Origin of the sequence: Streptomyces sp. NPDC097107, from assembly GCF_044762405.1 — a bacterium.
In the GTDB taxonomy this organism is placed as follows: domain Bacteria; phylum Actinomycetota; class Actinomycetes; order Streptomycetales; family Streptomycetaceae; genus Streptomyces; species Streptomyces thinghirensis.
The window spans coordinates 170,798-226,887 of the sequence record NZ_JBIWEF010000012.1; the positions used below are offsets into that span (position 1 = coordinate 170,798).

Below are 56,090 nucleotides of genomic sequence, written 5' to 3' on the forward strand. Positions count from 1 at the left end.
GCTGCCAGACCTCCTCGCGGAACGGCGTGCGCGCGTGCTCCTTGACGGCGTCGTGCACGACCTGGGCGAAGTCCTGGTTCTCCCAGTCCCGGCGGGCGAAGCCGACCAGGGAGAAACCCGGCGGCAGCAGGCCGCGGTTGGCCAGGTCGTAGACGGCCGGCATCAGCTTCCGGCGGGACAGGTCGCCGGTGACACCGAAGATGACCAGTCCCGACGGGCCCGCGATGCGGGGGAGGCGCCGGTCCTGGGGATCGCGCAGGGGGTTGCTCCAGTCGAGCGGCGCGACGGGTGTCACGGCCTTCGCGTCCATCGCGGCCGGCTTCGCGCCCTTGGCGGCGCCGGCCGCCCCGGACTTCTTCGCGGTCCGGGCGGACCTGGCCGTCCTGGCCGGTTCCGAAGCCGCTGCGGCCCCGGACTCATCGGCCTCCTGGGCGTGCGACGGCCCTGCGGCCTCCTGCGCCGTCCTCGCCTCCTTGGCCTCCTTCGTCGCCTTGGTCTCGTGGACCGTCGTAGCGGGAAGGTCCTCGCTCATTCCCCGTCAACTCCCTTGCTGTCGAGGGACTTCGTCACGGCGTCCAGCAGTTCCTGCCAGGCCGCCTCGAACTTGGCCACGCCCTCCTGCTCCAGCTGCTGCACCACCTCGTCGTACGCGATGCCGAGCCGCTCCACGGCTCCGAGGTCGGCCCGGGCCTGGGCGTAACCACCGGTGACCGTGTCGCCCTGTACGTCACCGTGATCGGCGGCGGCGTCCAGGGTGGCCTCCGGCATCGTGTTCACGGTGCCGGGAGCGACCAGCTCCTCCACGTACAGGGTGTCCCGGAATGCCGGGTCCTTCACCCCGGTCGACGCCCACAGGGGGCGCTGGGGGTTGGCGCGGGCCCCGGCGAGGGCGGTGAAGCGGTCACCGGCGAAGACGTTCTCGTACGCCTCGTAGGCCAGTCGCGCGTTGGCCAGCGCCGCCTTCCCCTTCAGGGCGAGGGCGTCGTCCGTGCCCAGCAGTGTCAGGCGCTTGTCGATCTCGCTGTCGACGCGGGAGACGAAGAAGGAGGCGACGGAGTGGATGCCCGCCAGGTCGAGCCCGGCCGCCTGCGCCTTCTCCAGGCCGGCGAGGTAGGCGTCCATGACCTCGCGGTAGCGCTCCAGGGAGAAGATCAGCGTGACGTTGACGCTGATGCCGGCGCCGATGACCTCGGTGATCGCCGGGAGACCGGCCTTCGTCGCCGGAATCTTGATCATCACGTTGGGGCGGTCGACGAGCCAGGCCAGCTGGCGGGCCTCGGCGATCGTGGCCCGGGTGTCGTGGGCGAGACGCGGGTCGACCTCGATGGAGACCCGGCCGTCCCGGCCGCCGGTGGCGTCGTACACGCCACGCAGCACGTCGGCGGCGGCGCGGACGTCGGCGGTGGTCATCATGCGGACCGCCTCGTCGACGGTGACGCCCCGGGTCGCCAGGTCCGCGAGCTGCTCCTGGTACCCCTCACCGGAGCCGATGGCGGCCTGGAAGATCGACGGGTTGGTGGTGACGCCGACGACGTTCCTCGACTCGACCAGTTCGGCGAGGTTGCCGGACTCGATCCGCCGCCGCGACAGGTCGTCCAGCCAGATGGAGACGCCCGCCTCGGACAGGCGTCGCAGTGCTCCCGCGGTCGCGGTTGCTTCGGTCACAGTGATCATCTTCTCTTTCTGCGGTGTTTTCCGTGGTCGGGTCCGGTCGGCTCAGTCGCGGGCGGCGGCCAGCGACTCCCTGGCGGCGGCGGCCACGTGCTCCGCGGTGAAGCCGAACTCGGTGAACAGGGTCTTGGCGTCGGCGGAGGCGCCGAAGTGCTCCAGGGAGACGATGCGGCCCGCGTCCCCGGTGAACCGGTGCCAGGTGAGCCCGATACCGGCCTCCACGGCCACCCGGGCCTTCACGGACGGCGGCAGCACGCTCTCGCGGTACTCGCGCGGCTGCTCCTCGAACCACTCCACGGACGGCATCGACACCACCCGCGTGGGCGTCCCCTGCGCCTCCAGCGCCTCCCGTGCGGCCACGGCGAGCTGCACCTCGGAGCCGGTGGCGATCAGGAGGACCTCCGGGATGCCGGTGGAGGCCTCGGCGAGGACGTAGCCGCCGCGCGCCGCGTCCGGGTCGGGCTCGTACGTCGGTACGCCCTGGCGGGTGAGGGCGAGGCCGTGCGGGGCGGGGTTGGTGGAGTGCCGCCTGAGGATCTCGGCCCAGGCGGTCGCGGTCTCGTTGGCGTCGGCCGGGCGGACGACGTTCAGACCGGGGATGGCGCGCAGCGCGGCGAGGTGCTCGACCGGCTGGTGGGTCGGGCCGTCCTCACCGAGGCCCACGGAGTCGTGCGTCCACACGTACGTCACCGGCAGCTGCATCAGGGCGGACATGCGCACCGCGTTGCGCATGTAGTCGGAGAAGACCAGGAAGGTGCCGCCGTAGATCCGGGTGTTGCCGTGCAGGGCGACGCCGTTCATCTCCGCGGCCATCGAGAACTCGCGGATGCCGAAGTGGACGGTGCGGCCGTACGGGTCGGCCTCCGGCAGCGGGTTGCCCTCGGGGAGGAAGGAGGACGTCTTGTCGATCGTGGTGTTGTTCGAGCCGGCCAGGTCGGCGGAGCCGCCCCACAGCTCGGGCAGGACCGGTCCGAGGGCCTTGAGGACCTTGCCGGAGGCGGCGCGGGTGGCGACGGACTTGCCGGTCTCGAACACCGGCAGGGCGTCCTCCCAGCCCTCGGGCAGCCGGCCGGCGACCACGCGGTCGAACAGTCCGGCGCGCTCCGGCTGGTCGCCGCGCCACTCGGCGAGCCGCTTGTCCCAGGCGGCGTGCGCCTCGGCGCCCCGGTCCAGGGCCCGGCGGGTGTGGGCGAGGACCTCGTCGGCGACCTCGAAGGACCGCTCCGGGTCGAAGCCGAGGACGCGCTTGGTGGCGGCGACCTCGTCCGCGCCGAGGGCGGAGCCGTGGGAGGCCTCGGTGTTCCGCGCGTTGGGGGCGGGCCAGGCGATGATCGTGCGCATGGCGATGATGGAGGGGCGCCCGGTCTCGGCCTGCGCCGCCGTCAGCGCCGCGTACAGGGCGTGCACGTCGACGTCGCCGCTCTCGGCGGGCTCGACGCGCTGCACGTGCCAGCCGTAGGCCTCGTAGCGCTTGAGCACGTCCTCGGAGAACGCGGTCGCGGTGTCGCCCTCGATGGAGATGTGGTTGTCGTCGTAGAGGAGGACCAGGTTGCCGAGCCTCTGGTGACCGGCCATCGACGACGCCTCGGCGGAGACGCCCTCCTGGAGGTCGCCGTCGGAGACGATCGCCCAGACGGTGTGGTCGAAGGGGGACTCGCCGGCCGGTGCCCCGGGGTCGAAGAGTCCGCGCTCGTAGCGGGCGGCCATGGCCATGCCGACCGCGTTGGCGACGCCCTGGCCGAGCGGCCCGGTCGTCGTCTCCACGCCCGCCGTGTGCCCGTACTCGGGATGGCCGGGCGTCTTCGAGCCGTGCGTGCGGAACGTCTTCAGGTCGGCCAGCTCCACCTCGTACCCGGCGAGGTAGAGCTGCGTGTAGAGGGTCAGCGAGGTGTGGCCGGGGGACAGGACGAAGCGGTCACGGCCGGTCCACTCGGGATCGGCGGGGTCGTGCCGCATCACCTTCTGAAAGATCGTGTACGCCGCCGGGGCCAGGGCCATCGCCGTGCCGGGATGGCCGTTCCCGACCTTCTGCACGGCATCGGCCGCGAGAACTCGGGCGGTGTCGACGGCACGCCGGTCGAGTTCGGTCCATTCGAAGTGGTCCGCGCCGTCCACTGTGTGCGTGCTCATCTTCAAGAGATCCTCGATCGGAGCGAAAAACTGGTCTGACGTGTTCAAACTTAAAAGTCTGACTTTTGAGAGTGAAGGTCGAGGTGTGCCAGCCTGTGGTGAAACTGGGACACGCCCCGGCATCCGGGCGCACGGGTGGGACGGCACGAGAACGACATGGCGGACGAAAACATCCAAGACGGCGGTGGCGGTGGCGGCAGGGGCGGCGACGGAATCAGAACGTTCCCCTTCCCGGTCGATCTCAGCCTCCTCGGCGTCGGCATGCAGGTCGGTCCCATGGGGGCCGGCCGCACCTGGCACGCGCAGGCCCCGCTGCACCGCGTGCACCGCATCGACTTCCACGTCGTCATGCTCTTCACCGGCGGCCCGGTCCGCCACATGATCGACTTCGCCGAGTACGAGGCGACGGCCGGCGATCTGCTGTGGATCCGGCCCGGACAGGTCCACCGCTTCTCGCAGACGAGCGAGTACCGCGGAACGGTGCTCACCATGCAGCCCGGCTTCCTGCCCCGCGCCACCGTGGAGGCCACCGGCCTCTACCGCTACGACCTGCCGCCCCTGCTCCACCCCGACGGGGCGCGGCTCGCCGGGCTCACGGCCGCACTCGACCAGCTGCGGCGCGAGTACGAGGACGCCACCACCCTGCCCCTCAGCCTCCACACCGCCGTACTGCGCCACACGCTGTCCGCGTTCCTGCTGCGCCTCGCGCATCTCGCGGTCAGCTCCGCCGAGGCGGCGCGCCAGGGGCGGGCGGACACGCCGGGCGACACCACCTTCACGCTCTTCCGGGACGCGGTCGAGCGGGGCTTCGCCACCAACCACAGCGTCAGCGCCTACGCCGACGCGCTCGGCTACTCCCGCCGCACCCTCGTCCGCGCGGTGCGCGCCGCCACCGGCGAGACGCCCAAGGGGTTCATCGACAAACGCGTCGTCCTGGAGGCCAAGCGTCTGCTCGCCCACACCGACATGCCGATCGGCCGGGTCGGCGCGGCGGTCGGCTTCCCGGACGCGGCGAACTTCTCCAAGTTCTTCCAGCAGCACACGGACCGGGCACCGGCCGCCTTCCGGGCGGAGCTGCGCTGAGCGCCGCGCCGAGGGGGCCGACGGAGCAAGATAGTTCTCCCGTGGACGTGGCGCATGCGCCGAAGGTGGACGTGGCGCATGCGCCGAAGCGCGCACCGCGACCGCGGTCCCCCCACCCCCGTCGGAGGGACCGCGGCCGGCCGGACCGAGATGGCCGGTGCCTCAGCGGTGCGCCGGTTGCGGTGCGGCCGGGGCGGCGGCCGCCTCCTCGCGCACACCGAACCGCTCGTGCGCCCGGCGCAGCGGCTTCGGAGCCCACCAGGCGTGTCGGCCCAGCAGCGCCATGGTCGCCGGCACCAGCAGCATCCGTACGACCGTGGCGTCGATCAGCACCGCCAGCGTGAGGCCCAGCCCGATCTGCAGGATCGGGGCGAAGCCGCCCGTCATGAAGGCGCCGAAGACCACCGCGAGGAGCAGCGCGGCACAGGTCACCACCCGGCCCGAGCGGCGCAGCCCGGTCACCACGGCCTCCCGGTCGTCAGCGGTCCGCTCCCGGGCCTCGCGCATCCGCGCCAGGATGAACAGCTCGTAGTCCATGGCGAGTCCGAAGGCGATCGCGATGATCAGCGGCGGGGCGGTCAGACTCAGCGCGCCCAGCCCCTCGGCCCCGATCAGCCCGGCGAGATGACCGTCCTGGAACACCCACACGACGGCGCCGAGCGTGGCGGCGAGGCTGAGCAGCGTGGTCGCGATGGTGCGCAGCGGCAGCAGCACCGACCCGGTGAAGGCGAACAGCAGCACGAAGATCCCGGCCAGCACGGTCAGCGCCGCCCAGGGCGCCCGGTCGGCGAGCATCTGCCGGAAGTCGACCAGCTGAGCCGCGGTGCCGGTGACCTGGACAGGGGCGTCGCCGCGTATGTCCCGTACCCGTTCGACCAGTTCGGTGGCGGCCCTGCCGTCGACGGTGCCGGCCGGGGGCAGTTCGAGCACGGTCGTCCCGCCGGGCAGGTCACGGCTCCCGGTGCCCGGCGTGAGCGCGCGGATCCGGTCGGCCGTCGCCGTGTCGGTGCCGGGCCGCAGGGCCACGGTGACCGGCGAGACTCCGGTGCCCGGCGGGAAGTGCGCCTCGACGGCGTCGTACAGCTGCCGGGCCTCGGTGCTCTTCGGGAGCTGCTGCGCGTCGCCGATGTTGATGCGCATGCCGGTGACGGGCAGCGCCAGCACCAGCAGGGCCGGGACGGAGACCGCCAGGACGGCCACGCGCCGACGGGCCGCGAAGCGGGCCAGGCGGGCGAAGAGGCGGCCCTCCTCGCCCTTCGCCGGCACCTTCGCCGGGGCGATCTTCCCGCCGAACCGTGCCAGCAGCGCGGGCAGCAGCGTCAGCGCGGCGAGCATGTCGACGACGACCACCGCGGCCACCGCCAGACCCATGCTGCGCAGGAAGGTACTCGGGAAGACCAGCAGCCCGGCCAGGCTCACCGCCACCGTCAGCCCGGAGAAGAGCACGGTCCGCCCGGCCGCGGCCACCGTGCGGTGCACGGCCTCCACCACGTCGGCGGTGTCCCGACGTTCCTCCCGGAAGCGGACCAGCATCAGCAGGGCGTAGTCCACGGCGAGGCCGAGCCCCAGCATCGTCGTGACCTGGATCGCGTACACGGAGATGTCCGTGAACTGGCTGAAGGCGAACAGGCCCAGGAACGCGCCCGCGATGCCGGCCACCGCGACCAGCAGTGGCAGCCCCGCGGCGCGCAGCCCGCCGAAGATGACCAGCAGCAGCACCAGCACGACCGGCAGCGAGATCAACTCCGCGTTCTTCACGTCCTCCTGGGCCCGCTCGCCGAGCTGTTCGCCCAGCAGCGGCCCGCCGCTGACATGGACCCCGGAGGCGTCGATCCCGTGCAGCCGGTCGGCCGCCGCGTCCACCGCGGCCTCCTCGGCGTCGTCGTCCAGGCCGCCCTGGAAGGTGACGGGCACGATCAGCGCCCGCCCGTCCTCGGCGACCAGGCCGCGGGTGGCGTACGGGTCGGGCACCGCGGCGACGCCCGCGATCTCCCGCAGGTCGGCGACGGCCCTCCGCACCTGGGCACGCACCTCGGGGGCGGAGACGGCGGCGGCCTCGACGACGGCGGTGATCGACTCGCCCGACGGGTCGAGGCCGTCCAGGTACTCGGCGGCGGCCGCCGACTCGGTGCCGGGGACTTCGGGCACGTCGTCGGAGAGCTTTCCGAAGACACCCGTTCCGAGGCCGAACCCGAGCAGCAGGAACACGCCCCACAGGAGCATCACGGTCAGTGGGCGGCGGGTCGCCGCCCGGGCGAGTGTGGACAGCACGGTGCCTCCAGGCAATCGTCAGCCGACTTGGGATGCGTCATTCGGCATCGCCAACAGACTCGTGCCGAGGGCACGGTGCCGGATCGCCGGAGGGAGTGGTTTACGGGACTCGCCCCGACGGGGGAGTCCGCCGCCCGCCTCACCCGTCAGGGGGAGCCCGGAGTCACCAGGCCGGTCTCGTACGCGCAGATCACCGCCTGCACCCGGTCCCTGAGACCGAGCTTGCCCAGCACGTTGCTGACATGGGTCTTGACGGTGTGCTCGCTCACGAACAGGGTCGTGGCGATCTCGGAGTTGGACAGCCCGCGCGCCAGCAGGCGCAGCGTCTCCACCTCGCGGGCGGTCAGCACGTCGAGGCGCTGCGGGGTGACCTCGGCGGTGGCGTCCTCCCGCCGGCGCCGCACGATGTCCGCGACCAGCCGGCGGGTCACCGCCGGTGCCAGCAGCGAGTCGCCGGCCGCGACCACCCGCACCGCGTGCACCAGGTCGTCCCGGCGCACGTCCTTGAGCAGGAAGCCGCTGGCGCCCGCGTACAACGCCTCGTACACGTACTCGTCCAGGTCGAAGGTGGTCAGCATGACGACCTTGCAGGCGGACCGCGCGCACACCCGCCGGGCCGCGTCGAGGCCGTCCATGACCGGCATCCGGATGTCCAGGAGCAGCACGTCGGGCGCGTGCCGCTCGACCGCGGCCACCGCCTCGGCACCGTCACCCGCCTCCGCGACGACCTCGATGTCGGCCTGTGCCTCCAGAATCATGCTGAAGCCGCTGCGGACCAGCTCCTGGTCGTCCGCGACGACCACCCGGATGCTCACCCGAGCGCCGCCCGCCGTCCGGTGGCGACGGGCAGGCGTACGACGACGCGGAAGCCACCGTCCGGGCCGCGGCCCGCGGTGGCCCCGCCCCCGCAGGCGGCGGCCCGCTCCCGGATGCCTATCAGCCCGTGTCCGCCCTCGCCCGGGGCCGACGCGCCCCGTCCGTCGTCCGTCACCGTCAAGGTCACTTCGTCCTCCGCCCAGTCGAGCCCGACCGTCGCGGAGGAAGCGTACGCGTGCTTGACCGTGTTGGTGAGTGCCTCCTGCGCGATGCGGTAGGCGGCGACCTCGGTGTCCGGCGGCAGCGGGCGCGGCTCCCCGGTCACCCGCAACTCCACACGCAGACCGGTCGATTCTCCCACCTGCCGGACCAGGCCGGACAGCGCGGCCACACCCGGCTGCGGCAGGCGTTGCGGTACGGCTGCCGGCTGCTCCTGCTTGAGTACGCCGAGAATACGCCGCAGTTGGGTCATCGCGTCCCGGCCGGCGGTCGCGATAGCTTCGAACGCCGCCTCCGCGCGCGCCGGATCACTGCGTACGACGACCGGTCCCGCCTCGGCCTGCACCACCATCAGGCTGACCGCGTGCGCCAGGATGTCGTGCATGTCGCGGGCGATGCGGGAGCGTTCCTGCGCCATGGCCCGTGCGGTGTCGGCGGCCCGCTCGCGCTCCAACCGCCGGGACCGGTCCTCCAGTTCGGCGGTGTAGGCCCGCTGGGTGCGGGCGAGCGTGCCGAGCGCGTACGCGCACACGATGCTCAGCAGCTGGAAGGCGTACTCGAAGGGCTCGGCGTTTTCCTTGTGGCTGATGGTGACGGCGATCCCGATCAGCCAGCCCGCCAGCATCAGGCGCCGCTGCCAGGGCCGGGCGAGGGCGGCCAGTGTGTAGAGGACGACGAACCCGCCGTACATCAGGTCGGGCGGGGGCGCGTGGTGCAACGCCTGCGTGGGGGTGGCCACGGACACGGCACAGGCGGTGGCGAAGGGCGCCGCGCGCCGCCACACCAGCGGCAGCGCCGTGGCGGCCCCGAGCAGCCAGCCCCGCCAGGTCAGCGGATCGTCGCCCTCGTCGGGGAACAGCCACTGCAGGGAGACGGCGAACAGCACCAGCGCGGCGACGGCCGCGTCGACGGCGTACGGATTCGTCGTACGCAGGCGTGCGGCGACGGAGGCGAGCGGGGACCGGACGGACATGGGCGGCTCCTCGGGGCAAAGGCCGTCCCAGTATCGCGAGGGCTCCGGGGCCGCGTCCTCACCGGTGAGAGGGATTTCCGGTGCCCGGCGGGAGGGCTTGGCCCGCACCGGCCGGTCGGACGCCCCGCGCCGTCCCGCCCCGGTTCCTCCGGCCGCCGCCCCAGCGCCCGGGATATCCCGCGCGCCGCCGGCCGCACCGCGGGGACCAGCGTCGGCACCTGTGCGCCGGCGTGCGGTACGACGACCGAGACGGCCGCGGTCACCGTGCCGTCCGGACCGTGCACCGGAGCCGCCACCGGCCGGGCGCCGTCGGTAACCTGACGGTCACTCACCGCCGCGCCGGTGCGCCGCACCTCGGCCAGCACCCGGCGCAGCCGCACCGGATCGGTGATCGTACAAGGGGTGAAGGAGGCGAGCGGACCCACGCGGTGGGCCTCCTGGAACTCCGGTTCGCCATGGACGAGCAGGGCGAGACCGACGCCGGTGGCGTGCAGCGGCCAGCGGGCGCCGACGCGGATGTGCACGCCGACCGAGGAACGCCCCGCCAGCCACTCGATGGAGACGACCTCGCTGTCGTCCCGCACCGCCAACCGCACGTTCCTATGGGTCGCCTCGTACAGGTCCTCCAGATACGGCAGCGCGACCTGCCGCAGCGGCAGACCGCGCGGGGCGAGTGCGGCGACCTCCCACAGCCGCAGTCCCGCGTGGTAGGCACCCGACTCGTCCCGCTCCAACGCGCCCCATTCGGTCAGCGCCCGCACCAGCCGGTGCGCGGTGGTCAGGCTCAGCCCGGCCCGGCGGCCGATGTCCGTCAGGCACGGCGCCGGGTGTTCGTGGTCGAACGCGGCGAGCACCGACAGCAGCCGTTCGGGCGCGGTGGTGGCGCCCCCGCGCACGGGAGTCCCGCCGCTCGACGAGCGAAGCCGGCAGTGGGGGAGGGCGGTCATGGCCGGGCAACCCCGGATGGGCGATGGCGGAAAGGGGACGGGGCGGGGCTGAGCCGGGGCCGGGACGTCGGCCCGAGCGTACGATGCCGGCCGCGCCCGGCACAGGGGGGCGTGTGGGCTGTGGCGAGCAACTGGGGGCCGGCCCGGTCGGTCCGGCGTGCCATGATCGGCGCCAGGTGGAAGCCGGGGTGGTGACGGAAGGGTGCGGGCATGAGACTGACGATTCTGGGCGGCGGCGGATTCCGGGTGCCGCTCGTGTACGGGGCGCTCCTCGGGGACCGCTCCGAAGGTCGCGTGACGCATGTCGTGCTGCACGATCTGGACACGGCCCGGCTGTCGGCGGTGACCCGGGTGCTGGCCGAGCAGGCCGCCGGGGTGCCGAACGCGCCGGAGGTGACCGCTACGACGGACCTGGACGAGGCGCTGCGCGGGGCCGACTTCGTGTTCTCGGCGATCCGCGTCGGCGGTCTGGAAGGGCGGGCCGAGGACGAACGGGTGGCGCTGGCCGAGGGCGTCCTCGGGCAGGAGACGGTCGGCGCGGGCGGCATCGCATACGGGCTGCGCACCGTCCCGGTCGCCGTCGACATCGCGCGCCGCGTGGCCCGGCTTGCGCCGGACGCCTGGGTCATCAACTTCACCAACCCGGCCGGCCTGGTCACCGAGGCCATGTCCCGGTACCTCGGCGACCGCGTCATCGGCATCTGCGACTCGCCGGTCGGCCTCGGCCGCCGCGTCGCCCGCGTGCTGGGCGCCGACCCGGACCGGGCGTGGATCGACTACGTCGGCCTCAACCACCTCGGCTGGGTACGCGGCCTGCGCGTCGCCGGCCGCGACGAACTCCCGCGGCTGCTCGCCGACCCGGCGCTGCTCGGCTCCTTCGAGGAGGGCCGGCTCTTCGGCCCCGAGTGGCTGCGCTCCCTGGGCGCGATCCCCAACGAGTACCTGCACTACTACTACTTCAACCGGGAGACCGTCCGCGCCTACCAGGAGGCCGACCGCACCCGCGGCGCGTTCCTGCGCGACCAGCAGGCCCGCTTCTACGACGAGATGCGCCGCCCGGACGCCCCGGCCCTCGCGACCTGGGACCGCACCCGCGCCGAGCGCGAGGCCACCTACATGGCCGAGAACCGCGAAGCGGCGGGCGCGGGCGAGCGCGAGGCCGACGACCTGTCCGGCGGATACGAGAAGGTGGCGCTGGCGCTGATGCGCGCCGTCGCCCGCGACGAGCGCACCACGCTGATCCTCAACGTCCGCAACCGCGGCACACTCTCGGTCCTCGACGCCGACGCCGTGATCGAGGTTCCGTGCCTGGTCGACGCGAACGGTGCCCACCCGGTGGCCGTGGCCCCGCTGCCGGGCCACGCCACCGGCCTGGTCTGCGCGGTCAAGGCGGTCGAGCGCGAGATCCTGACGGCGGCCGGGTCCGGCTCCCGCACGGCAGCGGTGCGCGCCTTCGCACTGCACCCGCTCGTCGACTCGGTCAACGTCGCCCACCGCCTCGCCGACGGCTACACGGCCGCCCATCCGGGTCTGGCGTATCTGAGGTAGGGCGGCCGGCCTTTCGGCCGCGTCCTACGCGGGAGCCCCGGCGGCCGGGTCCGGAGCGGGGGCGGTGATCGGGCCGCCGGCCGGTGCGGCGACCGCCGGATACTTCACCGGAGCCGGAGCCGGAGCCGGAGCCGGAGCCGGAGCCGGAGCCGGAGCCGGAGCCGCGACGGCGGGGAGGTCCGGTCGCTGATGCGGCAGGGAGACGGGCCGCAGCGGGCGGGGCCCGGACACCACCGTGTAGTCCTGGCCCAGGAACGGCGGCGTCAGCTCACCCGGGTCGTCACCGAGGGCCAGCCGGACCGCCGCCCACGGCACGTTGATCCCGCACAGCGCCAGCTGGTGCAGCCCTCCGGCCGGTCGGGTGTTGACATCCATCAGGACGGGCCGGTCGCCGTACATCCGGAACTGCACGTTGGCCAGGTGGTGCAGCCCGAACTCCTCGGCGATCCGCCGGGCCGGCGCCAGCCACTGCTCGTGGAGCGTGAAACCCCGGCGGCGGCCGTCCTTGGTACGGCCCACGGCCAGCCGCACCCGGTTGTCGGGTCCGGTGAGGCAGTCCACCGAGACCTCCGGCTGCTCCAGCCGCGGCATCACCAGCCAGTCGACCGGCTCATCGGCCGCCCCCAGCGCCTCGACGACCAGGTGCAGCGGCACGGACGGACTCGGGAAGCCGTTCAGGTGCGCGAGGGAGAAGGGGTCCCGGGTGACCATCCGGAAGCCCACGCCACCCGCGCCGGACGCGGGCTTGAAGCACGCCCGGTGCCCGTGGGCCTCCAGTTCCTCGACGGCCGAGACGAGTTCCTCGGCGGTGCGGACGCGCCACCACGGCGGTACCGGCACGCCGATCGCCCGGACCGCCTCGTAGGCGATCACCTTGTCCTGGAAGACGGCCACCGCCTCCGGCGGCGGCGCCAGCAGTGCCGTACCGGCCGCCTCGAACTCGGCACGGTGGGCCACGATCGCCGACTGGTACAGCCGGGGCACGAACACGTCGATGCCGCGCCGCGCGCACTGGTCCAGGGCGTACTCGACGTAGCCGGCCGGGGACAGGCCCTCCGGCTCCAGGTCGGCGGTGTCCGCGGCGGCCAGCACGGGGGAGTCCGGGTCACCGTGCGTGGCGTGGATCTCGACGGCCCGGTCGGCGGGATTTCTCCGCAGCTGATCCATGAAGAAGACGTTCTCCGCGTACGTGCGGTTGAGCCAGACGCGTACGGGAGAAACCATGCAGGCCGCCTTTCACGGTTCGCGGGCAGGGCGAAGCGGGCCGTGCCCGGCCAGGGGGTTGGAGGGACACCAAGCCGCCCTGCGCGGAGGGGATCGTGGCGGTGGTGTTGGGCCGATCATAGGGGGTTGCACGCCTTCGGACGCAAAGCGCGTCACACGGATGCACGGGCGGTGTCACGGGGCGGGCGGGACGCCCTGGTCCGGCGTGGGCGAGCCGCCCTTGTGACCGGGGCCCGCGATGTGATCTCGTGGCGTCGAACGGGCGTCCGGAAGGGGTGGGGGATGACGGCGACGGACGGTGGCCCGGGGAGGCTGTGGGCCATCAGCGACCTGCACATCGGCTACGCGGAGAACCGCGCCCTGGTCGAGAAGATGCGTCCCGAGTCCGACGACGACTGGCTTCTGGTGGCCGGCGACGTGGCGGAGACGGCCGCCGACATCCGCTGGGCCCTGAGCACCCTCGCGGACCGCTTCCGCCGGGTCCTCTGGGCCCCCGGCAACCACGAACTGTGGACGCATCCCAAGGACACCGTCACCCTCCGTGGCGTCGCCCGTTACGAGCACCTCGTCGAGATGTGCCGCGAGCTGGGCGTGACGACACCCGAGGACCCGTACCCCGTGTGGGAGGGAGCCGGCGGCCCGGCGGTCGTCGCGCCGCTGTTCCTGCTCTACGACTACTCGTTCCTGCCCGCCGGATCGGCGACCAAGGACGAGGGACTGGCGTACGCCCACGGCACCGGCGTCGTGTGCAACGACGAGTTCCTGCTGCACCCCGACCCCTACCCGAGCCTTGACGCCTGGTGCCGGGCGCGGGTCGCCGAGACCGAGCGCAGGCTCGCCGCGCTCCCCGCGGACCTGCCGACGATCCTCGTCAACCACTATCCGCTGGACCGGCACCCCACCGACGTCCTGTGGTACCCCGAGTTCGCCATGTGGTGCGGCACCCGACTGACCGCCGACTGGCATCGCAGGTTCCGGGTCGACACCATGGTCTACGGGCATCTGCACATCCCGCGGACCACCTGGCACGAGGGCGTCAGGTTCGAGGAGGTGTCGGTGGGCTACCCCCGCGAATGGCGCAAGCGGACCGGGCCACCGGGAGCGCTGCGCCGCATCCTGCCGTCGCCGACGCGAGAGGAGGCGGCCCGGTGATCGAGGAGCTGCTGCCCGACACGGTGGTCACCGTGGAGGCCCACGGCCAGGACGAGGCGGGGCACCTTCCCCTCTACCCGGAGGAGGCGGCGCTCGTGGCCCGGGCGGTCGCCAAGCGCCGCCGGGAGTTCACCCTCGTCCGGTCCTGCGCCCGCCGGGCCATGGAGAAGCTCGGCGTGCCCGCGCAGCCCGTGCTGACCGGCGAACGCGGAGCGCCGCGCTGGCCCGCCGGGCTGGTCGGCAGCATGACCCACTGCGACGGCTACTGCGCCGCCGCGCTGGTCCGCGCCACCGACCTGGCCTCCCTCGGCATCGACGCCGAACCCGACGGGCCGCTCCCGGACGGCGTCCTGCCCACCGTGTCCCTGCCCGTGGAGGCGGAGCGACTGCGCCGGCTGGCCGATGAGCGTCCCGGCGTCCACTGGGACCGGCTGCTGTTCAGTGCCAAGGAGTCCGTCTACAAGGCGTGGTTCCCGCTCACCGGGGAGTGGCTGGACTTCCTGGAGGCGGACATCGAGATCTCCGTGAATCCCGGCGACCCGCGCCGCGGTACCCTGCGCGCCACCCTCCTGGTGCCGGGACCGACCGTGGGCGGCCGGCGGCTGACCCACTTCGACGGCCGCTGGACCGCCGGGCGCGGACTGGTCGCCACGGCGGTCACGGTCCCGCACACCTGAGCCTTCCGCCGTGCCGCCCGCACTCCCCGGGGGCCGCTCCGTCCGTCCGGCGGCGCGTGCGGCTCGGGCCCCGCGTCAGGGCCGCGGGCACCAGCCCCGCAGCAGCCGGAAGAACTCCTCCTCGTTGCCGGCCAGCCCTGCGGCCTCCAGCGCCTGTTCCGCCTCGGCCAGCACGGAGGGCGGGACGACGGGCGGACGAGGGGCGTCGGCCGGTCCCGCCGTGGTGTCGAAACCGGCGCGCACCGTGTGCAGCAGCCGCAGGTAGGCCTGAACGGCGGTGCGCTCGTGGTCGGTCAGTACGGCGGTGGTGGTGGTCATCGGTCGGCTCTCCCCACAACGACGTCAGCGGTCACGCGCCCCCGCACAGCGGCGGCACTCTCCCAGCTTGCCGCCCGCCACTGACAATCCCGCCGAGCCGCGCCCCGTACGCCGCTCGTCATGGGCCGATCGGGCCATCAGCCCAGATAACCCAGCGACGCCCCTATCCGGCCCGCCAGGTGGTCCCGCTGCACCGGCCCGCGCAGAGCCGAACCGTCCAGCCACGTCCGGCACTTGCTGGCCAGCAGCAGCCCGAAGGCCTCCGCCTCCTTCTCGTCGGCGAGGTCGAAGCGGGAACGCGCGGCGACCGTGCGCACGGTGGCGCGCAGCAACTCCTCGTCCCGGTCCGCGCCGGCGTCCAGCAGCCGGGCCGCAACCGTGGCTCCCTCGACGTGGTGCCCGCAGTGCCCGGCCTTCATGTGCCACAGCTCGTGGCCCAGGATGACCAACTGGTGGTCGGGCGCGGTGCGTTCCTCGACGACGACCAGATCCTGGTCGGCCATGTCGAGCCACAGCCCGCTGGCCGTCCCGGGCGGAAAGGCGGCCATGCGGAACACCACCGGACGGCCCCGCCGCCTGCTCATCGCCTCGCACAGTGCCGCGTACAACTCGGTGGGCCGCGCCGGGGCGGGCAGCGTCAGCTCCTCGACCAACTCGCCGCACAGGCGGCGCATCTCCCTACCGATGCCCACGTCTCTCCCCAGGCTCACGACTCGGGCCGCTTGACGCTTTCCAGGAGCATGTCCAGCCATTCGGCGACCTTGTCGCGGTGCTGGTCGGTGGGCAGTTGGGCGGCCCGCCAGGCGATGCCGCGGACGCCGTGGTCCTGCAGCAGCCGCTCCAGCGGGTCGCCGGCGGCGGCCGCCGCCTTCCGCTCCCGGTCGGCGAGCTGCTGGAGCAGTTCCTGCTCGGTGTGCTGAAGGGCGCCCGCTAGCGCCTCGGAGTCCTCGGCGGTGAGGAATCCGGCGTGCACCCGGAAGAAGCGCTGGATGGCGTCGCAGTGCTCCATGGTGGGCCGCCGGTCGCCGTTGATGAGGGCGCCCGCCTGCTGCCGGGACATGCCGGCGCCGTCGGCGATCTCCTGCTGGGTGTACTTGCGTCCGCTGGGTTTCAGCCGGGTGCGGCGCAACAGGTCGAGACGCTGCACGAACCGGGCCTGCACATCGGGCTCGCCCGCCGGCCGGCCGCTCAGCAGGGCGCCCACCACGGACTCGGGGACACCGGAGGCGGCGGACAGACGGCCGACGTCGAAGACCTCGGCGGCGGACACGCCGAGCCGGTCCGCGAGTGCGGTGATGCGGGCGACGACGGCGGACAGCGCGGCCGTCGGCATGGCACCCGGACCCTCGAAGCCACCCGTCACCGACAGCTCTCCTACGTCTCTCACAGGCCTCACAGGCTTCTCACAAGCGGTTGCCGTGAACTTCCCGGAGAGTAGCCTGCCGCTCGAACTCACATCCAGGTCTCGCCACAACTGTGGCCTATTTCAGCCGTCAACAGGCACAAAATGCCACGATAGTTGACACGCCTCGCGTCGGGGCACCAGGATCGGGACGCCGCGAGAAGGCCGCATAGGCAAGAGGGGTGACCTCCCGATGGCATTTCAGGCAGAAGGGCAGCGGCCGGCGCCGCGGCCCGTCCCCACGACCCCCGAAGCCCAGGCGTACCTCCAGGACTACACCGCGCTCCTGGAGGCCGTGTCCTTCCCCTCCCTCGTCGTCGACCACCGCTGGGACGTGCTCCTGACCAACGGCGCCTTCCGGACACTCTTCCGGGGGGCCGGACCGCATCCGACGGCCATGCCGGGCGACAACTTCCTCAGATTCGTCCTGTTCCACCCCGACGCCTCCGCGGTCCTCGGGGAGCACGAGTCGAGCTGGTGCCTGCCCATGCTGGCGCACCTGGCCGGCGCCCTGGAGCGGAACGGCCACGACAACGCCCTGCAGGCCGTCCGCCGTGACATCGCCCAGGACCCGATCATGGAGGCCGCCTACCGCCAGGGCCTGCCGCACTGGATCCGTGCCGTCGGCGCGGCGGCCGTGGAACTCGACGGTGCCGTACGGCCGCTGCACCATCCCGACCCACGCTGGGGCGTCACCGAGTGCCGGGTCGTGGTCGAAACGTGCAAGGCGCTGGAGGAGTTGGGCTGCACCCGGCTGACGCTGGTCCTGCGCGAACCCCGCCGCGCCCCGCACCGACCCGCACGCCCCCGCCGCGCCGCCGCCCATCTGAGAGTCGTCCCCGCTCCCGAGTGATCCACCGCGCGAGCGGACTCCGCCCTGTTCCCACTCAGTGTGGTGTGTGACATAGTACTGGCGTGAGCACGCCGCTGACCTGCGATGTCGTAGTGGTCGGGGCCGGAATGGTGGGTGCGGCCTGTGCGCTGTACGCCGCCCGCGCCGGGCTCGACGTGACAGTGGTGGACCGTGGCCCGGTGGCCGGCGGCACCACCGGAGCGGGGGAGGGCAACCTCCTCGTCTCCGACAAGGAACCCGGACCCGAGCTGGAACTCGCCCTGCTGTCCGCCCGCTTGTGGACCGCGCTGGCCGGCGAACTGGGCCACGCCGTCGAGTACGAGGCCAAGGGCGGCGTGGTCGTCGCCGGGACCCCCGAGTCACTGGCCGGCCTGGAGGCCTTCGCCGCCGGCCAGCGGACGGCCGGGGTGCAGGCGGTGGGCGTCCCGGCGGACCGGCTGCACGACCTCGAACCCCGTCTCGCCCCCGGCCTGGCGGGCGCCGTGCACTATCCGCAGGACGCCCAGGTCATGCCCGCCCTGGCCGCCGCCCGCCTGCTGCGGGCGTCCGGGGCCCGGCTGCACACCGGCCGGACGGTGACCGGCGTCCTGCGCGACCGCGACGGCGCCGTGCGCGGAGTACGCACGGACCGCGGTGACCTGCACGCCCCGGCCGTCGTCAACGCGGCCGGACCGTGGGGCGGCGAACTGGCCGCCCTGGCCGGTGTACGGCTGCCGGTCCTGCCCAGACGCGGCTACGTCCTGGTCACCGAACCACTGCCGCCCCGCGTACGCCACAAGGTGTACGCCGCGGACTACGTCGCCGACGTCGCCAGCGACTCGGCCGCCCTGCAGACCTCCCCGGTCGTGGAGGGCACCGCCGCGGGGCCGGTCCTCATCGGTGCCAGCCGCGAACGGGTCGGCTTCGACCGGTCGGTGTCCCTTCCGGCGCTGCGGGCGCTGGCGGCGGGCGCGACCCGGCTGTTCCCCTTCCTCGCGCAGGTACGGGCGCTGCGGGCGTACGCCGGGTTCCGGCCGTATCTGCCCGATCACCTGCCGGCGATCGGCCCCGACCCGAGGGCGCCCGGTCTCCTCCACGCGTGCGGGCACGAGGGCGCGGGCATCGGCCTGGCCACCGGCACCGGACACCTGATCGCCCAACTGCTGAGCGGTGAGCGGCCCGCGCTCGACCTCACCGCGTTCCGCCCCGACCGCTTTCCCGAGGAAGCCCGGTGAACCCGCTCCGGCTGGTCCGGGCCCGGCCGGCGCGCGCCTTCACGGTCACCGTCGACGGGCGGACGACCGAGGCACTGCCCGGCCGGACGGTCGCCGCCGCGCTGTGGGCGGCCGGTATCACCGCCTGGCGCACCACCCGGAACACGGACCGGCCGCGCGGGGTGTTCTGCGGGATCGGCGTGTGCTTCGACTGCCTCGTCACCGTCAACGACCGCCCCAACCAGCGCGCCTGCCTGGTCCCCGTACACCCCGGCGACGTGATCCGCACCCAGGAGGGGACCGGCCATGAGGACTGACCTCGCGGTGATCGGGGCCGGACCGGCCGGGCTCGCGGCGGCGCTGACGGCGGCCGCCCGCGGGGTACGGGTCACGGTCGTGGACGCGGCCGACCGGCCGGGCGGGCAGTTCTTCCGGCAGCCCGCCGCCGAGCTGGGCGCCCGGCGGCCACGGGCGCTGCACCACCGGTGGCGCACCTGGGAGCGGCTGCGGGACGGGCTCGCCGCCAGTGACGTACGCGTTCTGACGGACCATCACGTGTGGTTCGTCGAGGAGCGGTCCGGCGCGTTCACCGTGCACGCGCTGCTCGGGCCCGGGCAGGACGAGCCGGTCGCCGTACACGCGGACGCGGTTCTGCTCGCCACCGGCGGCTACGAGTACGTCCTGCCCTTCCCCGGCTGGACCCTGCCCGGCGTACTCACCGCCGGGGGCGCCCAGGCCATGCTCAAGGGCGGGCTGGTGGTGCCCGGACGGGCCGCCGTCGTCGCCGGCACCGGGCCGCTGCTGCTGCCCGTGGCGACCGGGCTCGCGGTGGCCGGGGCGCGGGTGGCGGCGCTCGTGGAGTCCGCCGACCCGAGGCAGGTCGCCCGCCACGCCCGCGCCCTGGCCGGGAAGCTCCCCGAGGGCGCCGGATACGCCGCCCGGCTCCTGCGCCACCGCGTCCGCCCTCTCACCCGGCACACCGTCGTCCGCGCCCACGGCGACGACCGGCTGACCGGCGTGACCGTCGCCGCCCTCGACGCCGACGGACGCGTCCGGCGCGGCACCGGGCGGTACATCCCCTGCGACACCCTGGCCGTCGGCCACGGCATGCTTGCGCACACCGACCTCGCCGACGGCCTCGGCTGCCGCCTGGACGGCCCGGCCGTGGCCGTCGACGCCGAGCAGCGCACGAGCGTCCCCGGCGTCTGGGCGGCCGGGGAGTCCACCGGCGTCGGCGGCGCCGCCCTCGCGCTTGCCGAGGGGCACATCGCCGGGCGCTCGGTCGCCGCCCGACTGCGGGGCACCGGGCCCCGACCGGCCGGCCGGACGGACGCCGAGCGGACCCGTGAGACGCTGCGGGCCTCCGCCGAGGTCCTCGCCGCCGCCTTCGCCCCGCCCGCCCACTGGACCGACCAGGTCACCGACGACACCCTCGTCTGCCGTTGCGAGGAGGTCACCGCCGGTGCCGTCCGGGAGGCCGTCGACGGCTTCGGCGCGGGGGACGTGCGCACCGTGAAGCTGCTGACCCGGGCCGGGATGGGCTGGTGCCAGGGGCGGATGTGCGCCCCAGCCGTCGCCGGTCTCACCGGATGCGGAGCCACCCCTTCCCGGCGGCCGTTCGCCCGCCCCGTTCCCCTCGGTGTGCTCGCCCAGAAACCGCAGGAACAGCGGGAACAGCCAGAACAGCAGGAACAGTAGGAACCGCCCGAGCCGGAACAGCCACAGCCGGAACAGCCACAGCCGGAACAGCCCGAGAGAGGATCCTCATGACCGACCACCGCCCCTGGCGCGGCGTCCTCGTCGCCACCGCCCTCCCGCTGAACGACGACCTCTCCGTCGACTACGACGCCTATGCGGGCCACTGCGCCTGGCTGGTGGCGAACGGCTGCGACGGTGTCGTACCCAACGGCTCCCTCGGCGAGTACCAGGTGCTCACCCCCGAGGAACGCACCCGGGTCGTCGAGACCGCAGTCGCCGCCGTCGGCGGGGAGCGGGTCATGCCCGGCGTCGCGGCCTACGGGTCCACCGAGGCACGCCGCTGGGCCGAGCAGGCACGGGAGGCCGGCTGCGGCGCGGTGATGCTGCTGCCGCCCAACGCCTATCGCGCCGACGAACGTTCCGTCCTCGCCCACTACGCCGAGGTCGCGAGGGCGGGCCTGCCGGTCGTCGCGTACAACAACCCCGTCGACACCAAGGTCGACCTGGTGCCGGAACTGCTCGCCCGGCTGCACGGCGAGGGACACATCCAGGGCGTCAAGGAGTTCTCAGGCGACGTCCGCCGTGCCTACCGCGTCGCGGAACTCGCCCCGGACCTGGACCTGCTGGTCGGCGCCGACGACGTCCTGTTGGAGCTGGCGATCGCCGGGGCGAAGGGCTGGATCGCCGGATACCCCAACGCGCTGCCCGCCGCCTGCGTCGAGCTGTACCGCGCCGCCACCGCCGGCGACCTGTCCACGGCCGACCGGCTGTACCGGCAACTGCACCCGCTGTTGCGCTGGGACTCGAAGGTCGAGTTCGTGCAGGCGATCAAGGTCTCCATGGACCTCGCCGGACGGCACGGCGGCGCCTGCCGCCCGCCGCGTGTGCCGCTGCTGCCCGAGCAGGAGGCCGCCGTCCGTGCCGCCACCGAGAAGGCCCTCGCGGCCGGACTGGCGTAGGGGTACGACCATGCGCAGCAGACTCGTCCTGCACGCCGTCGACTCCCACACCGAGGGCATGCCCACCCGAGTGGTCACCGGCGGCGTCGGCACCATCCCCGGCGCGACGATGAACGAGCGGCGGCTGTACTTCCGCGAACACCGCGACGACGTCAAGCGGTTCCTGATGAACGAACCGCGCGGCCACGCCGCCATGAGCGGCGCGATCCTCCAGCCGCCCACCCGGCCCGACTGCGACTGGGGCGTCGTCTACATCGAGGTCTCCGGCTACCTCCCCATGTGCGGACACGGCACGATCGGCGTGGCGACCGTCCTCGTGGAGACCGGCATGGTCGAGGTCGTGGAACCCGTCACCACCATCCGCCTCGACACCCCCGCCGGAGTCGTGGTCGCCGAGGTGGCGGTGGAGGGCGGCGCGGCCCGGGCGGTGACCCTGCGCAACGTGCCCTCCTTCGCCGCCGGCCTCGACCGCGAGGTGACCCTGCCCGACGGCCGGACGGTGACGTACGACCTCGCCTACGGCGGCAACTTCTACGCGATTCTGCCGCTGGAGCGGCTGGGGCTGCCCTTCGACCGGTCCCGCAAGGACGACATCCTCGCCGCCGGCCTCTCCCTGATGGCGGCAATCGCCGAGGACGAAGAACCGGTACACCCGGAGGACCCGTCCATCCGCGGCTGCCACCATGTCCAGGTGACCGCACCCGACGCAACCGCCCGCCGCTCCCGGCACGCCATGGTGATCCACCCCGGCTGGTTCGACCGCTCGCCCTGCGGCACCGGCACCAGTGCCCGCATGGCCCAGCTGCACGCCCGGGGCGAACTCCCCCTGCGCACGGAGTTCGTGAACGAGTCCTTCATCGGCACCCGGTTCACCGGCCGGCTGCTCGGCACCACCGAGGCCGGGGGCCTGCCCGCCGTGCTGCCCAGCTTCACCGGCCGCGCGTGGATCACCGGCACCGCGCAGTACCTGCTCGATCCCGAGGACCCCTTCCCCGCGGGGTTCGTGCTGTGAGTGCTGTGAACGCGAACGCCACCGGTCCCGCCCTGCCCGTCCTGGGCGGCAGGAAGCCCAGCCACCGCGAGCGGGTCGCCGAGGCGCTGCGCGCCGCCCTGATCGCGGGCGAACTGCGCCCCGGCGAGGTCTACTCGGCCCCCGGCCTCGCTGCCCGCTTCGGCGTCTCCGCCACCCCCGTGCGCGAGGCGATGCTCGACCTCGCCAAGGAAGGGCTGGTCGGCACCGTTCCCAACAAGGGATTCCGGGTCACCGCCGTCTCCGACGGGCAACTCGACGAGTACACCCACATCCGGTCGCTCATCGAGATCCCGACCACCGCCGGGCTCGCCACCACCGCCGACGCCGTCGCGCTGGAGGCCCTGCGCCCGGTGGCCGAGGAGATCGTCACCTCGGCCGCGGCCGGTGACCTCATCGCGTACGTCGAGGCCGACCTGCGCTTCCACCTGGGGCTGCTGGCGCTGGCCGGCAACGCCCACCTGGTGGAGGTCGTACGCGACCTGCGCCGGCGCTCCCGGCTGTACGGCCTGACGGCGCTGGTGGAGCAGGGAAGGCTGCGGGCCTCGGCCGAGGAGCACCTGGAGATCCTCGACGCGCTGCTCGCCCGCGACGAGGAGGCGGTGCGCGGGGTGATGACGCGACACCTGGGACACGTCCGCGGTCTGTGGGCGGCCCGGGCCAGTGAGGCGGCGTCGCGTCCGTCCTGACCGGCTGCCCTCGCCGGTACGGAAGCGGCACTCGCCCGCCGCACCTGGCGCGGATGAGCCCGACCTGCACAGGGCGTCAGCGCTCCAGCTCCTTGTGCGCCGTCTCCGGCAGCCGCAGGTACACGAGCGAGGACAGCAGGCACAGCACGGCGACGTACCAGGGGAAGAGTCCGGCGTGGCCCAGGTCCTTGAACAGCGTGCCGACGTACGGCGCCGTGCCGCCGAACAGGGCGACCGTCAGCGAGTAGGGGAAGCCGATGCCGGCCGCCCGCACCCGGGGCGGGAAGATCTCGGCGTTGACGGCGGCGCTGATCGAGGTGAAGCCGGTCAGCAGGATCATGCCCGCGCACTGCACGAGCAGCAGCACGGCGAACGAGTCGCGCAGGGAGTGCAGCAGGGGCACGCTCAGCAGGGCGAACCCCACACCGAAGAAGAGCAGCGGCGGACGGCGCCCGAAACGGTCGGAGAGCAGCCCGCCGAGCGGCTGGAGGAGCGCGAAGAAGGCGAGCGAGATGGTGCCCGCGAGCAGCGCGTCCGCCTTGTCCAGCCCGGTGTTGAGCTCGGCGTACGTCGGCAGGTACGACGTCCAGGTGTAGTACGCGATGGTGCCGCCCGCCGTGATGCCGCAGATCAGCAGGGACTCGCGCGGATGGCGGCGCAGCGCCTCGAACAGGCCGGGGCGCGGGGCCTTCAGCTGCTCGGCGCTGCGGGTCTCCTGGGCGCCCTGCCGGATCCAGAAGCCGACCAGGCTGAGGACGGCGCCGAGCACGAACGGCACCCGCCACCCCCAGCCGTTCATCCGCTCCTCGCTCAACGTGTTCACGAGCAGGGCCGCGACGCCGGACGCCACGAGCTGCCCCGCCGTCGTCGACACGTACTGGAAGCTGGAGAAGAGGCCGCGTCGGCCGGGCCCCGCCGACTCCACCAGGAAGGTCGTCGACGCCGCGAACTCGCCGCCCACCGAGAGCCCTTGGAGCAGCCGGGCCACGACCAGGACCACCGGGGCGAGCACACCGGCCGCCGCGTACGTCGGGGTCAGGCCGACCAGCAGGCTGCTGCCGCCCATCAGCAGGATGGTGGCCGTCAGCGCGGCGCGCCGCCCGCGCCGGTCGGCGATCGCGCCCATCAGCAGCCCGCCGACCGGCCGCATGAAGAAGCCCACCGCGAACACCGCGAACGTCGACAGCAGCGGCACCAGCGAGTTGTCCGTGCTCTTGGGGAAGACCTGGTCGGCGATGTAGGTGGCCAGAAACGTGTAGGCGTACCAGTCGTACCACTCCACGGCGTTGCCCACCGAGGCGGCGAGGAGCTGGCGTACGGGCCGTCGGGTCGGGGGCGCTTCCGTGTGCATGCCTGTCATGATCGCGACCATCCCCGGGTGGTGGGCCCGGCACACCTCACGTACCGGTGACTTTCACACCAGCGCCACCGGACCCTTCCCTGACGTTTGCTGCTCCTGGAACACTCCTTTCGCGCGCATTCCGTCATCATCCGGCACCGTCCGGCCGGGTGAGTCCCCCCAAGGTGAGAGGCTCTTACACCCCATGGCCGAAGTGAACCGGCGCCGATTCCTCCAACTCGCGGGCGCCACCACGGCGTTCAGTGCGCTCTCGGCGAGCATCGAGCGGGCCGCCGCGCTCCCGGCGAATCACCGCTCTGGTTCCATCGAGGACGTCGAGCACATCGTCGTCCTCATGCAGGAGAACCGTTCGTTCGACCACTACTTCGGCAGGCTGCGCGGCGTGCGCGGCTTCGGCGACCCGCACCCGGTCTCCCTGGACGGCGGCAAGTCGGTCTGGCACCAGACCAAGAGCGACGGTACCGGGGTGCTGCCCTTCCACCCCGAGGCCGACGACCTCGGCATGCAGTTCCTGGAGGGGCTGCCGCACGGCTGGTCCGACGGGCAGGACGCCTACCACAACGGCAAGTACGACCGCTGGCTGCCCGCCAAGGGCACCACCACCATGGCGTACCTGACCCGTGAGGACATCCCCTTCCACTACGCGCTCGCCGACACCTTCACCGTCTGCGACGCCTACCACTGCTCCTTCATCGGCTCCACCGACCCCAACCGCTACTACATGTGGTCGGGTCACACGGGCAACGACGGCACGGGCGGCGGCCCGGTCCTCGGCAACGACGAACTCGGCTACGACTGGACGACGTACCCCGAGCGGCTGGAGGAGGCCGGGATCTCCTGGAAGATCTACCAGGACGTCGGCGACGGCCTGGACGCGGCCGGCCACTGGGGCTGGATCGACGACGCCTACCGCGGCAACTACGGCGACAACTCCCTGCTGTACTTCAACAAGTACCGGAACGCCGAGCCCGGCGATCCCCTGTACGACAAGGCCCGCACCGGTACCGACGCGAAGAGCGGCGACGGGTACTTCGACCGGCTCCGCGCCGACGTCAAGGCCGGGCGGCTGCCGGAGATCTCCTGGATAACCGCCCCGGAGGCCTTCTCCGAGCACTCCAACTGGCCGTCCAACTACGGTGCCTGGTACATTTCCCAGGTTCTGGACGCGCTCACCTCCAACCCGGCGGTGTGGGCGAAGACCGCCCTGTTCATCACGTACGACGAGAACGACGGCTTCTTCGACCACGTGGTGCCGCCGCTGCCGCCGAAGTCCGCCGCGCAGGGCCGGTCCACCGTGGACGTCTCCCTGGACGTCTTCAAGGGGAGCAAGGCCCACCGCGAGGGCTTCTACGGGCTCGGCCCGCGCGTGCCGATGCTGGTCGTCTCGCCCTGGAGCAAGGGCGGCTTCGTCTGCTCCGAGACCTTCGACCACACCTCCGTCATCCGGTTCATGGAACGCCGCTTCGGCGTCCGCGAACCGGGCATCTCGCCGTGGCGGCGCGCTGTCTGCGGCGACCTGACCGCCGCCTTCGACTTCTCCCGCAAGGACAGCCGCCCGGCCGAGCTGCCGGACACCGACGCCTATGAGCCGCCGGACCGCGAACGCCACCCGGACTACCGCCCGACGCCGCCCGCCGACCCGGACATGCCCCGGCAGGAGCGCGGTCTGCGCCCCGCCCGCCCGCTGCGGTACGCCCCGCACGTGGACGGCGCCGTGGACGCGGCGGCCGGGAAGTTCACGCTGACCTTCGCCTCCGGCGCCGAGGCAGGTGCCGCTTTCCTCGTCACCTCCGGCAACCGCACCGACGGCCCCTGGACCTACACCACCGAGGCCGGCAAGACCATCGCGGATACCTGGAACTCGGCGTACTCGGACGGGTCCTACGACCTGACCGTGCACGGACCCAACGGCTTCCTGCGCGCCTTCCGGGGCCCCAACAGGACCGCCGGGCCCGAGGTCACCGCCCGGCACACCGGCGACGACGTCCGGCTGACCCTCACCAACACCGGGTCCGGCACGGTCCGTCTCCGGGTCGCCAACGCCAACGCCTACGGCGGCGGGGGCAGGACCGTCACCGTGCGCCCCGGCGCCACCGTGCACCACATCGTCGACCTCGCGCGCAGCCGCCGCTGGTACGACGTGACGGTCACCTCCGAGGCCGACCCGGCGTTCCTGCGGCGCCTCGCCGGGCACGTGGAGAACGGGCGGCCAGGGGTGAGCGACCCGGCGATGATCACGGATTGACGGCCCGGCCGGACAGGCCTACAGCCGCGTGAGGTGCCCCGGCCCAGGCTGCCGGGGCACCAGCACGGGCCCCACCTGCCTCGGGCCCATCGCTTCCGGGGCCGGCACTCCTGGGCCCACCGCTTCCGGCACGAGCGCTCCTGGGGCTACTGCTTCCGGGGCCAGCGCTCCTGGGCCCACCGCTTCTGGGGCTACTGCTCCCGGGCTCACCGCTCCCGGCCCCACCGCTCCCTGCCCCATCGGCGCCGGTCGGGCCGGTGCCGTCGCCGGCGCGGCGGCCGTCGCCCCGGCCTCGTCGGAGCGCCCGGGCGTCGCCCGGCTCAGCTGGACCACGCCCCAGGCGGCCAGCGCCGCACCGGTCAGCGCGAGCAGCACGCCGCCCGCGCCGCCCCGCAGCCGCTCACCGAGCAGGGACAGCCCGATCACCGCGGCGGCCACCGGATTGGCCAGCGTCACCACCGCCAGCGGGGCGCCGAGACCACCCCGGTACGCCGTCTGCGCCAGCAGCAGCCCGCCCGCCGCGAAGGCCGCCACCAGTACCGACACGCCGATCACCTGGGCGCTGAGCAGCGAGCCGGAGTGGTCCGTGACGGCGACCGTGACGGTCTGGGTGAGAGCCGAGGCGACCCCGGAGGCGATGCCGGACGCCGTCGCGTGCCGCAGCCCCGGCCGGGTGCCGGGCCGGGACAGCATGCCGATCAGCGCCGCCGCCGCGCCGGAGACGGCCAGCGCCTCGGGCACGCTCAGCACGTCGTCGGGCGCGGGTCCGGACGCGGTGAGCAGCAGCGCGCCGAGCCCGAGCAGCGTCAGTCCGATGCCCCGCCACTCGACCGCGCCGACCCGCCGGCCCGCCAGCCGCGCCCCCAGGGGCACCGCCGCGACCAGGGTGAGCGCGCCGAGCGGCTGGACCACGGTGAGGGGCCCGTACTTGAGGGCCACGACGTGCAGCAGCGCGGCCGAGGCGTTGAGCGCGACCGACCACCACCAGGCCCCGCGGGCCAGCATCCGCAGCGCGCCCGTGCCGGAGCTGCGGGCAGCCAGCCGTTCCTGGGCGACGGCCGCGGCGGCGTAGGCGCAGGCGGAGACCAGCGACAGCAGGACGGCGATCAGGGCGGCGCTCATCGGCCCGCCCCCACCAGGTCACACTGGTCCGCCGTCCGGCGCCGGACCTCGGGCCGGCGGAGGGTCACGGTGCACCGCGGCCGGTGCGGCAGGCGGAACACCGCCAGGACGAGGCCGAGCATGGCCGCCGCCACGATCACGTCGAGCCAGTAGTGGTTCGCGGTGCCCACGATCACCAGCAGCGTGAGCAGCGGATGCAGCAGCCACAGCCACCGAAGGCGCGACCGCGTCGCGACGATCAGCCCGACCGCCACCATCAGGGCCCAGCCGAAGTGCAGCGAGGGCATCGCCGCGAACTGGTTCGACAACTGATCGGTGCTCGGCGGGCCGTACACCGAGGGACCGTAGACCCGGGCCGTGTCGATCAGACCGGTGGCGCCCAGCATGCGCGGCGGGGCGAGCGGAAAGAGCAGGTGCAGCGCCAGCGCGGCGCCGGTCATCGCGGCCAGCACCCGGCGGGCCCGGACGTAGTGCTCCGGCCGCCGCAGCCAGAGCCAGATCAGGAAGGCCGCGGTGGCCGGGAAGTGGACGGTCGCGTAGTAGGTGTTCGCCGCGTGTGTCAGGGTGTCGCCGTGCAGGAGCAGGGACTGCACCGTGCCCTCGTCGGGCAGTCGCAGCACGCGCTCCCACTCCCACACGTGGTGGGCGTTGCGGAAGGCCTCGGCGGTGTGGCCCGTCGCGAGCCGTCGGCCGAACTTGTACGCGAGGAAGAGCCCTGCCACGAGCAGCAGCTCACCGACGAGCGGTGGGCGTGCGACCGGGCGCGCGGGCTCGTCCGGCCGCGCTTGTGCAGGCTCGCTGCGGGCATTCATCCCCCGGCCCCTTCACTGACGGTGGTGCGTGTGGCTCACAGGTATGTGGCTCACAAGTGCGTGGCTCACAGGTGCGGGGCCGTGTGACGGTTCTCATCGATACGACCCCGTTCCGATACGCTAGTGTACCGATACGCTGATGTACCGGTACACTGACGTATCGATAGACGTACGCCACACTGGAGTACGGGCCGCTCGAGGGCCCTACCGCCACCCGGAACCGTGAGGAGCACCGCCGATGACGTCGCAGGCCGCGGACCGACCGGAACCGGCCGGCGCCTCCCGCCGCTCCAAGATCACGCCCGAGCGTGAGCAGGAGTTCTTCGACGCCGTGCTCGAACAGATCCGGTCCTGCGGCTACGACGCCGTCACCATGGAAGGCATCGCCGCCAGCACCCGGTGCAGCAAGTCCACGCTCTACCGGCAGTGGAAGACCAAGCCCCAGTTCGTGGCCGCCGCACTGCGCTCCAACCGCCGGGTGCGCTTCACCGACATCGACACCGGGTCGCTCGCCGAGGACCTGCGCCAGGCGGCCCGGGCCGCGGGCGGGGGCGCGGGCAAGGACACGGGACTGCTCCAGGCGCTCGGCCACGCGGTCATGGAGGACCCGGAACTCAAGGGCGCGCTGCGCGAGGCACTCGTCGAGCCGGAGATCGCCGCGCTCCGGGACATCCTCGCGCGCGGCGTCGCACGGGGCGAGGTCCCCGCCGGCCACCCGGCGCTCGAGTACGTACCGGCCCAGCTGTTCGGCATGCTGCGGATGCGGCCCGTCGTCGAGGGCGAGCAGGCCGACGCGGAGTACCTCGTCGGGTTCGTGGAGGCCGTCGTGCTGCCGGCACTCGGCCTCCCCTGAGACTCAGGTCGCCGTCCATGGGATGACTGGACGGCGACCTGCCAGCGCCGCACCGTGGGGACGGGGGCGGCGCGCACCCCGGCCGGGTGGGACGCCTTCTGAGCGGAAGGGCGCCCCACCCGGCCGACTGCTGTCCGGGACCGGTCAGACGTCCTGACCGCTGCCGCCCCCGCCGCTGGAGTCCACCGCGATGCCCTTGGTGATCTCGTCGATCACCGCTTGCTTCTCCCCGACGTCGACGCCGAAGCGGACGACGACGATGCGCTCTGGGTCGGCGGGCGAGGGGAAGGCGAGCGACTCGACGTAGCCGTCGGCGCCCTTGCTGGTGACCGCCTTCCAGCGGACCAGGTAGCCCTTCTGCCCGGCGACCGTGACCGCCTCGGACGCCAGTTCCTCGTGCGAGGTGATCGCGCCGTAGGACTCGCCGCCGTAGGACTCCTCGGCGTTGGCCTCGATGTCGGCCTTGGCGACCTCCTCCGCGGTGCCGCCCTTGGTGCCCAGCACCACCGCGGGAGCCGAGTAGGCGCCGCCCTTGGTGCAGGTCTTGGAGGTGTCGCCGGGGCACTTGTAGCTGTCGTCCGACGTCACCGTCGCGCCGACCTGCAACTGCTGCCCGGACCAGCCGTCCGGAATGGGCAGGCTGATCCCGCTGACCGGGTCCGTCACCGACCCGCTGTCGATCGTGGGCGGTTCGGAACCGTCCGGGGAGCCGGGCGAGGGCGACTCGCCGCCCTCGCCGCCGCCCGAGTCGCCGAAGGGGTCGTCCCGGCCGCCGGGCCCGCGCCGGTCCTGCTGCGAGGATCCCGCGCCGTCGCCGCCCGGACCGCCGTCGGCCAGCACGTACACGCCGACCCCGATGCCGGCCAGCACGGCCACGGCCGCCCCGACGGCTATGCCGGTACGCAGCCGGCGCCGCCGCGCGGACGGCGCCTGTGCGGGAAGTCCCGGATAGCCCGGGTGCACGGGATACGGGCCGGGCGCGGTGTCGTGCGCCGGCGGCTGCGTAGGAGGCGCCCACGCGGCGGCCGGACCCGTGGCACGGACCTGGTCCGTCCACGCGTTGCCGTCCCACCAGCGCTCGGTGGCGGGACCGTCATTCTTCTGTCCGGGGTCCGGGTACCACCCGGGAGGAGTCTCCTGCGTCATGTGCCCACCGTAAGAGGCGTCGGTGAAAGCGGGATGAGAGGCCCGGGTACGGCATGCCGGGACCGCCTGCCGCCCCGCCGCCCACGACGGGTTGACGGTCGTCGGACAGCGCCTTGGCTGATGACGGGGCCGGGCCGTCGTCCGCGCTTTACCGCATGTCACCCATCACGGCAACTGCTGCCCCGACACCCCGTCACTTGCGCGATCGGGCGGTTAGGCTCAAGGTCTGTACGTCATTCGGGCGACTCGGGGAGGTAGCGGGATGACGGAGGTAGGGCGAACGGCTGCCCCCTCGGCCGCTCTTTGGGAGCGCGACGAGGAAGTCGCCACCATCACGGGGGCGGTCGACACCCTGTGCGCGGACCGCTCGTCCTCCGGGACTCTGCTGGAGGCGCGGGGCGAGGCCGGACTGGGCAAGACCGCGCTGCTCGCGGAGACCCGCCGCCTCGCCGAGGCCCGGGGCTGCACCGTCTGGTCCGCGCGCGGCGGCGAGACACTCAGGTCCGTCCCCTTCAACGTCGTACGCCAACTGCTCCAGCCCGCACTCGTGTCCATGCTCCCGGAGGAGGCGCGCGAGTACCTCGGTGACTGGTACGAGATCGCGGGCCCCGCCCTCGGCATAGCGGACCCGGGCGAGCGGCAGGCCGACCCGCAGGGCGTGTGCGACGGCCTGGTCGCCGCTGTACGCCGGCTGGCCCGCCGGGAGTGGCCGCTGGTCCTGCTGATCGACGACGCCCACTGGGCCGACCAGGAGACCCTGCGCTGGCTCGCCGCGCTCGCCGAACGGCTCGACGAGACCTCGGTGCTGATCGTGATCGCCCGCCGCCCCGGTGACGTCGGCGGCGACAGCGCCCGCCACCTGGACGCCGCCTCCGCCGCGGGCCGGCCCCTCGCCCCGCTGAACGCCCTCACCCCCGCCGCGACGGCCGGCCTCACCCGCGCCACGCTGGGCGACCACGCCGATGCCGCGTTCTGCCGCGAGGTGTGGGCCGTCACCGGCGGCAACCCGTACGAGACCGTCGAACTCCTCGCCAAGGTCCAGGACAGCGAACTGGAACCGGTCGAGTCGCAGGCCGCCGAACTGCGCGACCTGAACCGCTCGGCCCGGGGCGGCGGGCTCGTCGCCCGCCTGGAGCAACTCGGCGTCGACTCCACCCGGTTCGCCTGGGCGGCCGCCATTCTCGGCGGCGGCATCACCGTCGACATGGTGGCCCGGCTCGCCACCCTCGACCGCGGCGACGCCGCCCGCTGCGCCGAGTTGCTGTGCAGCGCCCGCATCCTCTCCGCGCCCGACCCCGCCGCCGGGCAGGCCGCCGCGGACGACCTGGAGTTCGTCCACCCGTTGATCGCCACCGCCGTCTACAAGTCCATCCCCGACGCGCTGCGCACGGCGATGCACGGCATAGCGGCCCAGCTGGTCACCGACTCCGGACTCGGTGCCGCGGCCGCCTCCCGCCATCTGCTCCAGGTGTATCCCGACGACGACCAGGAAGTCGTCGAGCAGCTGCGCGAAGCAGCTCGCGAGCACCTCGCCGTCGGGGCCCCCGACGCGGCCCGCCGCTGCCTCGAACGCGCCCTTGAGGAACCGCCGTTGCCCGAAACCCACGCGCGGGTGCTCTACGAACTGGGTTGTGCCACGCTCCTCACCGCGCCCGCCACGACCATCGACCACCTGCGCACCGCCCTCGCCATGTCCGGCCTGGACGGCGAGCAGCGCGTCAACGCCGTCTTCCGGCTCTCCGAGGCCCTGCTCCACAACGACCAGCTGGAGGAGGCCGTCCGCACCGTCCGGGCGGAGGCCGCCCGCAACCCGGACCCGTCCGTGCGGCTTCGGCTGCAGGCCGTCCAGTACATGTGGGAGGGCATCCACCCCGGCGAGACCTCCTCGCCCGGCCGGTCCGAGCGACTCGCCGAACTCGCCGGCACCTGCGCCGGCCGCGACAACGCGGAGCGTGCCCTGCTCATCCTGCGCGGCTTCGACGCCATGACGCGGGGCGAGAACGCCGAAGAGGTCGTCGAGCTGTGCGACCGGGCGCTCGTCAACGGCCGCCTCGCCTCCGGGCTCGGCTGGACCGACACCGAGTGGGGCCTCGAACTGCCGATGATGCTGGCCACCTCCTACGCCTACAGCGACCGGCTCGACCGCGCCGAGGCACTCTTCACCGAGGCCCTGAGCACCTACGAGACCGCCGGCTGGAGCGGCGGCCACCTCGCCCTCGCGCACGCCTACGTCGGTCTCGGCCACCGCAGGCGGGGCCGGCTCAGGGAGGCCGAGAAATCCCTGCGCGAATCGCTGCGCATCGCCGAACGGGTCGGCCGCGGCCTGCCGTTGTACTGGTCCGCGACCTGCAACCTGATCGACACGCTGCTCGCCCGCGGCCACGTCGAGGAGGCAAGGTCCGTCGCCGACCGCTACGGCTTCGACCCGCCGTACCCGTCCACCATCGTGCTGCCCGACCCCCGCCCCGTGCGGGCCCGGCTGCTGCTCGCGACCGGCCGCACCAAGGAGGGCGTCAACGAACTGGAGACGGCCGAGAAGGCGGCGGCCGCACGCGGCAGGCACAACCCGGTGGTGCATCCCTGGGCGACCGAGCTGGCGCGGGCCCTCGCCACGGAGGACCCGGGCCGCGCCGCCCGGCTCGTCACCGACGCCCGCCGCCAGGCCGAGCGCTTCGGCACGGACACCGCCATAGGGGAGGCCCTGCGGTGCGCCGCCGCGCTGGAGACCGGGCAGCGCGCGGTCCGGCTCGCCGCGCAGGCCGTCGCCTATCTGGAGGCCTCACCCTGCCAGTACGAGCACGCCGCCGCCCGCGTGGAGTACGGCATCGCGGCCCGCTCGGAGGCCGAGCTGAACCGTGGCCTCGCACTGGCGGACTCGTGCGGCGCCGACGGACTGGTGGCGCGGGCCCGCGAGGCACTGGCCGCGGGACAGGTGGGCTGAGGTCGGCGAGCTCAGCGGGTGGTGCCGTGCTCCTCGGCGCTGCCGTCCTCCTCGGCCAGCACCCGCTGGGCCGCCGCGAACGCCGAGTTCGCCGCGGGCACCCCGCAGTACACCGCCGTCTGCAGCAGCACCGCGCCGATCTCGTCCGGTGTCAGCCCGTTGCGCCGCGCCGCCCGCACGTGCATGGCCAGCTCCTCGTAGTGTCCGTGCGCGACCAGCGCCGTCAGCGTGATCATGCTGCGTTCGCGGCGTGAGAGGGTCTCGTCCGTCCAGATCTCGCCCCAGGCATAGCGCGAGATGAAGTCCTGGAAGCGGGCGGTGAACGGGTTCTGCCGCCCCTGCGCCCGGTCCACGTGGGCGTCCCCGAGTACCTCGCGCCGCACCGCCATGCCCCGCCTCGCACCGCCGTCGAAGTGCGCCCGCAGCGCCGTCAGCACCGCCTCGGGCCGCTCCGCCGGCGCCAGGTGCGAGGTCCCCGGCAGCTCGGTCAGCGTCGCACCCGGCACCGCGTCGGCGATCTCCCGCAGATGCGCGGGCGGCGTGGCCGGGTCCTGGCGGCCCGCGATCAGCAGCGTCGGCGCAAAGATCTCGCCGAGCCGGTCCCGCAGGTCGAACGCGGCCAGCGCGTCGCAGCAGGCGGCATACGCCTCCGGGTCGGCGTCCCGATGGTCCTGGACCAGCCTCGGCACGGTGAACCCGGGCGTGAACCACCGGCCGTCCGCCCCGTCCGCGAGTTTCGCCAGCCCTTCCGCGCGCACCGTCGCCGCCCGCTCCTCCCACGCCTTCGCACCGTTGAAGTGCGCCGACGAACAGAGGACGGCCAGCGACGAAACCCGCTCCGGATGGTGCACGGCCAGGTGCAGACCCACGGCGCCGCCCAGCGACACCCCGGCGTAGGCGAACCGTTCGACCCCGAGCGAGTCGGCGAGCGAGAGCACCAGGCCGGCGAGGTCGCCGACGGTGGCGCCCGGCCCGATCAGCTCCGCCGCCGAACCTCCGTGCCCCGGCAGGTCCCAGCGGATCACCCGGTGCCCGATGGACAGCTCGGGCGCCACCTTGTCCCACAGCGCGTACGAGGTGCCCAGTGAGGGCCCGAGCAGCAGCGGGGGAGCGGAGGCGGGGCCTTCGGTCAGGTGGTTGAGCATGGTCAACGTCGCTCCAGAGCGCGGTCGGTCAGGGCTCCGGCGGAGCCGGTGTAACGGACGGGGTCGGTCGGCGCGTCGAGATCGACGCCGGACAACTCCGGTACCTCGGCGAGCAGTTCGCCCAGGGTGCGGTCCTCGGTGTAGGTCCGCCGGGCGAGTTCGGTGAGCAGCTGCTTGGCGCGGGCCCGCCCGAGCAGCGGTGCCAGTTCGGCGGAGAGCCGTTCGGACACGATCAGTCCGTGCGTGAGGCCGAGGTGCGCGCGCATCGCGTCCGGACGCACTCGCAGCCCTTCGGTCAGCTCGGCGGCGTCACGGGCGGCACCGCCGGCCAGCCGCAGCAGGTCCCGCAGCGGCTCCCACTCGGCGTGCCAGGCCCCGGCCGGCCGCTCGTCCTCCGCCACCAGTGAGCCGTACAGCGTGGCCGCGAGCTGCGGCGCGCGCCGGGCGGCCGACGCGATGAGGGTGGCCCGTACGGGGTTGGTCTTGTGCGGCATCGCCGACGACCCGCCACCGCTGTCCTCGGCGACCTCACCGATCTCGGTGCGGGACAGCGTCAGCACATCCGCGGCGATCTTCCCGAGCGCCCCGGCCGCGAAGGCGAGGCATCCGGCCAGGTCGGCGACCGGGGTGCGCAGCGTGTGCCAGGGCAGCGCGGGCGCCCGCAGACCGAGTTCACGGGCGTACGCCGCCGGCAGTTCGACGGGGTCGGTCGCGCCGTACGCCCCGAAGGCGGCCAAGGTTCCTGCCGCGCCGCCGAGTTGGGCGGGCAGCGCATCGCGCACGGCGACGATCCGGTCCCGCGCGTCCAGGACCAGCGTGCGCCAGCCGGCCGCCTTCAGCCCGAAGGTGGTCGGCACGGCGTGCTGGGTGAGCGTCCGGCCCGGCATCGCCGTGTCCCGGTGCTCGGCGGCCAGCCGGGCCAGCGCCCTTTCGGTGCGGGCGAGGTCGGGAAGCAGCAGGTCCAGGGTGCGGGCGGCGACCAGCATGGTCGCCGTGTCCAGGATGTCCTGACTGGTCGCGCCACGGTGGACGTACGGCCCGTACTCCTCACCGACCGCCTTGGTCAGGTCGGCCACCAGCGGGATGACCGGGTTCCCGCCACCGCGGGCGCGCTCGGCCAGGGAGCGCACGTCGATACGGGCCGGGTCGGCCGCCCCGGCCACCGCGGCCGCCGCCTCGGCGGGAGCGAGCCCCAGCCCGGCCTGGGCGCGGGTCAGGGCCGCCTCCGCGTCGAGCAGCGCCCGCAGCCAGGCGCGGTCGTCGGTCGCGTCGGCGGCCGGTGAGCCCGCCCAGCCGGGGGCGAGCAGACCGGTGTCGGCAGCTGATGTCACTGGAACTCCAGGAAGACCGTCTCGCCTTCGCCCTGAAGGCGGATGTCGAAACGGTACGTCCCGTTGCCCTCGTCGGCGGCGATCAGCGTGTCGCGGCGCCCCGCGTCCACCCGGGACAGCAGCGGGTCCGCGGCCAGCACCGACTCGTCGCCCGGCAGGTAGATCCGGGTGAACAGGTGCACGAGCAGGCCGCGCGCGAACACGCACACGCTGACGTACGGCGCACTGGCCCCGCGCGCCCCGGGCCGCAGCGTCCGCGCGTACCAGTGGCCGTTCGCGTCGGTCTGGATGCGGCCGAAGCCGGTGAACTCCACACCGTTGCGGCCGAGGAAGCCGCCGGACGCCGGGTCGCGCCGCATCGAGCCGTCGGCCGTCGGCAGCTCGCCGTCCGGGTCGGGCCCCCACAGCTCGAGGAGCGCGTCCGGCAGCGGGTCGCCCTCGCCGTCGTACACGTACCCGTGCACGGTGATCGTGTCCGGATGCCCCACGGGCGCGATGTCCTCGCCGCCGCGGAAGGGCAGCGCGTAGCCGTAGAACGGGCCGACCGTGTGCGAAGGCGTGGGCGGCACGGTCTCCGGCCCGCTCGTGTCGATCTTCGTCATGGCGGTCAGCGTCCTTCTTCGATCCAGGTGGCGTTCGGGCCGTCGAGCACGATGTCCCAGTGGTAGCCGAGCGAGAACTCGGGCACGGACAGACTGTGGTCGTACGTCGCGATCAGCCGCTGCCGGGCGGCGTCGTCCGTCACGGACTGCAGGATCGGGTCGTACGGGAACAGCGGGTCGTTCGGGAAGTACATCTGCGTCACCAGCCGCTGGGTGAACGCCGAGCCGAACACCGAGAAGTGGATGTGGGCCGGGCGCCAGGCGTTGACGTGGTTGCGCCACGGATAGGGGCCCGGCTGGACGGTGGTGAAGCGGTAGAAGCCGTCGTCGTCGGAGAGGGTGCGGCCGACGCCGGTGAAGTTCGGGTCCAGCGGCGCGTCGTGCTGCTCGCGCTGGTGGGCGTAGCGGCCGGCCGAGTTCGCCTGCCAGATCTCGACGAGCTGGCCGCGCACGGGCTTGCCGTTCCGGTCGAGGAGGCGGCCGGAGACGGTGATGCGCTCGCCGACCGGCTCCCCGGTGTGCTGCCGGGTCAGGTCGTTGTCGACGACCGTGATGTCCCGCTCGCCGAAGGCGGGGGAGGACAGCTCCACCAGCTCCGGATCCTTGGTGACGTCGATGGCGACCGGCGGCTGCTTCGGGTGGCGCAGCACCGAGGAGCGGTACGGGGCGTAGTCGCGGCGCGGGTGGTGCTCGACGGGCCCGCCGTCGGCGACCCGCTTCTCGTACGCGGCGTGCTCGGCCGCGATCTCCGCGTCGATGTCGTGCTGGGTGAGAGTCATGGGGTGTCCCGTGGGTGAACTAGGGAGTGTCGTTTGGATCTTGCCGGGGTCGCGGGGTCTGGCACGCGCTCCCCCACTGCCTGAAGGGCGTGGGAGGTACCCCCAGCGGCGTTGTCGTCGTTGCCAGGGCTCCGTCCTGTCGCCCTCCTCCGCCTTGCAGCCGCACGCACCGGACCCCGTTCGGGTCGGTCGCAAGGCACCGTTGCCTGGAGCCGGCCTGGTCCGAACGACACTCCCTAGCGGTCGAGGACCAGGGCGAGGCCCTGGCCGACGCCGATGCAGAGGGTGGCGATTCCGGTGCCGCCGCCCTTGCGGGCGAGCTGGTGGGCGACGGTGCCGGCGAGGCGGGCACCGGAGGCGCCCAGGGGGTGGCCCAGCGCGATGGCTCCGCCCTGGGGGTTGAGGATCGCGGGGTCGAAGTCGGGCCACTCGGCGACGCAGCCCAGCACCTGGGCGGCGAAGGCCTCGTTGAGTTCGAGGACGTCCAGGTCGGCGAAGGTGCGGCCGGCCTTGGTGAGGGCGCGGTTCACGGCTTCGACGGGGGCAAGACCGAAGTAGTGCGGGTCGGTCGCGGAGACACCGGTGGCCGAGATCCGGGCGAGGGGTTCGCGGCCGGTTGCCTTCAGGCCCTCCTCGTCGGCGAGGAGGAGCGCCGCGGCGCCGTCGTTGAGCGGCGAGGCGTTCCCGGCGGTGACCGTGCCGTCGGGGGTGCGGAAGGACGGCTTCAGCTTCGCCATCGCCTCCAGGGAGGCCGTCGGGCGTACACACTCGTCGGCGGCGAAGTCGACCGGGTCGCCCTTGCGCTGCGGCACCGGGACGGGCGCGAGTTCGCCGTCGAACAGGCCGTCGGCCTGGGCGCGGGCGGCCTTGTGGTGGGAGGCGAGGGCGTACTCGTCCTGTCGCTCGCGGGTGATTTTGTGCTTGTCGGCGATGAGTTCGGCCGACTCGCCGAGGGGGATCGTCCACTGCGGGTCCATCCCCGGGTTGACCATGCGCCAGCCCAGGGTGGTCGAGTACAGCTCGGTGTGCCCGGCAGGGAAGGGCCGGTCCGACTTGGGCAGCACGTACGGCGCCCGGGTCATCGACTCCACACCGCCCGCGAGCGCGATCGACGCGTCGCCGACGGCGATGGCGCGGGCGGCCTGGATCACCGCTTCGAGGCCGGAGGCGCACAGCCTGTTCACGGTCACGCCGGGGACGCTGGTGGGCAGGCCGGCCAGGAGGGCGGCCATGCGGGCGACGTTGCGGTTCTCCTCGCCGGCGCCGTTGGCGTTGCCGAAGTACACGTCCTCGACCCGGGCCGGATCCAGGCCGGGCGTGCGGGCAAGGAGTTCCCGGATCGCGTGGGCGGCCAGGTCGTCGGGGCGTACGCCCGCCAGGGAGCCGTTGTACTTGCCGAACGGGGTGCGGGCCGCGTCGACGACGTAGACGTCCTTCACTTGAGTCCCTCCGCGATGACGAGCTCGGCATCGGTCCTGGCGGTGATCTCGTCGACACTCACCCCGGGCGCGGCCTCGACCAGGGCCAGGCCGTCGTCGGTCACGTCGAGGACGCCGAGGTCGGTGATGACCCGGTTCACGCACGCCTTGCCCGTGAGCGGCAGCGCGCACTCCCGGAGGATCTTGGGCGAGCCGTCCTTGGCGGTGTGGGTCATCACCACGATGACGGTGCGGGCACCGTGGACGAGGTCCATCGCCCCGCCGATCCCGGTGATCATCTTGCCCGGGATGGCCCAGTTGGCCAGGTCGCCGGTGGCGGATACCTGCATGGCCCCCAGCACGGCGACGTCGATGTGCCCGCCCCGGATCATGCCGAAGGACAGCGCCGAGTCGAAGAAGGAGGCGCCCGGCAGGACCGTCACGGTCTCCTTGCCGGCGTTGATCAGGTCGGGGTCCACCTCGGCCTCGGTCGGATACCGGCCGGTGCCCAGGATCCCGTTCTCGGACTCCAGCGTCACCTCCACGCCCTGCGGCAGGTAGTTCGGGATCAGCGTCGGCAGGCCGATGCCGAGGTTGACGTACTGCCCGTCCCGCAGTTCCCGGGCCGCCCGGGCGGCCATCTGCTCACGTGTCCAGGCCATCAGGAACTCACCGTCCGCCGCTCGATCCTCTTGTCCGCCGCCTGCTCCGCCGTCAGCGCGACGACCCGCTGCACGAAGATCCCGGGGAGGTGCACCGCGTCCGGATCGATCTCGCCGGGTTCCACCAGCTCCTCCACCTCGGCGACGGTCACCCGTCCGGCCATCGCCGCGAGCGGGTTGAAGTTCCGGGACGACTTCGCGAACACCAGGTTCCCGTGCCGGTCACCCTTGGCCGCCCGGACGAGTGCGAAGTCGGTACGGATGCCGCGCTCCAGCACGTACTGCGCTCCGTCGAACTCGCGGACCTCCTTCGGCGGCGAGGTCAGCGCGACGCCGCCGGAACCGTCGTACCGCCACGGCAGCCCGCCGTCGGCGACCTGCGTGCCCACCCCGGCCGGGGTGTAGAAGGCGGGGATCCCGGCGCCGCCGGCCCGCAGCCGCTCGGCCAGCGTGCCCTGCGGGATCATCTCCACCTCCAGCTCGCCGCCCAGGTACTGCCGGGCGAACTCCTTGTTCGCCCCGATGTAGGACCCGGTCACCCGGGCGATCCGTCCCGCGGCCAGCAGAACGGCAAGCCCGGAGTCCATCGCGCCGCAGTTGTTGGAGACCACCGACAGCTCGCCGGTCCCGCGCTCGTACAGCGCCTGGATCAGCACGTTCGGAACACCGCTCAGCCCGAAACCGCCCACCGCCAGCGATGCGCCGTCCGGCACGTCGGCCACCGCCTCACCGGCCGTGGCCACCACCTTGTCCATCCGAGAAGCCCCATCTCTTCCAGGCGCCCCGGATCGCGGACCGAATCCGCGAATTAGTCAGGGCACTGAGTATTCCAGCGCGGTTCACCACACGCTGCCACCGGACGGCCAGGGCGTCAAGACCTCACAAAACACGAGGTGAATCGCCTGCTGCGGATGCGGACAGTCGCCGCCTGTCCGATGTATCGTCAGTGCACCGACGAAAATGACCACAGGAGTGCACATGGCCGCGGTCGACCTGACCACCCACCCCGGGCACCTGGCCCGGCGGCTGCAGCAGGCGCACTACCTGCTGTGGAACACGATGGTCTCGGAGGAGACCACCTCGCCGCAGTTCGCGGTCCTCAACGCGCTGGTCGCCGAGCCGGGTCTGGATCAGCGCACGGTGGGGGAGCGGGTGGGGCTGGACCGCTCCACCATCGCCGAGGTGATCAGCCGGCTCGGCCGTCGCGGACTGCTGGACAAGGTCCGCGACCCGCAGGACGGCCGTCGTTTCCTGCTGCGCGCGACCGACGAGGGCCTGCGCGTCCACCGCAGGCTGACCGTGCGTACGGCCCGGATGAACCAGGTCTTCCTCGCCCCGCTCTCCGCCGGCGAGCAGGCCGTCTTCTTCGACCTGATCCGCCGGGTCTCGGACGCCGCCGAAGGCCTCCGCAACCCGGCCGAGCCCGCGGCGGCCCCGAGCTGATCAGGGCGCCTTCGTCGTGTCGGCCTTCGTCGTGTCGGCCTTCGTCGTGTCCGCCGTCTTCGTGTCGACGAACACCACCCACACCTGGCCCTCGGCGAGCTTCAGCGCCGTGCCGTCCTCCGTGGTGAACGACGTGCCGTCCGCCGCCGAGCCGCGCTTCCAGGCCGCGTCGTACGAGCGCCCGTCGCGCAGCACCTCGGCCCGTCCCGAGCCCACCGACTCGACGTACGGCGAGTTGCTGCCCCGGAAGTCGCGGAAGTCCGACTGGCGCACGTTCACGTGCTGCACGACGACCGTCGCCGGTGCCAGGCGTCCGCCGTCGGCCGTCCGGGCGGGGGTGCCGTCCAGGGAGACCAGCCAGCGGTCACCGCTCTCGGACCAGGTGAAGCCGAACGACGCCGACGGATAGCGCACGGTGCGCGAGGACACCGACCGGCCGCCCTCGGGAGCCCCGCCGTAGTGGAAGCCCGTGGCCAGGGCGTCGGCGCCCGCGGCTGCTGGCAGCAGCCGGCCGGGGCGCACGTAGAGGTTGTGCGGGGCGGGCCGGCCGTCGTCGCGGACGTAGGCGTCGGATCCCTCGCCCGGTGGCTCCGCGCGCAGGGGCGCCTTGTCGATGAGCGGCAGCAGCTTGCTCTGCGCACCGGAGAAGGCCAGCGTCGGCCGGTCGAACTGGCGCAGCAGCTCCAGGTCGGACTCCCGGGCACTGCGTACCGGACCCACCTTCTCGGGCAACTCGGTCGCGTAGATCGCCATCAGGCGGCTCAGCCCGCCCTCCACCGGTTCCGCGTAGACGACGTCCGCGGCGTCCAGGCCCGTCTGCGGCCGGGCCGCCCGCACGTTGTCGACCTTCACGGCGAGCACCGAGCCGGAGCCGGCCGCGCTCTGCGACCGCTCCGGCTGCGGTGCCCGCCGGTCCTCCTTCGCACCGGATCCCGCGGTGCAGCCCGCGGCCAGTGAGACCGCCACCGCTGCGGTCAGCAGTGCGCCGCCGCGCCGCCTGTGCGTCCCTCGTCGCATCCCGACCACCTGTCCGCCTATCCCGTGTCACCGATTGTGCGCTTCTTGAAGCATTTATGGCCATACCTGATCGGATCTGGTACGGCGCACGGAAAGCGGGTCAGAATCCGCTGTTCGGCCGAAACCGGGCGGCGGTTCGGTGGCGGGAGCCCCGGGTACCCGGCCGCCACGCAAGACCGACGGGCACGGGTGACGGAGGGAGCGCGAGGCGATGAAGGCAGTGACGTGGCAGGGCAAGCGGGACGTGCGGGTGGAGGAGGTGCCAGACCCGAGGATCCAGGAACCGACGGACGCGGTCATCCGTGTCACGTCCTCCGGGCTGTGCGGCTCCGACCTGCACCTGTACGAGGTGCTCACGCCGTTCATGACACCGGGCGACATCCTCGGACACGAGCCCATGGGCATCGTGGAGGAGGTCGGCTCCCAGGTGACCGGTCTGCGGCCCGGTGACCGGGTCGTGGTGCCGTTCCAGATCGCGTGCGGGCACTGCTTCATGTGCGGCACCGGACTGCCGACCCAGTGCGAGACCACCCAGGTCACCGGCGAGGGCATGGGCGCCCCGCTGTTCGGCTATACCCGCCTGTACGGCGCGGTCCCCGGCGGACAGGCCGAGTACCTGCGCGTGCCGCAGGCCCAGTACGGCCCGATCAAGGTGCCGGAGGGGCCGGCCGACGACCGCTTCGTCTACCTCTCCGACGTCCTGCCCACCGCCTGGCAGGCGGTCACCTACGCCGCCGTCCCCCAGGGCGGCAGCGTCGCCGTGCTCGGCCTCGGTCCGATCGGCGACATGGCCTGCCGGGTCGCCCAGGTCAAGGGCGCCGGACGGGTGTTCGGCGTGGACCTCGTGCCGGAGCGGCTGCGGCGGGCCCGCGAGCGGGGCGTGGAGACGTACGACCTGCGCTCCTTCGACAGCGAGAAGGAACTCGTCGCCGCCATCCAGGACGAGACCGACGGCCGGGGCCCGGACGCCGTGATCGACGCGGTCGGTACCGAGGCACACGGCGGCGCCGCCGCCAAGCTGGTGCAGCAGGCCGCCGCGGTGATGCCCCGGGCCATCAGCGGCAAGCTGGCGGAGCGCTTCAGCGTCGACCGGCTCGCCGCCCTGTACACCGCCATCGACCTGGTGCGGCGCGGCGGCACGATCTCGCTGTCCGGCGTCTACGGCGGCATGGCCGACCCGATGCCGATGCTCACGCTGTTCGACAAGCAGATCCAGCTGCGGATGGGGCAGGCGAACGTGCGCCGCTGGAGCGACGAGATCATCCCCTACCTGACGGACGAGGACCCGCTCGGCGTCGACGACTTCGCCACCCACCGGGTGCCGCTGACGGACGCGCCGCACGCGTACGAGATGTTCCAGAAGAAGCAGGAGGGCGCGGTCAAGGTCCTGATGAAGCCGTAGGGCCGCGACAAAGCCGTGCGGCCCTGATGAAGCCGTGAGGTCTTGATGGACGCGGCCGTCAGACCCCGGGGAGTCCTCGTCAGGGCCCGCCGAGGATCTCCGCCAGGTCGTAGCGGACCGGCTCCTCGAGCTGGCCGTACGTGCAGCTCTCGGGTGTCCGGTCCGGGCGCCAGCGGCGGAAGCGGGCGGTGTGCCTGAAGCGCGTCCCGTTCTCCATGTGGTCGTACGCCACCTCGACGACCCGTTCCGGCCTGAGCGGCACCCAGGACAGATCCTTCTTGCCCGACCACCGGCTGGGAGCGCCGGGCAGCCGGGCCGATTCGTGCGCCGACTCCTCGCCCCAGGCGGCCCACGGATGGCCCCCGGCGTCCTCCATGCGCAACGGCTCCAGCTCTTCCACCAGTTCGGCGCGCCGCTTCATGGTGAAGGCCGCGCTCACCCCGACGTGCTGGAGGACGCCCCGGTCGTCGTAGAGGCCGAGGAGCAGTGAGCCGACCACGGGACCGCTCTTGTGGAGGCGGTAGCCGGCGACGACCACGTCCGCCGTACGCTCGTGCTTGATCTTGTACATGGCCCGCTCGTCCTGGCGGTAGCGCAGGTCGAGCGGCTTGGCGACGACGCCGTCCAGTCCCGCCCCCTCGTACTGCTCGAACCACTGCCGGGCCACCCCGATGTCGTCCGTGGCCGGTGCCACGTGCACGGGCGGCGTCACCTCGGACAGCGTCCGGACCAGCAGCGCCCGCCGGTCGGCCAGTGGCACGTCGAGCAGGGACTCGTCGTCCAGCGCCAGCAGGTCGAAGGCCACGAGCGAGGCCGGCGTCCTCTCGGCCAGCATCCGCACCCGGGAGTCCGCCGGATGGATCCGCTCGGTGAGCGCGTCGAAGTCCAGGTGTCCCTCCCGTGCGATCACGATCTCCCCGTCCACCACGCAACGCTCGGGCAACCGTTCCCGCACCGCCTCCACCAGCTCCGGAAAGTACCTGGTCAGCGGCTTGCCGGTACGGCTGCCGAGCTCGATCTCGGCGCCGTCGCGGAACACGATCGACCGGAACCCGTCCCACTTCGCCTCGTAGTGCATGCCCGGCGGGATCTTCGCCACGGACTTGGCGAGCATCGGCTTGACGGGCGGCATCACGGGCAGATCCATCAAATCTTCTTTCGAGGAGTTCATTGGCCTTGGACGGTGGGGGATCGATTCCTTGGGCCAAAGCTGCGACGCGGCGGAGCCCACTGCGTTGTCAGTGACGGCCAGTAGAGTGAACACACCCGCCGACCGCGTGGGCGCGCTGAACGTCCTGCACAGGGCCGGGCTGGTCCTCTGCGCGGTGGCTTAGCCACCGACGCAGGAAGCCCGCGACTTCAGTCGTGGGTGGAGTCACGGTCCGACTGTATGAGCGGCCGGTGGACCTCGCCTGCTAAAGGTTGCCGAGTGATCAGGGGCTACTACTGCATCTGATGCGCCCCGGGAGGTTGAGCGCCGATGCCTCCGCGTGCAAGCGGCGTGATTCCGGCGGCCCGCAGCTCGAGTCGGTGGCGCCCTGCGAGCGCGTCGGCGTCATCGGCGAGAGGGGCATCCACAAGTCCACCATGCTGCGCCTGGCGGCCGGCCCCGACCGGTCCGTCCGACGCAGGCCGGACGCAGGCCGGATGCGGTATCCAGGCCCCCACGGAGCCGGCTACCTGCCGCAGCAGGGGCAGGCCGTCGCCTGATGTGCGAGGTCCCCCGGGTGCGCCTACCGTGGCTCGCATGGCGGAAGCGGTGGAACTGGAAGCGGGCGGACGGACCGTGCGGCTGTCCAGCCCAGGCAAGGTCTTCTTCCCGGAGCACGGCTACACCAAGCTCGACGTGGCCCGGTACTACCGGGCGGTCGCCCCCGGCATCCTGCGCGCCCTGCGCGACCGGCCGACCACCCTCCAGCGCTACCCGGACGGCGTCACCGGCGAGTGGTTCTACCAGAAGCGCGCGCCCAAGGGCATGCCCGACTGGATCCCCACCGCCCACATCACCTTTCCCAGCGGACGCAGCGCCGACGAGATGTGCCCCACCGAGGAGGCCGCGGTGCTGTGGGCCGCCCAGTACGGCACCCTCACCTTCCACCCCTGGCCGGTGCGCCGCGACGACGTCGACCACCCCGACGAACTGCGCATCGACCTCGACCCGCAGCCCGGCACCGACTACGACGACGCCGCCCGCGCCGCCCATGAACTGCGTGCGGTACTGGAGGAGTTCGGCGGGCTGGAGGGCTGGCCCAAGACCTCCGGTGGACGCGGCATCCACGTCTTCGTGCCGATCGAGCCGCGCTGGACCTTCACCCAGGTCAGACGCGCCGCCATCGCCGTCGGACGCGAGATGGAACGGCGGATGCCCCAGCAGGCGACCATCAAGTGGTGGAAGGAGGAGCGCGGCGAGCGCATCTTCATCGACTACAACCAGACCGCCCGCGACCGCACCATCGCCTCCGCCTACTCCGTACGCCCCCGCCCGCACGCCCCCGTCTCCGCACCGCTGCGCTGGGACGAGGTGGGCGTCGCGCATCCGCAGGACTTCGACATCACGACCATGCCCGCGCGCTTCGCCGAACTGGGCGACGTGCACGCGGGCATGGACGATCAGGCGTACTCCCTCGACGCCCTGCTGGAACTGGCGACGAAGGACGAGCACGACCACGGGCTCGGTGATCTGCCGTACCCGCCCGAGTATCCGAAGATGCCGGGGGAACCCAGCCGGGTACAGCCGAGCCGCGCGAAGAAGCCGCGCGCTCAGGAGAGCTGAGCTACAGCTCCTTGATCCGGACGTCCCGGTACGAGACCACGTCCGTCGTGCCGTGCACCTGGAGTCCGAGGTAGCCGGAGGCGAACCGCCGCCCGTCCGTGCCCGGGTCGTCCGAGCGCGGCGGGGTGAAGTCCTGGCCGCCGATGTTGTCGAACTCGTTGATCAGCACACCGTTGCGGTAGATGGAGTAGTGCTGGTCGACCACGCGGATCTCGTAGTCGTTCCAGGTGCCCTTCTCCGTCACACCGGCCCCGGCGAGGCCCACCCGGTCGAAGCCGTAGACCGACCCCGACTTGTACATGTCGCCGGTCGGACCGTCGAACACCTGCACCTCGTGCCCGTACTTGATGGCGACCCACTCCGGCCGGGACTCCTCGGGATGGTCGTGGACCTGCGGGAAGCGCACGAAGACGCCGCCGTTGGTGTTGGCGGTGCCCGCGGCGTCGTCACGCCACTGGAGCTTCAGCGAGAAGTCCCCGTACTTGCGCTCGGGGAACCACAGCATGCCCATGCCCGGCGTGCTGGTGCTGGAGGTGATCGAGCCGTCGTCGTTCAGTCCGAACGAACCGCCGCCCACCTGCTCCCACTTCGCGAAGGACTCCTGGGTCCCGTCGAGGATCGCGCGGTAGCCCTCGGTCTGGCCGGGCGTGCCGATCTTCGACTGACGGGCGGCCCTGTTGATCGCCCGATACTCCCGGCGGTCGACGACTCCCTCGTCCAGGAGCGCGTCCATGACCTCCCGCACGTGCTTGAGGAACAGCTGCTGGGACGTCCACTCCTTCTCGTCCTCGATCATCTCGTTGATCCGGCACCGGTTGTTCGTGACCCGGTTCGGCACGCCCGTGTCGACCGTGCCGACGATCACCGTGAGGCGTTCGTCGTACTCCGGGCAGGGCGGCGGCGGCACCTGACCCGACACCACCGTGAAGCTCACGGTCAGCGGTTCGGAGGTGTTGCCCGCCTTGTCGCTCGCCCGGTAGGCCACGGTGTGGCGTCCCACCCGGTCGACGACCACCGGCTCGGTGTACGCGAGGTACGGCCCGGCGTCGAGCGAGTACTCCACGCCGGCCACGCCGGAGCCGCCCTCGTCCGTGGCGCTGACGGTCACCTTCGCGCTGCCGACGTACGCGCCGTCGGAGTCCTTGGTGCCCTCCACGGTCGCCCCGGTCACCGGCGGGGCGGTGTCCTGCGGGGGAGCGGCGACGACGGTGAAGGCGACGCTCTTCTCCGCCGCGACGTTGCCCGCCTTGTCGGTGGCCCGGTAGCGCACGGTGTGCTCGCCGGCCTCGTGCACCATCACGGGCGCGGTGTAAGCCTGCCAGGCGCCGTCACCGACCGCGTACTCGATGGTGTTGACCCCGGAGCCGGTGTCGGAGGCGGTGACCGTCACCGTCGCCATGTCGATGTACGCGCCGTCGGGATTCTTCTCACCGCTGACCGTCGCCGAGGTCTCCGGCGCGGTCGTGTCGTCGCTGTCGGGGGCGACCACGGTGAACGTGACGCTCTTCTCGGCGGCGGTGTTGCCCGCCTTGTCGAACGCCCGGTAGCGCACCGTGTGGTCGCCGACCTGGTCGACGACGACCGGTGTGGTGTACGGCTGCCAGGCGCCGTCGGCACCGATCGCGTACTCGATCCGGTCGACGCCGGAGCCGCCCTCGTCGGTCGCGCCGAGCGTCACGCTCGCGGAGCCGACGTAGGCGCCGTCCGCGTTCTGCGTGCCGCCGACGTCCGCCGACGTCGCGGGCGCGGTGGTGTCCTCGCCACCGCCGCCCTCGGTCACCACGAGCACGCCCTTCATCTCCCCGTGGCCGGGAATCGTGCAGTGGTACATGTAGCGGCCGGGGGTGAGGGTGACCTCGGCGGTGTGCTTGCCGCCCTGGTCGTCGCCCGGGTTGGCCAGGATGTTCAGCTGGACGTCCTGGTTGTACTCGGGGTCGCTGGTCATGAACGTCAGCGTGTGCGGCATACCGGTGGTGTTGCCGGTCGCCTCACTGTTCTCGAAGACGATCGTGGCCGGACCGGCCACCGCCGTCTCGGGCGCGGACGTGTACTTGGTGATGTCGTTGCCGGCGGTCCAGGTGAGAACCTGGTCGGCGGCCTCGGTCTCCGCCGCCGGCTGCCCGGACGCGGACGTCGCCTGCAGACCGAGCATCATCAGCAGGCCGGCCAACAAGGCGGCCCACATTCTTCGTCGGCGTATCACTCGGACCCCCTCGCCAGCTGTCCGGCGGCCGGCGTCGGCCCACCGCCCTCGTAGGTGACCCGCCACAGGGCCGACTTGGAGTCCGAGGTGAAGAAGCCGCGGCCGTAGTCGAGGACGTACAGCGCGCCGTCGGGACCGAACTTCCAGCCCATCAGGTTCTTGATGCCGTCGTTGCCGACCGGCACGATCTTCTTCAGGGACTCCGAGTGCACCGGCAGACCGCCGTCGCCCAGCGTCTTCGGGTCCATCAGCACCGCGTTGCGCGGCTGGTCCGAGTCGTAGAAGTCACCGACGAACCACTTGCCGTCCCAGTACGCGGGCCACTTGGTCTCACTGGTGCTGTCGGCGTCGAAGCGGTAAACCGGGCCATTCATCGCGGCCTGGCCGCCGCCCTTGAGCCAGGGCAGCTGGTAGGTGGCCTCCTCCTGCTTGTACGACGGGATCCCGTTCTCGTCGCGCGGGAAGTCGGGTCCGCCGCCCTGCGGCGAGTACCAGATGTTGTTGCCGGTCACCGGCGGCAGGTTGACCAGGCCGTCGTTGTTCGGCGACTCGTTCTTCGGGGCGTCGCAGTCGTACCAGCCCAGCGGCTTCGACGGGTCCGGCAGGTTCCGGTCCCGGTACGGCTGCTTGTTGCCCATGCAGTACGGCCATCCCCGGTTGCCCGCCTCGGTGATCGCGGCGAACGTGTCGTACTTCGCCGGGCCCCACGTCGGCGACGGAGAGCCGGCGTCCGGACCGACCCAGCCGGCGTAGAGCGTGTCGGTCTCCTTGTCGACGGAGATGCGTGCCGGGTTGCGTACACCCATCACGTAGATCTCACCGCGCGTCTTGCCGCCGCCCTCGGCGGTCTCCTCGCCGGTGAAGAGGTTGCCCTCGGGGAGCGTGTACGTCCCGTCCGGCTCCGGGTGGATGCGCAGGATCTTGCCGTTGAGGTTGTTGGTGTTGCCGGCGGTGCGGCGCGCGTCGGCGAAGGACACGCCCTTGAAGTTGGGCTCCGGGTTGTTGCCCGAGTAACCGCCGCTGAACCCACTGGAGTTGTTGTCACCCGTCGCGATGTACAGGTTGCCCTTGGAGTCCCAGGCCATCCCGCCGCCCGCGTGGCAGCAGCTGTGGACCTGCACCGGCCACTTGAGCAGCACCTTCTCGCTGCCCAGGTCCAGCTTGTTGGTCGCCTGGTCGAGCGTGAAGCGGGAGACCCGCCGCTCGGCCATGTGCGTCTCGCGGTTGATCCCGGAGTGCGGCGTGTAGTGCAGGTACACCCAGCCGTTCGCCGCGAAGTCCGGGTCCAGCTCGATGCCGAGCAACCCCTCCTCGACCTTGATCAGCTCGTCGCCGCCGCCCTTGTTGCCGAAGACGGTCAGTTCACCGGCGAGCGTGACCTTTTCGGTCTTCGGGTCCCAGACGTGGATCTCGCCCTTGCCCTTGCCGATGTCCGGGTCGTTCCAGTCGGTGACCACGGGCCGGGAGGAGTCCGCGCCGCCCCGGCCGATGTAGAGCACGCGGCCGTCGGGTGCGGTGACCAGGCCGTGCGGCTCGCCGATCTGGTCGTTCTGGCCGGACTGGTTGGGCTCGGTGAGCCGCTCGGCCTTGTAGTTGCCGTCGATGGTCGCCTTGCAGTCGGCCCGCGCCAGGCGTGTCGTCCACATGAGGGCGCCGCGCAGATGGGCGCGGAAGTCGGTCTCGTCGTACGACGACACCGTGCCGCCCATGCCGGTGTAGAAGGACCGGCCGCCGTCGTAGTCCCGGCACCAGCTGACCGGGTGGTCCCAGCCGTTGGCGCTCGCTCCGGGCTGGTACGTCGACTCGCGCACCCGGGCCACGGTGTGCACGTCGCCGGACGGGTTCTCCACCCAGTTCATCCACTGGTCGGGCCGCTTCCACTGCACCGGCAGGCCCTTGGCGGCCGGATGGCGCCGGTCGCCGACCTCGACGGTGGCCCGCTGGACCTTGGTCGGGCTGGAGGCGGCCGGGCGGGCACCGACCAGACCGGTGAACCAGTCCGAGTACGGCTCCGCGCGGGCGGCGTCGTGGATGCCGACGAACCCGCCGCCGGCCTCCATGTACGCCTCCAGACCCGCCTCCTGCGCCGGATCGAGGACGTCACCGCCGCCGGTGAGGAACACGACCGCGTTGAAGCGGCCGAGCCTCTTCTCATTGGTGAACACCGAGGCGTTGTCCGTGGCCTCGACCTGGAAACGCTCCTCGGCCGGACCGGTCAGCCCGATCCGCTCGATGGCCGCGATCCCGGCGTTCACGACCGGGGATTCGTCCCCGGCCGCGGCGGAACCGTAGAAGATCAGCACACGTACGTTGGCGCCGCCGGGTGGCGACTTGATCGACATCGTTGTCAGGGGCGGGTCCGGCGCCGGTCGCGCACTGGCGGTGGGGCCCGCCAGCAGACCCGCGGCGACGAAACCGGCGGTCGCGAACGCCGTCCAGCCTCTTCTTCTCGCGCTCAACCCTCTTAAGGGCATGGGCACCTCCTCGGTCACGGCAGCAGCGCCAAGGAAGTTAGACCTCTTTGCATGGTTCGCCAATAGGTATGACCGGGATCGAACGAACTTTGTCCTGAGTGTGGATAAACGTGGCCGCAGCCGGTACCGTCCCACAGGTTCATCACGGCCAATCACGGCTACGTCTCCGCAAATTCCGTATCAGCGTGGGGAGTTCGGCATGGACAGGCGAGGCTTCAATCGACGGGTACTGCTGGGCGGCGCGGCCGTCGCGACATCGTTGTCCATCGCTCCGGAGACCGCAGGAGCGGCCGGCGCGGCCCAGGGGGTCACCGCGAAGACGGCACCGGCCGGGGGCGAGGTGAGACACATCAAGATGTACGCCGAGAAGCTGCCCGACGGTCAGATGGGCTACGGCTTCGAGAAGGGCAAGGCGTCCATCCCCGGTCCGCTGATCGAACTGAACGAGGGCGACACGCTGCACATCGAGTTCACGAACACGATGGACGTACGGGCGAGTCTGCACGTTCACGGCCTGGACTACGAGATCTCCAGCGACGGCACGGCGATGAACAAGAGCGACGTCGAGCCCGGCGGCACCCGCACCTACACGTGGCGCACCCACAAGCCCGGCCGCCGCGCCGACGGCACCTGGCGGGCGGGCAGTGCGGGCTACTGGCACTACCACGACCACGTCGTCGGCACGGAGCACGGCACCGGCGGCATCCGCAAGGGCCTGTACGGCCCGGTGATCGTGCGCCGCAAGGGCGACGTACTGCCGGACGCCACGCACACGATCGTCTTCAACGACATGCTCATCAACAACCGGAAGCCCCACACCGGCCCCGACTTCGAGGCCACCGTGGGGGATCGCGTCGAGATCGTCATGATCACGCACGGCGAGTACTACCACACCTTCCACATGCACGGTCACCGCTGGGCGGACAACCGCACCGGCATGCTCACCGGGCCCGACGACCCGAGCCAGGTCATCGACAACAAGATCACCGGTCCGGCGGACTCCTTCGGCTTCCAGATCATCGCGGGGGAGGGGGTGGGTGCCGGGGCATGGATGTACCACTGCCATGTGCAGAGCCACTCCGACATGGGGATGGTGGGCCTGTTCCTGGTGAAGAAGGCGGACGGCACGATTCCCGGCTACGACCCGCACGAGCACGCGCACGGGCAGGGGGCCGCGTCCGGGGAGGAGGCCGCCACGGGGGAGGAGGCCGCCACGCACCAGCACTGAGGTGACGGCGTCCTCCGCGCAATTGGATCCGGGGCGCCGAGAGCGCTCTCTCCCGCGCTCTCCTGCCCGACGGCCTGCCGCTATCCTGAGCCGCAGTCGCCGAGGAGGAGTGCCCGTGACCGAGACCGCGCCGCGTCCCACGCTGGAGGCCGTGGCCGAGCGCGCCGGGGTCTCGCGGGCCACCGTGTCCCGGGTGGTGAACGGGGCGCACGGGGTGCGGGACGCACTGGCCGAGCGGGTCCGGCGTGCGGTGGAGGAACTCGGCTACGTGCCCAACCAGGCCGCCCGCAGCCTGGTGACGCGACGCCACGACGCGGTCGCCGTCGTCGCCGCCGAACCGGAGACCCGGATCTTCGCCGACCCCTACTTCGCCCAGCAACTCCGCGGCATCAGCAAGGAACTGACGGCCCACGACAACCAGCTCGTGCTGCTGCTCACGGAGGGCCGCGAGGACCATGCCCGCGTCGGCCGCTACCTGGCCGGCGGCCACGTCGACGGTGCGCTCGTCTTCTCCCTGCACCTCGACGACCCGCTGCCCGGCCTCGTCCGCAGCGCCGGCGTGCCGACCGTGTTCGGCGGACGCCCCGGCTGGGACGACGGGCGGGACGACGTGGTCTACGTGGACAGTGACAACCGCGGCGGTGCCCGGGACGCCGTCCGCCACCTGGCGGGTCTCGGCCGCACCCGCATCGCGCACATCACCGGCCCGCTCGACCAGACGTCCGCGGCCGACCGGCTCGCCGGCTTCCGTGACGTCCGGGCCGACGCCGCCCCCGGGCTGATCGCGCGCGGGGACTTCACTCCGGGCGGCGGCGAGCGGGCGATGCGGGAACTGCTCGACCGGTGTCCGGACCTGGACGCCGTGTTCGCGGCCAACGACCTCACCGCGGCGGGCGCCCTGCGGGTACTGCGCGAGTGCGGGCGGCGGGTGCCGGAGGACGTTGCGGTGGTCGGCTTCGACGACATGCTGCCCGTCGCCGAGCAGACCGACCCGCCGCTGACGACGGTCCGCCAGGACATCGAGGAGATGGGCCGGCTGATGGCCCGCCTGCTGCTGCGCGGCCTGGACCGCGGTGCCGGGGCGGGGAACTCCGCGGCGGACGCGACGACCGAGCCGGACACGCGGTCCGGCGTCGTCCTGCCGACGACCCTGGTCCGACGCGCCACCACCTGAGACGGAGCGGGGAGAGCACGGCCGGGCGGGACACACCGGGCCGGTCCGCGTCCCGATCCGCCGGGCGGACGCGTCCAAGGCCCTGCCCCGATCGGCCGGACAGCTCCTACGCCTCCGGCGGCATCGGCCTGAGTACCGCGAACCGGGCGCCGTACGGGTCGGCCAGACGGGCGAGGCGTCCGACGCCCTCGATGTCCGTCGCGGGCATCCGCACCGTGCCGCCGAGCTCCAGGGTCCGGGCGACCGCGGCGTCCGTGTCGTCGACCGCGAGGTACGGCAGCCAGTGGCCGTCCGTCTCCAGAGGGTCGTCGGCGAGCGGAACGAAGCCGCCGAACATGCTCTCGTCGCCCTCGCCCGCCGGATTGACGCAGGTGTAGGTGCCTCCGGGCAAGGCGACGGCCGAGGTCTCCAGTCCCAGCACCGCCCGGTAGTACGCGGCGGCGGCCGCGATGTCCGCCGTGTACAGCTCGACCCAGCACAGCGCACCGGTCTCGCCGGCCACGGTCAGGCCGCCCAGCCGCTCCGGCTGCCAGACGCCGAACGGCACCCCGGCCCGGTCGGCGAGGATCGCCATGGTGCCCTGGTCCAGCACGTCCATGGGCCGCATGAGCACACCTCCCCGGGCCTGTTCGGAGGCCTTGGCGGCGGCTTCCGCGTCCGGGGTCTGGAAGTAGACCGTCCAGGACGGCGGGCCCTGCTCCGGCGTCGTCTGCATACCGCCGGCCACGATCCGGCCGTCCAGCTCGAAGAAGCCGTAGCCACCGGCCTCGGGCCCCGCCGACCGGAAGCGCCAGCCGAAGAGGCCACCGTAGAAGGAAGTGGCGCCGTCGATGTCGGATGCGCCGACGTCGATCCAGTTCGGAGCGCCGGTGACGAAACGGGTGGTGAGCATCATCGCCCTCCTCGGAAGGGTCCCGTTGCCTGCACTGCCGAGTCTTCCACCCGCCACTGACAATCGCTCCCGCGCGCCGCCGTGCGTCCCCGCGCGGAGCGGAGGACCATCGGGTCGGCCGCGGGCCCGTCGGCGCGGCGTTGATCCCGCGTTGATCGAACGTTTTTCGCCGTCCGGCACGCTGCTGTCCATGCACACCGAGATGATCACGACGCCCGACCTCGCCTGGCAGGAGGAGGCGTTGTGCGCACAGACCGGGGCGGACTTCTTCTTCCCCGAGCCCGGCAGTTCCGTACGGGACGCCAAGCGAATCTGCGCCCTGTGCCCGATCCGCTCGGCCTGCCTGGAGTACGCGCTGATCAACGACGAGCGCTTCGGCGTCTGGGGCGGGCTGTCGGAGAAGGAACGGCTGGCACTGCGGCGCACCGCGCACTGACCCCGGCCCGCGAACCGCCCGCCACCAGCTGCTACCGGCAGTGCGCCCTGCGCCGCCACTCGGCCTTACCGGCGGCCACCCGGCCCTACCGGCCGCGCCCCGCCCGGTGGGCGACGTGCCGGACGCGGCCCCCGACCGGTCGGCGTCGGACGGGTAGCGGGTCAGCCCGCCGCCCGCGCCGCCATCCGCGCCTTGCGCGCCGCCAGCTTCTCGTCGAACTTGGACGCCTCGGCGTCCAGCCCGCCCATGTACAGCCCCAGCTCCTCCTGGGCCGCCTGACCCTCGGGGCCGAGGCCGTCGATCTCCATGATCTTCAGGAAGCGCAGCACGGGCTGGATCACGTCGTCGTGGTGGATGCGCAGGTTGTAGACCTCGCCGATCGCCATCTGCGCGGCGGCCCGCTCGAAGCCGGGCATGCCGTGACCGGGCATCCGGAAGTTCACGACCACGTCCCGCACCGCCTGCATCGTCAGGTCGGGCGCCAGCTCGAAGGCTGCCTTGAGCAGGTTGCGGTAGAAGACCATGTGCAGGTTCTCGTCGGTCGCGATGCGGGCCAGCATGCGGTCGCAGACCGGGTCGCCGGACTGGTGGCCCGTGTTGCGGTGCGAGATGCGGGTGGCCAGCTCCTGGAAGGCGACGTAGGCCACCGAGTGCAGCATCGAGTGCCGGTTGTCCGACTCGAAGCCCTCACTCATGTGGGCCATGCGGAACTGCTCCAGCTGGTCCGGGTCGACCGCGCGCGAGGCGAGCAGGTAGTCGCGCATCACGATGCCGTGCCGGCCCTCCTCCGCGGTCCAGCGGTGCACCCAGGTGCCCCAGGCGCCGTCGCGCCCGAAGAGGCTCGCGATCTCGTGGTGGTAGCTCGGGAGGTTGTCCTCCGTCAGGAGGTTCACCACCAGGGCGATCCGGCCGATCTCGGTGACCTTGGACTGGCCCTTCTCCCAGGCCTCGCCGTCCTCGAAGAGCCCGGGGAAGTTGCGGCCGTCGCTCCAGGGCACGTACTCGTGCGGCATCCAGTCCTTGGTGACCTTCAGGTGCCGGTCGAGTTCGGTCTCGACCACTTCCTCCAGCGCGTACAGCAGCCGGGCGTCGGTCCATTCGGCGGAACTGCCGAGGTGCGGGGAGACGATCGTCACAGAAACTCCAGGGGACGTACGACAGAGCGAAAAGCGCCCGGCGAGCGGTGCCGGGGAACCTACGGGATCGTAGGCTACGAAACCGTAGGTTACGAGACCGTAGGTTAAACGCACTGTAAAGGCCCCTGATCAGCCGTCGTCCACCGGGGTGGCGAAGGGACGGAGTCGGGGCAGTCGTCGGCCGGGCCCACCTCCAGCGTCTCCCAGCCGTGCGCGCAGGGCCTCGGTACACGCGTCCCTCTGTTCGACCGCGAGGCCGTGGTCGACCTTCGCCCGCTCGACGTGGGGCACCAGTCCTTCCGCCAGTCTCGGGCCGGGGCGGCGGACGAGGGCCTTCTTGCAGGGCACGAGGGGCCTCCGTAACGGCGCCGGCGGTCCGGCACCCGTGGCGCGGCGCCGACTCCCCATCATGCAGTGGCGACGCGCGCGGACGGAACCCCCGTCAGCCCCTCGTGGCCCTCCTGAGATGCTCCGCCGTGCTGGAGCCGCGGGCCGTGAGCAGGTCGCGCGGGGTGCCTTCGAAGATCACCCGGCCGCCGTCCCGGCCCCCGTCCGGACCGAGGTCGATCACCCAGTCGGCGTGCGCCACCACGTCCAGGTCGTGCTCGACGACCACGACCGAGTTGCCGGTGCCGACCAGCCG

The 56,090-nt window shown here is 72.6% G+C and carries 49 protein-coding genes and 2 pseudogenes (2 of these 51 running past the window's edge); 21 read left to right on the top strand and 30 right to left on the bottom strand.

Annotation, left to right across the window (positions count from 1 at the left end):
• The 3 genes in view from zwf to tkt are tightly spaced (at most 42 nt apart) and all read right to left on the bottom strand, a layout consistent with a single transcriptional unit that may run on beyond the window.
• Nucleotides 1–532, bottom strand: the beginning of a protein-coding gene (zwf, locus tag ACIQ1J_RS27430; protein WP_403560896.1) for a glucose-6-phosphate dehydrogenase. The gene continues 1,247 nt to the left of window position 1, outside the view; 532 of the gene's 1,779 nt are visible here — the first part of the coding sequence; the start codon lies at nt 530–532; its stop codon lies beyond the left edge, outside the window.
• Nucleotides 529–1,674, bottom strand: a complete 1,146-nt coding sequence (gene tal / locus ACIQ1J_RS27435) for a transaldolase (RefSeq protein WP_403560898.1) — start codon at nt 1,672–1,674, stop codon at nt 529–531. Before tal ends, zwf begins: the two co-directional genes overlap by 4 nt.
• Before the next feature lie 42 nt (nt 1,675–1,716).
• Nucleotides 1,717–3,801, bottom strand: coding sequence for a transketolase (gene tkt, locus ACIQ1J_RS27440; RefSeq protein WP_403560900.1), 2,085 nt, complete (start codon nt 3,799–3,801; stop codon nt 1,717–1,719).
• 156 nt (nt 3,802–3,957) lie between these two features.
• Between tkt and ACIQ1J_RS27445 the strand changes: the two genes are divergently transcribed.
• The gene (locus ACIQ1J_RS27445; protein ID WP_403560902.1) at nt 3,958–4,884 is read left to right on the top strand and encodes an AraC family transcriptional regulator; all 927 of its coding nucleotides are present in this window, start codon (nt 3,958–3,960) and stop codon (nt 4,882–4,884) included.
• A gap of 162 nt (nt 4,885–5,046) precedes the next feature.
• On the opposite strand, the gene ACIQ1J_RS27450 is transcribed toward ACIQ1J_RS27445, so the two are convergent.
• The 4 genes and pseudogenes from ACIQ1J_RS27450 to ACIQ1J_RS27465 form a co-directional block, all read right to left on the bottom strand.
• Complete coding sequence (locus ACIQ1J_RS27450) at nt 5,047–7,155, bottom strand: MMPL family transporter (RefSeq protein ID WP_403560904.1); 2,109 nt, start codon at nt 7,153–7,155, stop codon at nt 5,047–5,049.
• Between the two features lie 146 nt (nt 7,156–7,301).
• Nucleotides 7,302–7,970: a response regulator gene (locus ACIQ1J_RS27455; protein WP_403560906.1), complete on the bottom strand. Its 669-nt coding sequence runs from the start codon at nt 7,968–7,970 to the stop codon at nt 7,302–7,304.
• Complete coding sequence (locus tag ACIQ1J_RS27460; protein ID WP_403560908.1) at nt 7,967–9,163, bottom strand: histidine kinase; 1,197 nt, start codon at nt 9,161–9,163, stop codon at nt 7,967–7,969. The genes ACIQ1J_RS27455 and ACIQ1J_RS27460 overlap by 4 nt, the downstream gene beginning before the upstream one ends.
• 134 nt (nt 9,164–9,297) lie before the next feature.
• Nucleotides 9,298–10,110: pseudogene (locus ACIQ1J_RS27465) on the bottom strand (IclR family transcriptional regulator); the annotation flags it as partial.
• A 210-nt stretch (nt 10,111–10,320) separates the two neighbouring features.
• On the opposite strand from ACIQ1J_RS27465, the gene ACIQ1J_RS27470 reads away from it, so the two are divergent.
• Entirely contained in the window at nt 10,321–11,658 is a 1,338-nt protein-coding gene (locus tag ACIQ1J_RS27470) for a 6-phospho-beta-glucosidase (RefSeq protein WP_403560910.1), read from the top strand.
• 24 nt (nt 11,659–11,682) lie between these two features.
• Here ACIQ1J_RS27470 and ACIQ1J_RS27475 read toward each other — a convergent pair whose 3' ends face one another.
• Nucleotides 11,683–12,882: an ATP-grasp domain-containing protein gene (locus ACIQ1J_RS27475; protein ID WP_403560912.1), complete on the bottom strand. Its 1,200-nt coding sequence runs from the start codon at nt 12,880–12,882 to the stop codon at nt 11,683–11,685.
• 282 nt (nt 12,883–13,164) lie between these two features.
• Between ACIQ1J_RS27475 and ACIQ1J_RS27480 the strand changes: the two genes are divergently transcribed.
• Together ACIQ1J_RS27480 and ACIQ1J_RS27485 are read left to right on the top strand one after the other, a co-directional pair.
• Entirely contained in the window at nt 13,165–14,034 is an 870-nt protein-coding gene (locus ACIQ1J_RS27480) for a metallophosphoesterase (protein ID WP_210961078.1), read from the top strand.
• A complete protein-coding gene (locus ACIQ1J_RS27485) occupies nt 14,031–14,711 on the top strand; it encodes a 4'-phosphopantetheinyl transferase (protein ID WP_403560914.1) in 681 nt (226 codons plus the stop codon). The genes ACIQ1J_RS27480 and ACIQ1J_RS27485 overlap by 4 nt, the downstream gene beginning before the upstream one ends.
• 75 nt (nt 14,712–14,786) lie before the next feature.
• On the opposite strand, the gene ACIQ1J_RS27490 is transcribed toward ACIQ1J_RS27485, so the two are convergent.
• The 3 genes from ACIQ1J_RS27490 to ACIQ1J_RS27500 form a co-directional block, all read right to left on the bottom strand.
• Nucleotides 14,787–15,029: a hypothetical protein gene (locus tag ACIQ1J_RS27490; protein WP_403560916.1), complete on the bottom strand. Its 243-nt coding sequence runs from the start codon at nt 15,027–15,029 to the stop codon at nt 14,787–14,789.
• Between the two features lie 137 nt (nt 15,030–15,166).
• Nucleotides 15,167–15,703, bottom strand: coding sequence for a toxin-antitoxin system, toxin component (locus tag ACIQ1J_RS27495; RefSeq protein ID WP_403561053.1), 537 nt, complete (start codon nt 15,701–15,703; stop codon nt 15,167–15,169).
• Nucleotides 15,704–15,735: 32 nt separating this feature from the next.
• On the bottom strand, nt 15,736–16,392 hold the full coding sequence (locus ACIQ1J_RS27500) for a helix-turn-helix domain-containing protein (RefSeq protein ID WP_403561055.1): 657 nt from the start codon (nt 16,390–16,392) through the stop codon (nt 15,736–15,738).
• A gap of 232 nt (nt 16,393–16,624) precedes the next feature.
• Here ACIQ1J_RS27500 and ACIQ1J_RS27505 point away from each other — a divergent pair, with 232 nt between their 5' ends.
• From ACIQ1J_RS27505 to ACIQ1J_RS27535, 7 genes are all read left to right on the top strand, one after another.
• On the top strand, nt 16,625–17,284 hold the full coding sequence (locus ACIQ1J_RS27505; RefSeq protein WP_403560918.1) for a hypothetical protein: 660 nt from the start codon (nt 16,625–16,627) through the stop codon (nt 17,282–17,284).
• A 62-nt stretch (nt 17,285–17,346) separates the two neighbouring features.
• The gene (locus ACIQ1J_RS27510) at nt 17,347–18,498 is read left to right on the top strand and encodes an NAD(P)/FAD-dependent oxidoreductase (RefSeq protein WP_403560920.1); all 1,152 of its coding nucleotides are present in this window, start codon (nt 17,347–17,349) and stop codon (nt 18,496–18,498) included.
• A complete protein-coding gene (locus ACIQ1J_RS27515) occupies nt 18,495–18,794 on the top strand; it encodes a (2Fe-2S)-binding protein (RefSeq protein ID WP_403560922.1) in 300 nt (99 codons plus the stop codon). Before ACIQ1J_RS27510 ends, ACIQ1J_RS27515 begins: the two co-directional genes overlap by 4 nt.
• On the top strand, nt 18,784–20,175 hold the full coding sequence (locus tag ACIQ1J_RS27520; protein WP_403560924.1) for an NAD(P)/FAD-dependent oxidoreductase: 1,392 nt from the start codon (nt 18,784–18,786) through the stop codon (nt 20,173–20,175). Before ACIQ1J_RS27515 ends, ACIQ1J_RS27520 begins: the two co-directional genes overlap by 11 nt.
• Before the next feature lie 68 nt (nt 20,176–20,243).
• Entirely contained in the window at nt 20,244–21,134 is an 891-nt protein-coding gene (locus ACIQ1J_RS27525; RefSeq protein WP_403560926.1) for a dihydrodipicolinate synthase family protein, read from the top strand.
• A 10-nt stretch (nt 21,135–21,144) separates the two neighbouring features.
• Nucleotides 21,145–22,146, top strand: coding sequence for a proline racemase family protein (locus ACIQ1J_RS27530; protein ID WP_403560928.1), 1,002 nt, complete (start codon nt 21,145–21,147; stop codon nt 22,144–22,146).
• Entirely contained in the window at nt 22,143–22,853 is a 711-nt protein-coding gene (locus ACIQ1J_RS27535; RefSeq protein ID WP_403560930.1) for a GntR family transcriptional regulator, read from the top strand. The genes ACIQ1J_RS27530 and ACIQ1J_RS27535 overlap by 4 nt, the downstream gene beginning before the upstream one ends.
• A gap of 76 nt (nt 22,854–22,929) precedes the next feature.
• Here the strand turns inward: ACIQ1J_RS27535 and ACIQ1J_RS27540 are convergent, their stop codons facing one another.
• The gene (locus ACIQ1J_RS27540) at nt 22,930–24,225 is read right to left on the bottom strand and encodes an MFS transporter (RefSeq protein WP_403560932.1); all 1,296 of its coding nucleotides are present in this window, start codon (nt 24,223–24,225) and stop codon (nt 22,930–22,932) included.
• 172 nt (nt 24,226–24,397) lie between these two features.
• Here ACIQ1J_RS27540 and ACIQ1J_RS27545 point away from each other — a divergent pair, with 172 nt between their 5' ends.
• Nucleotides 24,398–26,458: a phosphocholine-specific phospholipase C gene (locus ACIQ1J_RS27545; RefSeq protein WP_403560934.1), complete on the top strand. Its 2,061-nt coding sequence runs from the start codon at nt 24,398–24,400 to the stop codon at nt 26,456–26,458.
• An 18-nt stretch (nt 26,459–26,476) separates the two neighbouring features.
• On the opposite strand, the gene ACIQ1J_RS27550 is transcribed toward ACIQ1J_RS27545, so the two are convergent.
• Nucleotides 26,477–27,580 carry a hypothetical protein gene (locus ACIQ1J_RS27550; protein ID WP_403560936.1) on the bottom strand — a complete coding sequence of 368 codons (1,104 nt, stop codon included), beginning with the start codon at nt 27,578–27,580 and terminating at the stop codon, nt 26,477–26,479.
• Entirely contained in the window at nt 27,577–28,392 is an 816-nt protein-coding gene (locus tag ACIQ1J_RS27555) for a phosphatase PAP2 family protein (protein WP_403560938.1), read from the bottom strand. The genes ACIQ1J_RS27550 and ACIQ1J_RS27555 overlap by 4 nt, the downstream gene beginning before the upstream one ends.
• Before the next feature lie 238 nt (nt 28,393–28,630).
• Between ACIQ1J_RS27555 and ACIQ1J_RS27560 the strand changes: the two genes are divergently transcribed.
• Nucleotides 28,631–29,245, top strand: coding sequence for a TetR/AcrR family transcriptional regulator (locus tag ACIQ1J_RS27560; RefSeq protein WP_210961064.1), 615 nt, complete (start codon nt 28,631–28,633; stop codon nt 29,243–29,245).
• A 144-nt stretch (nt 29,246–29,389) separates the two neighbouring features.
• On the opposite strand, the gene ACIQ1J_RS27565 is transcribed toward ACIQ1J_RS27560, so the two are convergent.
• Complete coding sequence (locus ACIQ1J_RS27565; RefSeq protein WP_403560940.1) at nt 29,390–30,391, bottom strand: DUF2510 domain-containing protein; 1,002 nt, start codon at nt 30,389–30,391, stop codon at nt 29,390–29,392.
• 262 nt (nt 30,392–30,653) lie between these two features.
• Here ACIQ1J_RS27565 and ACIQ1J_RS27570 point away from each other — a divergent pair, with 262 nt between their 5' ends.
• Nucleotides 30,654–33,332 (top strand): ATP-binding protein, encoded by a 2,679-nt coding sequence (locus ACIQ1J_RS27570; protein ID WP_403560942.1) that lies wholly within the window; start codon nt 30,654–30,656, stop codon nt 33,330–33,332.
• 11 nt (nt 33,333–33,343) lie between these two features.
• Here ACIQ1J_RS27570 and pcaD read toward each other — a convergent pair whose 3' ends face one another.
• The 7 genes from pcaD to ACIQ1J_RS27605 form a co-directional block, all read right to left on the bottom strand.
• The gene (pcaD, locus tag ACIQ1J_RS27575) at nt 33,344–34,477 is read right to left on the bottom strand and encodes a 3-oxoadipate enol-lactonase (RefSeq protein WP_403560944.1); all 1,134 of its coding nucleotides are present in this window, start codon (nt 34,475–34,477) and stop codon (nt 33,344–33,346) included.
• A gap of 2 nt (nt 34,478–34,479) precedes the next feature.
• Nucleotides 34,480–35,808, bottom strand: a complete 1,329-nt coding sequence (gene pcaB / locus ACIQ1J_RS27580) for a 3-carboxy-cis,cis-muconate cycloisomerase (RefSeq protein ID WP_403560946.1) — start codon at nt 35,806–35,808, stop codon at nt 34,480–34,482.
• On the bottom strand, nt 35,805–36,410 hold the full coding sequence (gene pcaG, locus ACIQ1J_RS27585; protein ID WP_403560948.1) for a protocatechuate 3,4-dioxygenase subunit alpha: 606 nt from the start codon (nt 36,408–36,410) through the stop codon (nt 35,805–35,807). Before pcaG ends, pcaB begins: the two co-directional genes overlap by 4 nt.
• Nucleotides 36,411–36,415: 5 nt before the next feature.
• Complete coding sequence (gene pcaH / locus ACIQ1J_RS27590) at nt 36,416–37,189, bottom strand: protocatechuate 3,4-dioxygenase subunit beta (RefSeq protein ID WP_210961058.1); 774 nt, start codon at nt 37,187–37,189, stop codon at nt 36,416–36,418.
• A gap of 236 nt (nt 37,190–37,425) precedes the next feature.
• Nucleotides 37,426–38,628 (bottom strand): thiolase family protein, encoded by a 1,203-nt coding sequence (locus ACIQ1J_RS27595; protein WP_403560950.1) that lies wholly within the window; start codon nt 38,626–38,628, stop codon nt 37,426–37,428.
• Nucleotides 38,625–39,269 carry a CoA transferase subunit B gene (locus tag ACIQ1J_RS27600; RefSeq protein ID WP_403560952.1) on the bottom strand — a complete coding sequence of 215 codons (645 nt, stop codon included), beginning with the start codon at nt 39,267–39,269 and terminating at the stop codon, nt 38,625–38,627. Before ACIQ1J_RS27600 ends, ACIQ1J_RS27595 begins: the two co-directional genes overlap by 4 nt.
• Nucleotides 39,269–40,024, bottom strand: a complete 756-nt coding sequence (locus tag ACIQ1J_RS27605) for a CoA transferase subunit A (protein WP_210961055.1) — start codon at nt 40,022–40,024, stop codon at nt 39,269–39,271. The genes ACIQ1J_RS27600 and ACIQ1J_RS27605 overlap by 1 nt, the downstream gene beginning before the upstream one ends.
• A 223-nt stretch (nt 40,025–40,247) precedes the next feature.
• On the opposite strand from ACIQ1J_RS27605, the gene ACIQ1J_RS27610 reads away from it, so the two are divergent.
• Nucleotides 40,248–40,712 carry a MarR family winged helix-turn-helix transcriptional regulator gene (locus ACIQ1J_RS27610; RefSeq protein WP_403560954.1) on the top strand — a complete coding sequence of 155 codons (465 nt, stop codon included), beginning with the start codon at nt 40,248–40,250 and terminating at the stop codon, nt 40,710–40,712.
• On the opposite strand, the gene ACIQ1J_RS27615 is transcribed toward ACIQ1J_RS27610, so the two are convergent.
• Entirely contained in the window at nt 40,713–41,729 is a 1,017-nt protein-coding gene (locus ACIQ1J_RS27615; protein WP_403560956.1) for a DUF3048 domain-containing protein, read from the bottom strand. It abuts the gene before it with no gap.
• Between the two features lie 211 nt (nt 41,730–41,940).
• On the opposite strand from ACIQ1J_RS27615, the gene ACIQ1J_RS27620 reads away from it, so the two are divergent.
• Complete coding sequence (locus ACIQ1J_RS27620; protein ID WP_210961052.1) at nt 41,941–43,131, top strand: zinc-dependent alcohol dehydrogenase; 1,191 nt, start codon at nt 41,941–41,943, stop codon at nt 43,129–43,131.
• 79 nt (nt 43,132–43,210) lie between these two features.
• Here ACIQ1J_RS27620 and ACIQ1J_RS27625 read toward each other — a convergent pair whose 3' ends face one another.
• Complete coding sequence (locus ACIQ1J_RS27625) at nt 43,211–44,278, bottom strand: ATP-dependent DNA ligase (protein ID WP_403560958.1); 1,068 nt, start codon at nt 44,276–44,278, stop codon at nt 43,211–43,213.
• A gap of 323 nt (nt 44,279–44,601) precedes the next feature.
• Here ACIQ1J_RS27625 and ACIQ1J_RS27630 point away from each other — a divergent pair, with 323 nt between their 5' ends.
• Together ACIQ1J_RS27630 and ligD are read left to right on the top strand one after the other, a co-directional pair.
• Nucleotides 44,602–44,841, top strand: coding sequence for a hypothetical protein (locus ACIQ1J_RS27630; RefSeq protein ID WP_403560960.1), 240 nt, complete (start codon nt 44,602–44,604; stop codon nt 44,839–44,841).
• Between the two features lie 37 nt (nt 44,842–44,878).
• Nucleotides 44,879–45,904, top strand: coding sequence for a non-homologous end-joining DNA ligase (gene ligD, locus ACIQ1J_RS27635; protein WP_403560962.1), 1,026 nt, complete (start codon nt 44,879–44,881; stop codon nt 45,902–45,904).
• A 1-nt stretch (nt 45,905) separates the two neighbouring features.
• Here ligD and ACIQ1J_RS27640 read toward each other — a convergent pair whose 3' ends face one another.
• Both ACIQ1J_RS27640 and ACIQ1J_RS27645 read right to left on the bottom strand, forming a co-directional pair.
• A complete protein-coding gene (locus ACIQ1J_RS27640) occupies nt 45,906–48,089 on the bottom strand; it encodes an OmpL47-type beta-barrel domain-containing protein (RefSeq protein WP_403560964.1) in 2,184 nt (727 codons plus the stop codon).
• 14 nt (nt 48,090–48,103) lie between these two features.
• Nucleotides 48,104–50,581, bottom strand: a complete 2,478-nt coding sequence (locus ACIQ1J_RS27645; protein WP_403560966.1) for a ThuA domain-containing protein — start codon at nt 50,579–50,581, stop codon at nt 48,104–48,106.
• A gap of 199 nt (nt 50,582–50,780) precedes the next feature.
• Between ACIQ1J_RS27645 and ACIQ1J_RS27650 the strand changes: the two genes are divergently transcribed.
• Nucleotides 50,781–51,809 (top strand): multicopper oxidase domain-containing protein, encoded by a 1,029-nt coding sequence (locus tag ACIQ1J_RS27650; RefSeq protein ID WP_403560968.1) that lies wholly within the window; start codon nt 50,781–50,783, stop codon nt 51,807–51,809.
• A gap of 115 nt (nt 51,810–51,924) precedes the next feature.
• Complete coding sequence (locus ACIQ1J_RS27655) at nt 51,925–52,983, top strand: LacI family DNA-binding transcriptional regulator (RefSeq protein WP_403560970.1); 1,059 nt, start codon at nt 51,925–51,927, stop codon at nt 52,981–52,983.
• Nucleotides 52,984–53,089: 106 nt separating this feature from the next.
• Here the strand turns inward: ACIQ1J_RS27655 and ACIQ1J_RS27660 are convergent, their stop codons facing one another.
• Nucleotides 53,090–53,875, bottom strand: a complete 786-nt coding sequence (locus tag ACIQ1J_RS27660) for a VOC family protein (protein ID WP_403561057.1) — start codon at nt 53,873–53,875, stop codon at nt 53,090–53,092.
• Between the two features lie 151 nt (nt 53,876–54,026).
• On the opposite strand from ACIQ1J_RS27660, the gene ACIQ1J_RS27665 reads away from it, so the two are divergent.
• Nucleotides 54,027–54,311: a WhiB family transcriptional regulator gene (locus tag ACIQ1J_RS27665; RefSeq protein WP_403560972.1), complete on the top strand. Its 285-nt coding sequence runs from the start codon at nt 54,027–54,029 to the stop codon at nt 54,309–54,311.
• Nucleotides 54,312–54,472: 161 nt separating this feature from the next.
• Here the strand turns inward: ACIQ1J_RS27665 and ACIQ1J_RS27670 are convergent, their stop codons facing one another.
• The 3 genes and pseudogenes from ACIQ1J_RS27670 to ACIQ1J_RS27680 form a co-directional block, all read right to left on the bottom strand.
• Nucleotides 54,473–55,447: an acyl-ACP desaturase gene (locus ACIQ1J_RS27670; RefSeq protein WP_403560974.1), complete on the bottom strand. Its 975-nt coding sequence runs from the start codon at nt 55,445–55,447 to the stop codon at nt 54,473–54,475.
• Between the two features lie 158 nt (nt 55,448–55,605).
• A pseudogene (locus ACIQ1J_RS27675) lies at nt 55,606–55,795 on the bottom strand (N(G),N(G)-dimethylarginine dimethylaminohydrolase); the annotation flags it as partial.
• 94 nt (nt 55,796–55,889) lie between these two features.
• Nucleotides 55,890–56,090: the 3' portion of an ATP-binding cassette domain-containing protein gene (locus ACIQ1J_RS27680; RefSeq protein ID WP_403560976.1), read on the bottom strand. 2,058 nt of this gene lie beyond the right edge of the window; only the last 201 of its 2,259 coding nucleotides appear in the window; its start codon lies off the right edge, out of view; the stop codon is at nt 55,890–55,892.

What these genes read in the sequence shown, in the direction of transcription:
- tal (WP_403560898.1), bottom strand. Translation starts at nt 1,674, where the DNA reads ATGATCACTGTGACCGAAGCAACCGCGACCGCGGGAGCACTGCGACGC.
- tkt (WP_403560900.1), bottom strand. Translation starts at nt 3,801, where the DNA reads ATGAGCACGCACACAGTGGACGGCGCGGACCACTTCGAATGGACCGAA.
- ACIQ1J_RS27445 (WP_403560902.1), top strand. Translation starts at nt 3,958, where the DNA reads ATGGCGGACGAAAACATCCAAGACGGCGGTGGCGGTGGCGGCAGGGGC.
- ACIQ1J_RS27460 (WP_403560908.1), bottom strand. Translation starts at nt 9,163, where the DNA reads ATGTCCGTCCGGTCCCCGCTCGCCTCCGTCGCCGCACGCCTGCGTACG.
- ACIQ1J_RS27470 (WP_403560910.1), top strand. Translation starts at nt 10,321, where the DNA reads ATGAGACTGACGATTCTGGGCGGCGGCGGATTCCGGGTGCCGCTCGTG.
- ACIQ1J_RS27475 (WP_403560912.1), bottom strand. Translation starts at nt 12,882, where the DNA reads ATGGTTTCTCCCGTACGCGTCTGGCTCAACCGCACGTACGCGGAGAAC.
- ACIQ1J_RS27480 (WP_210961078.1), top strand. Translation starts at nt 13,165, where the DNA reads ATGACGGCGACGGACGGTGGCCCGGGGAGGCTGTGGGCCATCAGCGAC.
- ACIQ1J_RS27490 (WP_403560916.1), bottom strand. Translation starts at nt 15,029, where the DNA reads ATGACCACCACCACCGCCGTACTGACCGACCACGAGCGCACCGCCGTT.
- ACIQ1J_RS27495 (WP_403561053.1), bottom strand. Translation starts at nt 15,703, where the DNA reads ATGCGCCGCCTGTGCGGCGAGTTGGTCGAGGAGCTGACGCTGCCCGCC.
- ACIQ1J_RS27505 (WP_403560918.1), top strand. Translation starts at nt 16,625, where the DNA reads ATGGCATTTCAGGCAGAAGGGCAGCGGCCGGCGCCGCGGCCCGTCCCC.
- ACIQ1J_RS27520 (WP_403560924.1), top strand. Translation starts at nt 18,784, where the DNA reads ATGAGGACTGACCTCGCGGTGATCGGGGCCGGACCGGCCGGGCTCGCG.
- ACIQ1J_RS27525 (WP_403560926.1), top strand. Translation starts at nt 20,244, where the DNA reads ATGACCGACCACCGCCCCTGGCGCGGCGTCCTCGTCGCCACCGCCCTC.
- ACIQ1J_RS27530 (WP_403560928.1), top strand. Translation starts at nt 21,145, where the DNA reads ATGCGCAGCAGACTCGTCCTGCACGCCGTCGACTCCCACACCGAGGGC.
- ACIQ1J_RS27540 (WP_403560932.1), bottom strand. Translation starts at nt 24,225, where the DNA reads ATGGTCGCGATCATGACAGGCATGCACACGGAAGCGCCCCCGACCCGA.
- ACIQ1J_RS27545 (WP_403560934.1), top strand. Translation starts at nt 24,398, where the DNA reads ATGGCCGAAGTGAACCGGCGCCGATTCCTCCAACTCGCGGGCGCCACC.
- ACIQ1J_RS27550 (WP_403560936.1), bottom strand. Translation starts at nt 27,580, where the DNA reads ATGAGCGCCGCCCTGATCGCCGTCCTGCTGTCGCTGGTCTCCGCCTGC.
- ACIQ1J_RS27555 (WP_403560938.1), bottom strand. Translation starts at nt 28,392, where the DNA reads ATGAATGCCCGCAGCGAGCCTGCACAAGCGCGGCCGGACGAGCCCGCG.
- ACIQ1J_RS27560 (WP_210961064.1), top strand. Translation starts at nt 28,631, where the DNA reads ATGACGTCGCAGGCCGCGGACCGACCGGAACCGGCCGGCGCCTCCCGC.
- ACIQ1J_RS27565 (WP_403560940.1), bottom strand. Translation starts at nt 30,391, where the DNA reads ATGACGCAGGAGACTCCTCCCGGGTGGTACCCGGACCCCGGACAGAAG.
- ACIQ1J_RS27570 (WP_403560942.1), top strand. Translation starts at nt 30,654, where the DNA reads ATGACGGAGGTAGGGCGAACGGCTGCCCCCTCGGCCGCTCTTTGGGAG.
- pcaD (WP_403560944.1), bottom strand. Translation starts at nt 34,477, where the DNA reads ATGCTCAACCACCTGACCGAAGGCCCCGCCTCCGCTCCCCCGCTGCTG.
- pcaG (WP_403560948.1), bottom strand. Translation starts at nt 36,410, where the DNA reads ATGACGAAGATCGACACGAGCGGGCCGGAGACCGTGCCGCCCACGCCT.
- pcaH (WP_210961058.1), bottom strand. Translation starts at nt 37,189, where the DNA reads ATGACTCTCACCCAGCACGACATCGACGCGGAGATCGCGGCCGAGCAC.
- ACIQ1J_RS27600 (WP_403560952.1), bottom strand. Translation starts at nt 39,269, where the DNA reads ATGGCCTGGACACGTGAGCAGATGGCCGCCCGGGCGGCCCGGGAACTG.
- ACIQ1J_RS27605 (WP_210961055.1), bottom strand. Translation starts at nt 40,024, where the DNA reads ATGGACAAGGTGGTGGCCACGGCCGGTGAGGCGGTGGCCGACGTGCCG.
- ACIQ1J_RS27610 (WP_403560954.1), top strand. Translation starts at nt 40,248, where the DNA reads ATGGCCGCGGTCGACCTGACCACCCACCCCGGGCACCTGGCCCGGCGG.
- ACIQ1J_RS27615 (WP_403560956.1), bottom strand. Translation starts at nt 41,729, where the DNA reads ATGCGACGAGGGACGCACAGGCGGCGCGGCGGCGCACTGCTGACCGCA.
- ACIQ1J_RS27620 (WP_210961052.1), top strand. Translation starts at nt 41,941, where the DNA reads ATGAAGGCAGTGACGTGGCAGGGCAAGCGGGACGTGCGGGTGGAGGAG.
- ACIQ1J_RS27625 (WP_403560958.1), bottom strand. Translation starts at nt 44,278, where the DNA reads ATGGATCTGCCCGTGATGCCGCCCGTCAAGCCGATGCTCGCCAAGTCC.
- ligD (WP_403560962.1), top strand. Translation starts at nt 44,879, where the DNA reads ATGGCGGAAGCGGTGGAACTGGAAGCGGGCGGACGGACCGTGCGGCTG.
- ACIQ1J_RS27640 (WP_403560964.1), bottom strand. Translation starts at nt 48,089, where the DNA reads ATGTGGGCCGCCTTGTTGGCCGGCCTGCTGATGATGCTCGGTCTGCAG.
- ACIQ1J_RS27645 (WP_403560966.1), bottom strand. Translation starts at nt 50,581, where the DNA reads ATGCCCTTAAGAGGGTTGAGCGCGAGAAGAAGAGGCTGGACGGCGTTC.
- ACIQ1J_RS27650 (WP_403560968.1), top strand. Translation starts at nt 50,781, where the DNA reads ATGGACAGGCGAGGCTTCAATCGACGGGTACTGCTGGGCGGCGCGGCC.
- ACIQ1J_RS27660 (WP_403561057.1), bottom strand. Translation starts at nt 53,875, where the DNA reads ATGCTCACCACCCGTTTCGTCACCGGCGCTCCGAACTGGATCGACGTC.